This is a genomic window from Pseudoxanthomonas sp. JC1303, assembly GCF_058448525.1.
In genome coordinates this window covers 2380548-2436184 of the sequence record NZ_CP185958.1, presented here as the reverse complement: position 1 = coordinate 2436184, position 55637 = coordinate 2380548, and the positions used below count along the sequence as shown (strand labels likewise).

General features: G+C 67.2%; 56 protein-coding genes and 1 tRNA gene (2 of these 57 cut by a window edge). 19 read left to right on the top strand and 38 right to left on the bottom strand.

Features of this window, described 5'->3' with window-relative positions; genetic code table 11:
* From ACORQU_RS10865 to ACORQU_RS10835, 7 genes are all read right to left on the bottom strand, one after another.
* Positions 1-681 carry the 5' portion of an ABC transporter ATP-binding protein gene (locus tag ACORQU_RS10865; protein WP_491641193.1) on the bottom strand. It extends 675 nt beyond the left edge of the window, so only the first 681 of its 1356 coding nucleotides appear in the window; the start codon lies at positions 679-681; the stop codon falls past the left edge of the window.
* Entirely contained in the window at positions 671-1465 is a 795-nt protein-coding gene (locus ACORQU_RS10860; RefSeq protein WP_491641192.1) for an ABC transporter permease, read from the bottom strand. The genes ACORQU_RS10865 and ACORQU_RS10860 overlap by 11 nt, the downstream gene beginning before the upstream one ends.
* A 2-nt stretch (positions 1466-1467) precedes the next feature.
* The gene (locus ACORQU_RS10855; RefSeq protein ID WP_491641191.1) at positions 1468-2661 is read right to left on the bottom strand and encodes a cystathionine gamma-synthase; all 1194 of its coding nucleotides are present in this window, start codon (positions 2659-2661) and stop codon (positions 1468-1470) included.
* A 91-nt stretch (positions 2662-2752) separates the two neighbouring features.
* Positions 2753-4123, bottom strand: coding sequence for a pyridoxal-phosphate dependent enzyme (locus tag ACORQU_RS10850; RefSeq protein WP_491641190.1), 1371 nt, complete (start codon positions 4121-4123; stop codon positions 2753-2755).
* Positions 4124-4316: 193 nt separating this feature from the next.
* Positions 4317-4535, bottom strand: coding sequence for an HP1242/YdcH family protein (locus tag ACORQU_RS10845; RefSeq protein WP_271647306.1), 219 nt, complete (start codon positions 4533-4535; stop codon positions 4317-4319).
* Positions 4536-4868: 333 nt separating this feature from the next.
* Positions 4869-5750, bottom strand: coding sequence for a hypothetical protein (locus tag ACORQU_RS10840; RefSeq protein ID WP_491641189.1), 882 nt, complete (start codon positions 5748-5750; stop codon positions 4869-4871).
* Positions 5747-6196 (bottom strand): DUF4398 domain-containing protein, encoded by a 450-nt coding sequence (locus ACORQU_RS10835; protein WP_491641188.1) that lies wholly within the window; start codon positions 6194-6196, stop codon positions 5747-5749. Before ACORQU_RS10835 ends, ACORQU_RS10840 begins: the two co-directional genes overlap by 4 nt.
* A 98-nt stretch (positions 6197-6294) precedes the next feature.
* On the opposite strand from ACORQU_RS10835, the gene ACORQU_RS10830 reads away from it, so the two are divergent.
* A complete protein-coding gene (locus ACORQU_RS10830; protein WP_271647309.1) occupies positions 6295-7431 on the top strand; it encodes a PilT/PilU family type 4a pilus ATPase in 1137 nt (378 codons plus the stop codon).
* 93 nt (positions 7432-7524) lie between these two features.
* On the opposite strand, the gene maiA is transcribed toward ACORQU_RS10830, so the two are convergent.
* The 6 genes from maiA to rplM form a co-directional block, all read right to left on the bottom strand.
* Entirely contained in the window at positions 7525-8202 is a 678-nt protein-coding gene (gene maiA / locus ACORQU_RS10825; RefSeq protein WP_491641187.1) for a maleylacetoacetate isomerase, read from the bottom strand.
* Positions 8203-8276: 74 nt separating this feature from the next.
* Complete coding sequence (locus ACORQU_RS10820) at positions 8277-9266, bottom strand: fumarylacetoacetate hydrolase family protein (RefSeq protein WP_491641186.1); 990 nt, start codon at positions 9264-9266, stop codon at positions 8277-8279.
* A 105-nt stretch (positions 9267-9371) separates the two neighbouring features.
* Complete coding sequence (locus ACORQU_RS10815; RefSeq protein ID WP_491641185.1) at positions 9372-10109, bottom strand: 2OG-Fe dioxygenase family protein; 738 nt, start codon at positions 10107-10109, stop codon at positions 9372-9374.
* A gap of 182 nt (positions 10110-10291) precedes the next feature.
* Positions 10292-10366: transfer RNA gene (locus ACORQU_RS10810), tRNA-Gln, on the bottom strand.
* 53 nt (positions 10367-10419) lie between these two features.
* The gene (gene rpsI, locus ACORQU_RS10805; RefSeq protein WP_271647313.1) at positions 10420-10812 is read right to left on the bottom strand and encodes a 30S ribosomal protein S9; all 393 of its coding nucleotides are present in this window, start codon (positions 10810-10812) and stop codon (positions 10420-10422) included.
* Positions 10813-10814: 2 nt separating this feature from the next.
* Positions 10815-11243 (bottom strand): 50S ribosomal protein L13, encoded by a 429-nt coding sequence (rplM, locus tag ACORQU_RS10800; RefSeq protein WP_271647314.1) that lies wholly within the window; start codon positions 11241-11243, stop codon positions 10815-10817.
* A 240-nt stretch (positions 11244-11483) separates the two neighbouring features.
* Between rplM and coq7 the strand changes: the two genes are divergently transcribed.
* Positions 11484-12131, top strand: a complete 648-nt coding sequence (coq7, locus tag ACORQU_RS10795) for a 2-polyprenyl-3-methyl-6-methoxy-1,4-benzoquinone monooxygenase (RefSeq protein WP_491641184.1) — start codon at positions 11484-11486, stop codon at positions 12129-12131.
* A 210-nt stretch (positions 12132-12341) separates the two neighbouring features.
* Here coq7 and sugE read toward each other — a convergent pair whose 3' ends face one another.
* Complete coding sequence (gene sugE / locus ACORQU_RS10790) at positions 12342-12656, bottom strand: quaternary ammonium compound efflux SMR transporter SugE (protein WP_271647316.1); 315 nt, start codon at positions 12654-12656, stop codon at positions 12342-12344.
* A gap of 195 nt (positions 12657-12851) precedes the next feature.
* Positions 12852-13646: an adenosylmethionine decarboxylase gene (speD, locus tag ACORQU_RS10785; RefSeq protein WP_271647317.1), complete on the bottom strand. Its 795-nt coding sequence runs from the start codon at positions 13644-13646 to the stop codon at positions 12852-12854.
* A 146-nt stretch (positions 13647-13792) separates the two neighbouring features.
* On the opposite strand from speD, the gene crp reads away from it, so the two are divergent.
* Entirely contained in the window at positions 13793-14476 is a 684-nt protein-coding gene (crp, locus tag ACORQU_RS10780; protein ID WP_271647318.1) for a cAMP-activated global transcriptional regulator CRP, read from the top strand.
* Positions 14477-14660: 184 nt separating this feature from the next.
* On the opposite strand, the gene ACORQU_RS10775 is transcribed toward crp, so the two are convergent.
* From ACORQU_RS10775 to ACORQU_RS10710, 14 genes are all read right to left on the bottom strand, one after another.
* Entirely contained in the window at positions 14661-15386 is a 726-nt protein-coding gene (locus ACORQU_RS10775; protein WP_491641183.1) for a haloacid dehalogenase-like hydrolase, read from the bottom strand.
* Complete coding sequence (trpC, locus tag ACORQU_RS10770; RefSeq protein WP_491641182.1) at positions 15383-16174, bottom strand: indole-3-glycerol phosphate synthase TrpC; 792 nt, start codon at positions 16172-16174, stop codon at positions 15383-15385. The genes ACORQU_RS10775 and trpC overlap by 4 nt, the downstream gene beginning before the upstream one ends.
* A gap of 69 nt (positions 16175-16243) precedes the next feature.
* Positions 16244-16585, bottom strand: a complete 342-nt coding sequence (locus ACORQU_RS10765) for an antibiotic biosynthesis monooxygenase family protein (protein ID WP_491641181.1) — start codon at positions 16583-16585, stop codon at positions 16244-16246.
* Positions 16582-17610, bottom strand: coding sequence for an anthranilate phosphoribosyltransferase (gene trpD / locus ACORQU_RS10760; RefSeq protein ID WP_491641180.1), 1029 nt, complete (start codon positions 17608-17610; stop codon positions 16582-16584). The genes ACORQU_RS10765 and trpD overlap by 4 nt, the downstream gene beginning before the upstream one ends.
* 2 nt (positions 17611-17612) lie before the next feature.
* Entirely contained in the window at positions 17613-18191 is a 579-nt protein-coding gene (locus tag ACORQU_RS10755; protein ID WP_491641179.1) for an anthranilate synthase component II, read from the bottom strand.
* 110 nt (positions 18192-18301) lie between these two features.
* Positions 18302-20404: an acyltransferase family protein gene (locus ACORQU_RS10750; protein ID WP_491641178.1), complete on the bottom strand. Its 2103-nt coding sequence runs from the start codon at positions 20402-20404 to the stop codon at positions 18302-18304.
* Positions 20405-20502: 98 nt separating this feature from the next.
* Positions 20503-21255, bottom strand: a complete 753-nt coding sequence (locus ACORQU_RS10745) for an SIMPL domain-containing protein (RefSeq protein WP_491641177.1) — start codon at positions 21253-21255, stop codon at positions 20503-20505.
* Positions 21256-21312: 57 nt separating this feature from the next.
* Positions 21313-22365, bottom strand: coding sequence for a threonine aldolase family protein (locus tag ACORQU_RS10740; RefSeq protein WP_491641176.1), 1053 nt, complete (start codon positions 22363-22365; stop codon positions 21313-21315).
* Complete coding sequence (gene trpE, locus ACORQU_RS10735) at positions 22365-23837, bottom strand: anthranilate synthase component I (RefSeq protein WP_491641175.1); 1473 nt, start codon at positions 23835-23837, stop codon at positions 22365-22367. The genes ACORQU_RS10740 and trpE overlap by 1 nt, the downstream gene beginning before the upstream one ends.
* A gap of 308 nt (positions 23838-24145) precedes the next feature.
* Positions 24146-25072: a lipid kinase YegS gene (yegS, locus tag ACORQU_RS10730; RefSeq protein WP_491641174.1), complete on the bottom strand. Its 927-nt coding sequence runs from the start codon at positions 25070-25072 to the stop codon at positions 24146-24148.
* 222 nt (positions 25073-25294) lie between these two features.
* Positions 25295-26452 carry a lactonase family protein gene (locus tag ACORQU_RS10725; protein WP_491641173.1) on the bottom strand — a complete coding sequence of 386 codons (1158 nt, stop codon included), beginning with the start codon at positions 26450-26452 and terminating at the stop codon, positions 25295-25297.
* A gap of 46 nt (positions 26453-26498) precedes the next feature.
* The gene (locus tag ACORQU_RS10720; protein WP_271647328.1) at positions 26499-26978 is read right to left on the bottom strand and encodes a GNAT family N-acetyltransferase; all 480 of its coding nucleotides are present in this window, start codon (positions 26976-26978) and stop codon (positions 26499-26501) included.
* Positions 26975-27646 carry a ribulose-phosphate 3-epimerase gene (rpe, locus tag ACORQU_RS10715; protein WP_491641172.1) on the bottom strand — a complete coding sequence of 224 codons (672 nt, stop codon included), beginning with the start codon at positions 27644-27646 and terminating at the stop codon, positions 26975-26977. The genes ACORQU_RS10720 and rpe overlap by 4 nt, the downstream gene beginning before the upstream one ends.
* 27 nt (positions 27647-27673) lie before the next feature.
* Positions 27674-28015 carry a J domain-containing protein gene (locus ACORQU_RS10710; RefSeq protein ID WP_491641171.1) on the bottom strand — a complete coding sequence of 114 codons (342 nt, stop codon included), beginning with the start codon at positions 28013-28015 and terminating at the stop codon, positions 27674-27676.
* Between the two features lie 178 nt (positions 28016-28193).
* Between ACORQU_RS10710 and ACORQU_RS10705 the strand changes: the two genes are divergently transcribed.
* The 5 genes from ACORQU_RS10705 to ACORQU_RS10685 all read left to right on the top strand — a co-directional run bounded on the left by ACORQU_RS10705 (position 28194) and on the right by ACORQU_RS10685 (position 33019).
* Complete coding sequence (locus tag ACORQU_RS10705) at positions 28194-29120, top strand: phosphoribosylaminoimidazolesuccinocarboxamide synthase (RefSeq protein ID WP_271647331.1); 927 nt, start codon at positions 28194-28196, stop codon at positions 29118-29120.
* Between the two features lie 123 nt (positions 29121-29243).
* Positions 29244-29720, top strand: coding sequence for a hypothetical protein (locus ACORQU_RS10700; protein WP_491641170.1), 477 nt, complete (start codon positions 29244-29246; stop codon positions 29718-29720).
* A 175-nt stretch (positions 29721-29895) separates the two neighbouring features.
* Positions 29896-30462 carry a hypothetical protein gene (locus tag ACORQU_RS10695; protein ID WP_491641169.1) on the top strand — a complete coding sequence of 189 codons (567 nt, stop codon included), beginning with the start codon at positions 29896-29898 and terminating at the stop codon, positions 30460-30462.
* A 114-nt stretch (positions 30463-30576) separates the two neighbouring features.
* Positions 30577-32307 (top strand): peptidoglycan-binding protein, encoded by a 1731-nt coding sequence (locus ACORQU_RS10690; RefSeq protein WP_491641168.1) that lies wholly within the window; start codon positions 30577-30579, stop codon positions 32305-32307.
* Between the two features lie 229 nt (positions 32308-32536).
* Positions 32537-33019 carry an Mpo1 family 2-hydroxy fatty acid dioxygenase gene (locus tag ACORQU_RS10685; RefSeq protein WP_491641167.1) on the top strand — a complete coding sequence of 161 codons (483 nt, stop codon included), beginning with the start codon at positions 32537-32539 and terminating at the stop codon, positions 33017-33019.
* On the opposite strand, the gene ACORQU_RS10680 is transcribed toward ACORQU_RS10685, so the two are convergent.
* Positions 33013-33921 carry an NAD-dependent epimerase/dehydratase family protein gene (locus tag ACORQU_RS10680; protein WP_491641166.1) on the bottom strand — a complete coding sequence of 303 codons (909 nt, stop codon included), beginning with the start codon at positions 33919-33921 and terminating at the stop codon, positions 33013-33015. The genes ACORQU_RS10685 and ACORQU_RS10680 overlap by 7 nt on opposite strands.
* A 114-nt stretch (positions 33922-34035) precedes the next feature.
* Between ACORQU_RS10680 and ACORQU_RS10675 the strand changes: the two genes are divergently transcribed.
* Genes ACORQU_RS10675 through ACORQU_RS10650 form a run of 6 tightly spaced genes read left to right on the top strand, consistent with a single transcriptional unit; the run spans position 34036 to position 39973 of the window.
* Positions 34036-36876 carry a monovalent cation/H+ antiporter subunit A gene (locus ACORQU_RS10675; protein ID WP_491641165.1) on the top strand — a complete coding sequence of 947 codons (2841 nt, stop codon included), beginning with the start codon at positions 34036-34038 and terminating at the stop codon, positions 36874-36876.
* Complete coding sequence (locus tag ACORQU_RS10670; RefSeq protein WP_491641164.1) at positions 36876-37262, top strand: Na+/H+ antiporter subunit C; 387 nt, start codon at positions 36876-36878, stop codon at positions 37260-37262. The genes ACORQU_RS10675 and ACORQU_RS10670 overlap by 1 nt, the downstream gene beginning before the upstream one ends.
* The gene (locus ACORQU_RS10665) at positions 37259-38794 is read left to right on the top strand and encodes a monovalent cation/H+ antiporter subunit D (RefSeq protein ID WP_491641163.1); all 1536 of its coding nucleotides are present in this window, start codon (positions 37259-37261) and stop codon (positions 38792-38794) included. Before ACORQU_RS10670 ends, ACORQU_RS10665 begins: the two co-directional genes overlap by 4 nt.
* Positions 38794-39279: a Na+/H+ antiporter subunit E gene (locus ACORQU_RS10660; protein WP_491641162.1), complete on the top strand. Its 486-nt coding sequence runs from the start codon at positions 38794-38796 to the stop codon at positions 39277-39279. The genes ACORQU_RS10665 and ACORQU_RS10660 overlap by 1 nt, the downstream gene beginning before the upstream one ends.
* A complete protein-coding gene (locus tag ACORQU_RS10655) occupies positions 39276-39560 on the top strand; it encodes a K+/H+ antiporter subunit F (protein WP_491641161.1) in 285 nt (94 codons plus the stop codon). The genes ACORQU_RS10660 and ACORQU_RS10655 overlap by 4 nt, the downstream gene beginning before the upstream one ends.
* Positions 39557-39973, top strand: coding sequence for a Na+/H+ antiporter subunit G (locus tag ACORQU_RS10650; protein ID WP_491641160.1), 417 nt, complete (start codon positions 39557-39559; stop codon positions 39971-39973). Before ACORQU_RS10655 ends, ACORQU_RS10650 begins: the two co-directional genes overlap by 4 nt.
* Here ACORQU_RS10650 and ACORQU_RS10645 read toward each other — a convergent pair.
* The 8 genes from ACORQU_RS10645 to ACORQU_RS10610 all read right to left on the bottom strand — a co-directional run bounded on the left by ACORQU_RS10645 (position 39897) and on the right by ACORQU_RS10610 (position 50273).
* A complete protein-coding gene (locus ACORQU_RS10645; protein WP_491641159.1) occupies positions 39897-40847 on the bottom strand; it encodes a sodium:calcium antiporter in 951 nt (316 codons plus the stop codon). The two genes, ACORQU_RS10650 and ACORQU_RS10645, sit on opposite strands and share 77 nt — an antisense overlap.
* 158 nt (positions 40848-41005) lie before the next feature.
* Positions 41006-42253, bottom strand: a complete 1248-nt coding sequence (locus ACORQU_RS10640) for a DUF819 family protein (protein ID WP_491641158.1) — start codon at positions 42251-42253, stop codon at positions 41006-41008.
* Positions 42254-42310: 57 nt separating this feature from the next.
* Positions 42311-43588 (bottom strand): NAD(P)/FAD-dependent oxidoreductase, encoded by a 1278-nt coding sequence (locus tag ACORQU_RS10635; RefSeq protein WP_491641157.1) that lies wholly within the window; start codon positions 43586-43588, stop codon positions 42311-42313.
* Positions 43585-44241: a M15 family metallopeptidase gene (locus ACORQU_RS10630; protein WP_491645065.1), complete on the bottom strand. Its 657-nt coding sequence runs from the start codon at positions 44239-44241 to the stop codon at positions 43585-43587. Before ACORQU_RS10630 ends, ACORQU_RS10635 begins: the two co-directional genes overlap by 4 nt.
* 101 nt (positions 44242-44342) lie before the next feature.
* Entirely contained in the window at positions 44343-45089 is a 747-nt protein-coding gene (locus ACORQU_RS10625) for an N-acetylmuramoyl-L-alanine amidase (protein WP_491645064.1), read from the bottom strand.
* A gap of 92 nt (positions 45090-45181) precedes the next feature.
* Positions 45182-46804 carry a serine hydrolase domain-containing protein gene (locus ACORQU_RS10620; RefSeq protein WP_491641156.1) on the bottom strand — a complete coding sequence of 541 codons (1623 nt, stop codon included), beginning with the start codon at positions 46802-46804 and terminating at the stop codon, positions 45182-45184.
* Positions 46805-46988: 184 nt separating this feature from the next.
* Positions 46989-49847, bottom strand: a complete 2859-nt coding sequence (locus ACORQU_RS10615; RefSeq protein WP_491641155.1) for a TonB-dependent receptor — start codon at positions 49845-49847, stop codon at positions 46989-46991.
* 225 nt (positions 49848-50072) lie between these two features.
* Positions 50073-50273 carry a hypothetical protein gene (locus ACORQU_RS10610; RefSeq protein WP_491641153.1) on the bottom strand — a complete coding sequence of 67 codons (201 nt, stop codon included), beginning with the start codon at positions 50271-50273 and terminating at the stop codon, positions 50073-50075.
* A 45-nt stretch (positions 50274-50318) separates the two neighbouring features.
* Here ACORQU_RS10610 and ACORQU_RS10605 point away from each other — a divergent pair, with 45 nt between their 5' ends.
* The 5 genes from ACORQU_RS10605 to ACORQU_RS10585 all read left to right on the top strand — a co-directional run.
* The gene (locus ACORQU_RS10605) at positions 50319-51794 is read left to right on the top strand and encodes a C40 family peptidase (RefSeq protein WP_491641152.1); all 1476 of its coding nucleotides are present in this window, start codon (positions 50319-50321) and stop codon (positions 51792-51794) included.
* On the top strand, positions 51791-52888 hold the full coding sequence (locus ACORQU_RS10600; RefSeq protein WP_271647349.1) for a dipeptide epimerase: 1098 nt from the start codon (positions 51791-51793) through the stop codon (positions 52886-52888). Before ACORQU_RS10605 ends, ACORQU_RS10600 begins: the two co-directional genes overlap by 4 nt.
* 781 nt (positions 52889-53669) lie before the next feature.
* Complete coding sequence (locus tag ACORQU_RS10595) at positions 53670-54521, top strand: MurR/RpiR family transcriptional regulator (protein ID WP_491641151.1); 852 nt, start codon at positions 53670-53672, stop codon at positions 54519-54521.
* A 21-nt stretch (positions 54522-54542) separates the two neighbouring features.
* Positions 54543-55343: a L,D-transpeptidase family protein gene (locus ACORQU_RS10590; protein WP_491641150.1), complete on the top strand. Its 801-nt coding sequence runs from the start codon at positions 54543-54545 to the stop codon at positions 55341-55343.
* Positions 55340-55637 carry the start of an APC family permease gene (locus ACORQU_RS10585; protein WP_491641149.1) on the top strand. Its footprint extends 1007 nt past the window's final position, so only the first 298 of its 1305 coding nucleotides appear in the window; its start codon is at positions 55340-55342; its stop codon lies beyond the right edge, outside the window. The genes ACORQU_RS10590 and ACORQU_RS10585 overlap by 4 nt, the downstream gene beginning before the upstream one ends.

The window sequence follows — 55637 nt, the reverse complement described above, 5'->3', positions numbered from 1 at the left end:
GCGACCGTTCTGTAGCCAAACAGCGCTCTCGCACAGATTGGTGACAGCGGCAGCATCATGGCTTACGAAAAGCAAAGTACCGTTCTTTTGGAACTGGCGCAGGAAGCGCATGCACTTTTGAGAAAAAAACGCATCGCCGACCGCAAGTGCCTCATCGATGATGAGGATGTCCGCATCGACATGCGCAATCACCGCGAACGCCAGTCGCACCGACATGCCGCTGGAGTAGCTGCGCACCGGCTGGTCGATGAATTCGCCAATGTCGGCGAAGGCCAGGATGCTGTCCAGGCGCTGCTCGATCTGCGCGCGCGACAGACCCAGGATGGTCGCGTTGAGGTAGATGTTCTCGCGGCCAGTGAATTCCGGATTGAAGCCGCTGCCTAGCTCCAGTAACGCGGCCACCCGTCCTTTCACTGCGATGCTGCCTTCGGTCGGGTTCAAGGTGCCGGCGATCATCTGCAAGAGGGTCGACTTGCCCGAACCGTTACGGCCGACGATGCCAACCGTCTGCCCGCGCCGGATCGAAAAACTCACATCGCGCAGCGCCCAGAAATCCCTGTAGAAGGACTTGCGCTTGCCCGCGAGCGCCTGCCACAGGCGATGCGAGGGCCTTTCGTACATGTGGTACGACTTACCAACGCCCTTGACCTCGATCACGGTCTCGGCCACTTCAGAGGACATCGGCAAATCCCACGCGCAGCTTATTGAACATGCGATGGCCGACGAGAGCGACCATGTAGGCGATCAGCGTGTACAGGAGCAAGCCGGTCCAATTCGGCAGGCGGCCCCAAATCACCACTTCGCGCACCTGGTTGATGATGAAGGTCAGCGGATTGAGCTCGAAAACGATGCGGTAGCTGGCTGGGACCGACTCGACCGGAATGATCGCAGAGGAAAGAAACAGCATCGCCGCCGCGATCACGCCGGCGACCTGGCCGATGTCGCGCAGGTACACGCCCAAGGCCGAGATAATCCAGCCGATACCGACGGTCAGAATGACCAGCGGCAGCACGACCACGGGCAGCAAAACAGCAGTGAGATGGATACTGCCCTTAACGCACAAGGATAGGAGCAACAGCACCAGCATGTTCATAAACAAATGAAACAGGGCCGATAGCGTCATGCTCCACACCAGGATATCCAGAGGGAATACCACGCGTTTGACGTAGCTGGTGTTACTGACGATCAACTGTGGCGCACGGGTAAAGCACTCGGCGAAGAAGCCGTGCACGGTGAGGCCCGCGAATAGGATCAGCGCGAAATCAGTGGTGGATCCGGTCGATCCGGGCCAGCGCCCCTTCATAATGAAGCCGAAGGCCATGGTGTAGACCAGCAGCATCAGGAATGGGCTGATCAGTGACCACAGCAGACCAAAGCTGGCACCGCGATAACGTCCGAGGATTTCACGCTGGGTCAATTCGAAGGTAAGCGAACGGTGCTTCCCGAAGACCGAAAGAATGCTCATGCTTAGCGGTTCCCAGCCAGCGCCCTTTCCAGATCCCCCTGCAGATCCACTAATTCCTCCACCCCTACGCTCAGCCTTACCAGCGCATCGCTGATGCCCAGCTGTTCGCGGCGCGCGACCGGAATCGAAGCATGCGTCATCACCGCGGGGTGGTTAACCAGGCTCTCGACGCCACCGAGTGATTCGGCCAGGGTGAATAACTGGGCATTTTCGCAGAAGCGCTTGGCTGCCTCAGCGCCACCCTTGAGTTCGAACGAAATAATGCCGCCGAAGCCGGACATCTGCTTGGCCGCAAGATCGTGTTGTGGATGCGAAGTCAGGCCGGGATAGATCACCTTGGAGACCGCGTCGTGTGTATCCAGCCACTGCGCCAGCGCCAGGGCGTTGTCGCAATGCGCTTTCATGCGCAGGTGCAGGGTCTTGAGGCCGCGCAGGGCGAGGAAGCTGTCGAACGGTCCCTGCACGGCACCGGCGGAGTTCTGCAGGAAGGCGAGCTCGTCAGCCAACTCGGCGTTGTCGCCGACCACGGCCACGCCGCCGACCATGTCCGAGTGGCCGTTGAGGTATTTGGTGGCCGAATGCACCACGATGTCCGCGCCGAGGCTCAGCGGGCGCTGCAACATCGGCGAGGCGAAGGTGTTGTCCACCACCACCATCAGTCCATGGCGCTTGGCGATCTGTGCGATCGCGGCGATATCCACGATCTTGAGCATCGGATTGGTGGGCGTCTCGATCCACACCAGCTTGGTCTTTGGCGTGATCGCCGCCTCGAACGCCGCCGCGTCGGTCAGGTCGACGTAGCTGAAGGCCAGTCCCGCGCTGCGGGTGCGCACGCGCTCGAACAGCCGGAAGCTACCGCCATACAGGTCATCCATCGCGATGACGTGGTCGCCGCTGTCCAGCAGTTCCAGCACGGTGGCCGTGGCGGCCATGCCAGAGGCGAAGGCGAAACCCCGCGAGCCCCCTTCCAGCGCGGCCACGCAGCGCTCGTAGGCGAAGCGGGTCGGATTCTGGGTGCGGCTGTACTCGAATCCCGAGTGCTCGCCCGGGCTGGACTGGGCGTAGGTCGAGGTGGCGTAGATGGGCGGCATCACCGCCCCGGTACTGGGATCGGGAGACTGCCCGCCGTGGATGGCGAGCGTCGCCAAGGCCAGGCTGCTGTCGCCGTCCTGGCTCCCGCGGGTATGGTCGGACATGGGGGACTTCTCAAAGAGCGGTCGGAATTCTAACAGCGCCTTCACCGGCAGGTGAGCGCCAAGTACCTGAATTCAAAAATGAACGACGCATCTATTGCACCCGGCGTCGCAAGTAGTTCAGCAGGTCGATCCGGGTGATCAGGCCGAGGAACTGCTCGCCATTCATCACGATGGCCACCTGCCCCCGGTCGAACACCGGCAACAGCGCCTCGATAGGCGATTTCACGTCCAGTCGTTCCAGCTTGCTGACCATCGCGGTGGCCACCGGATCGCCGAAGCGCGCCTCGTCGCCGTAGACATGCAGCAGCACGTCGGATTCGTCGATGATGCCGACCAGCGTTTCGCCCTCCATCACCGGCAACTGCGACACGTCGTAAAGCTTCATGCGCTGGTAGGCGGTGGTCAGCAGGTCGGTCGGTGCCACCACCACCGTGTCCTTCTGGCTGTACGGGCGTAGGATCAGATCGCGCAGGTCGCCGTGCTGGGGGCGTTCGATGAAGCCGTTGTCCAGCATCCAGTAGTCGTTGTACATCTTGGACAGGTACTTGTTGCCGGTGTCGCAGACGAACACCAGCACCTTCTTGGGCGTGGTCTGCTCGCGGCAGTAGCGCAGCGCGGCGGCCAGCAGCGTGCCGGTCGAAGACCCGCCCAGGATGCCTTCCTTGGCCAGCAGCTCGCGGGCGGTCAGGAAGCTCTCCTTGTCCGGGATCGCGTAGGCCTTCTTGACCCGGGTGAAGTCGGAGATGTCCGGCAGGAAATCCTCGCCGATGCCCTCCACCAGCCAGCTACCGGATTTCTCGCTCAGCGTGCCTTCGTTGATGTACTGGGTGAGGATCGAGCCGACCGGGTCGGCCAACACCAGCTCGGTCTGCGGCGAGGCCTTGGCGAAGGCGCGCGACAGGCCGGTCATGGTGCCCGAGCTGCCACAACCAAAGACGATCGCGTCCAACTGCCCGCCCATCTGCTCCAGGATCTCCGGGCCGGTGCCGAACTCGTGCGCGGCCGGGTTGTCCGGGTTGCCGAACTGGTTGATGAAGTAGGCGCCAGGGGTCTCGCGCGCGATGCGCGCAGCCAGGTCCTGGTAGTACTCCGGGTGTCCCTTGGCCACGTCCGAGCGGGTCAGCACGACTTCGGCGCCCATCGCCTTGAGGTTGAAGATCTTTTCCCGGCTCATCTTGTCGGGGACCACCAGGATCAGGCGATAGCCCTTCTGCTGAGCCACCAGTGCTAGCCCTAAGCCAGTGTTGCCCGCCGTGCCCTCGACCAGGGTGGCGCCTGGCTTGAGGTCGCCGCGGGCTTCAGCGGCGCTGATCATGGACAGGCCGATCCGGTCCTTGATCGAGCCGCCGGGGTTGGCGCTCTCCAGTTTCAGATAGAGCTCGCAAGGGCCGGCATCCAGATGCTGGGCCTTGATGATGGGGGTGTGTCCGATCAGCTCGAGGACCGAGGAATGGATCGTCATGCGCTGGACAGGCTCGCGGTTGGAAACGTGGGGCATTATCGCACCGCGCCGCCCCGGCACTGTTCAGACCGATGAACAGGACGCCCCCCCCCCAAATGAAAGCGGCGACCCAAGGGCCGCCGCGGTCAGGGGAATTGCGCGGGTGCCGGCGTCCGACGAGGAAGTCACCGGCACCCGCGACTGCGAAGGGGCGTCAGTGGGGCGCGGCGTCGTATTTACGCTGCAGACGTTGCTTGGCGAGCAGCTTTTCGCGCTTCATCTGGCCCAGGGTGCCATCGTCGATGGCCAGGACGCCGAGCTCGGCGTCGGTCACCTTCTTGTCGAGCTTGCGGTGGCGCTGGTAGAGCTGCTTGAACTCGGGATCGGACTTGATCAATGCCTCGATTTCGGACTGGGGTTGACCTTCGAACATGGGAGTCTCCTTCAGCTGAAATGCAAACGCCCCGGCCGGTCTGCGGCACAGGGCGTGGCGTGGGGGAGCACCGGATCGCTGGACCGACGCCCCGTCAGGGCGTCTGCGGTGAACTGCTCGGGTTGGGGCATCGGCGTCATCGGCTCGGCGTCTCCGTTCTGCCCAGACGGTCCTGACGACCCGCCTGGGCATACGACCCTACTCCTGCCCAACGGGGTCGACAAGGCTTTGCGCAGGCAACATTCAGTCAATCCGACGAGCCGCCAATGCAGTCCCGCGCAAAGCGCGATGACCACCCCAAAAATCACATAAATGACTGATTTTTAACGAAAATCAAAGCGTCACCATGATCACCGCAGCGCGCGCCTTGCTCCCGCTCCCCTTGTTGCCGCCATCGCTGACCTGGGCCTTGGACACCCCCGCCTTCAGCAGGGCACTGCGCAGCGCCGCCGAGCGACGAGCGCCCGGCGTCTGCTTGTCGCCGTAGCCGTCGACCCGGGCCTTGGCGCCCTTGGTCGCATCCATGTAGGCGGCCAGCGCCTTGACCGCGGACCTGCCGGCCGCCGACAGCTCCGACTTGCCGCTGACGAAGACATCGGCGGGCAAGGTGAAGGCTTCGCTGCCATCGTCCGCGAAAGTGGACTTGGGCAGCTTCTCGCCGGACATCAGCTCGGCCTCCTGCCGGGCCAGGGCCGCGTCCTTCTTGCGGGCAGCGGTGAGCTTGGCCTGCTGGGCACCGGTCGCGTCGGTCAACGCTTGGTCGGCCTCGGCGGCTGCCTCCGCGTCGGCCTGCTGGCGCAGGCGCTCGGCCTCTTCGGCCTGGATCTGCTGCTGAACGCGCAGGCGCTCGGCCTCCTGGCGGGCACGTGCGGTCTCGCGGCGGCTGGCCTCAAGCAGCAGGCTGTTGCGAGTCTGGTCGAGATCGGCGATCTGCTGGGAGGTGCGCCCGGTCTGTGCTGCCAGTTCGGCGATCTCGACGCGGCGCTGGGCAACGTACAGCGCACTATCGCGCTCGCTACGGGACGCATCGGCATAACGCTGGATCGCCTGAACCGCCTGCAGGCGTTCGTAGGCGCCCTGCTCGCGCAGGTCCGGATTGGCGTCCAGCGCGCTCAGCCGCGCATTGAGCTGGGCGATCACCTCATCATCAGCGGCCAGGGCGACGCCCGTGCAACACAGCAACAGGGCGAGCATCAGGAGACGGGACAGGATCACGGCGTGCCCTCCGGGGTGGTGACAGGCAGGGCGGGAAGGGCGTCAGCGGGCGGCAGCGGCGCCGGCGGTGGTGGCGGCTCCGGGGTGGCCAGCGCCCTGCGGAGCCGGTCGACCTCGGCCTGCTCTTGGGCCAGCTTGGCTTGCGTGGTCGCCTGTTCACTGCGCGCCCGGGCCAGATCCGCGTCGGCCTGGGCCGCCATTGCCAGCCCCGGCCCTTCGCGGCGACCTTTGCGCGTATCCCCCAACGCTTGAGCTTGCGAGACCTTCTGTCGTGCCGACTGGATCAGATCCGGGGCGTACTGGTCGGCATCGGCCTGGGTGGCACGCTGGACAGCGGCCTGCGCAGCGGCGATCTCGGCCTGTTGCGCGGTGGCCGGTGCGGCGAACGAAAAGGCAAGGACGAGCGCACACAGCGCTCCGGGAATTTGTGCGAAGCTACGAATCATGAGGGTACGCGGCGTTCATGGGGAATCCGCGGCCATTGTCGTCAAGCCCGCGTCGAACATGCAACGCGTGGAAGCATCCGCCAGCAGGGGTTTTCACCATGGACATCGGCTATTTCCTCAAGCTGATGACGGAAAAGAACGCGTCGGACATGTTCCTGACCACCGGCGCGCCCGTCTACATCAAGATCGAAGGCAAGCTCTACCCGCTGGGCAATACTGGCCTGCCGCCGGGCATGGTCAAGAAGATCGCCTACTCGCTGATGGACGAAGGCCAGGTGCCGCAGTTCGAGCGCGACCTGGAGCTGAACATGGCCGTGGCCCTGGCCGACGCCGGCCGCTTCCGCGTCAACGTGTTCAAGCAGCGCGGCGAGGTCGGCATGGTGATCCGCGCCATCCGCAGCAAGATCCCCTCCATCGAGGAATTGCAGCTGCCTGAGGTGCTCAAGGACATCATCATGACCCCGCGCGGCCTGGTCCTGCTGGTCGGCTCGACCGGTTCGGGCAAGTCGACCTCGCTGGCCTCGATGATCGACTACCGCAACTCCAGCACCACCGGACACATCCTCACCATCGAGGACCCGATCGAATACCTGCACCGGCACAAGCAGTCCATCGTCAACCAGCGTGAGGTCGGCCTGGATACCCACGCCTTTCACAACGCGCTGAAGAACGCCATGCGCGAGGCGCCGGACGTGATCCTGATCGGCGAGATCCTGGATGCGACCACGATGGAGGCGGCCATCGCCTTTGCCGAGACCGGCCATCTGTGCCTGGCCACGCTGCACTCCAACAACGCCGACCAGACCATCGAGCGCATCCTCAACTTCTTCCCGGAAACCGCCCACAAGAACGTCCTGATGAACCTGGCGCTGAACCTGCGCGCCGTGGTGTCCCAGCGCCTGGTGCGCGGCGTGGACGGTCGGCGTTTGCCGGCGGCCGAAGTGCTGATCAACACCCCGGTGATCCGAGACCTGCTGCGCCGTGGCCAGATCCACGAGATCAAGCAAGCCATGGAGGAGTCGCTGGAAGACGGCATGGAGTCCTTCGACCAGTGCCTGTTCCGCATGGTCAAGGAAGGCAAGATCGCCCAGGACGAGGCGCTGCGCGCGGCGGACTCCCGCGACGGACTGGCGCTGAAGTTCCGCCTCTCCGAAGGCGCTGCCGGCGAGCACGACCCCTATGCCGACCTCTACGAGCAGAGCGGCACCTCATCGATTACCCACGGCTTCAGCTGAGGCGTCCGTGGGAGCCGCCATGGCGGCGATGGGACCTTACTGGGGAAAGCCCCATCGCCGCCATGGCGGCTCCCACAGGAGGAGAGACCTCTCTCAAACCTCCAGCGGCGCCAGCCCTGGCGCGTCGGGCTGACACTCGGGACTGGCGTGCTGAAAGGCCGGCAATGCCAGGCAAGCCTGCTCGATCCGGCTCAGGGTCGGGAACGGGGTCATGTCCACACCAAAACGCCGCGCGTTGTAGACCTGCGGGACCAGGCAGCAATCGGCCATTCCCGGCGCCTCGCCATGGCAATAGGTCCCCGTGACCAGGTCGTCGGCCAGCAGGGCCTCCATCGCCTGGAAGCCCTCGACGATCCAGTGTCGCACCCAGGCATCGCGCTCGACCGGCGGCACCCGCCATTCGTGCTCGAAGTAGCGCAGCACCCGTAAGTTGCCCAGCGGGTGCACATCGGCGGCCACCAACTGGGAAAGGTTGCGCACGCGGGCACGATCGCGCGCGGCCGCCGGCAGCAGGGGCCGTTCCGGCCAGCTTTCGTCCAGGTATTCCAGGATCGCCAGCGACTGGCGCAGCACGCGCCCGCCATGCAGCAGCGTGGGCACCATGTGCTGGGGGTTCAGGCGCACATAGTCCGGGTGATGCTGCTGCCCGCCATCGCGCACCAGATGCACCGGCAGCAGCTCGTACGCCAGGCCCTTGAGGTTCAGGCCGATCCGCACGCGGTAGGCCGCGCTGGAACGCCAGTAGGAATGCAGCCGCAACCGCTCGGACATGCGTCAAGACACCTTCAACGGAAACAAGCGGTACCACCTGCGGCACCGGGCGCACATTGTGGAACCTGCTCCGACTAGGGCAAGGGCTGGCGTTCGATTCGCTGCTCGATCGCACCAAAAATGGGACTTCCGTCGCTTGCCCGCATCTCGATGCGCACCGTGTCGCCAAACTTGAGGAAGGGCGTGGCGGGTTTGCCGTCGCGCAGGGTCTCCACCGTGCGCTGCTCGGCCAGGCAGGACGCGCCCTTGCCCATGTCGTGGTTGGCGATCGTCCCGGAACCAACCAGCGTCCCGGCCACCAGCGGACGGGTGCGGGCCGCATGGGCGATGAGCTGGGCGAAGTCGAACTGCATGTCGACACCTGCCTCCGGCTCACCAAACCAGTCACCGTTGATCTGGGTCAGCATCGGCAGGTGCAGCTTGTTGTCCTGCCAGGCCTGGCCCAACTCGTCGGGGGTGACCAGGACCGGAGAGAGCGCCGAGCGCGGCTTGGACTGCAGAAAGCCGAAGCCCTTGGCCAGCTCGCCGGGGATCAGGTGGCGCAGCGAGACATCGTTGACCAGGCCGATCAACTGGATGTGGTCGGCCGCCTGGGCCGCGTCAACCGCCATGGGGACGTCGTCGGTGACGACAAGCACTTCGGCCTCCAGGTCGATGCCGTAGTCTTCGCTGACCACGCGGATCGGTTCGCGCGGCCCCAGGAAGCCCGCGCTGGTCGCCTGGTACATCAGCGGATCGGTATAGAAACTCTCCGGCACCTGCGCGCCGCGCGCCTGGCGCACGCGCTCGACATGCGGCAGGTAGGCGCTGCCGTCCACGAATTCATAGGCGCGCGGCAGCGGCGCGGCCAGTGCCGCCATCTCCAGATCGAACGCACCGTCGGCCTGATCCGCATTGAGCGACTCGGACAGCGCGTTCAGGCGAGGCGCCAGATTGGACCAGTCCTCCAGTGCGCGCTGCAGGGTGGGCGCGATGCCGGTGGCCCGGACCGCGCGGGTCAAGTCACGCGAGACCACGATCAGCGTGCCGTCGCGGCCGCCTTCCTTCAGGGAACCCAGTTTCATCGATGTCCTCCGCGCCCCTCCGGCGCAATCGTTTCGATTGTAACGACTGCGCACCCGACCGGAAGACCACTCCCTCGATGCTCAGCCAGACCAGCGCGAGCCGCCTCAGTCCTCGCCCTGGAATGCACCGGCGCGGTAGGTCAGCACGAGGGTATCGCGATGTCCCCCCTGCTCCAGCGGCTGGATCGGGGTGGACTCATGGATCACCCGGGCATCATCGAGCAACAGCGCCGACCAGGGCTGTTCCAGGGTGAAACGCTGACCCTGCGTGCCCTGCGCCTCGAACACACGGGTCTCGCCCCCCTTGATGCCGACCCGATCCACCAGCAGCACCACAACGAAATCGACGCCGTCACGATGGGCGCCCTCCGGCGTGGGCCGGCCGATGCCATCGGCCGTATCGATCCGGAACTGGTGCGCCTCCACGAACCAGCGCGGCTGATCGCGCATGCTGGAAAAGAGCCGACCGAAGCCCTCGATCAAGCCAGGCCACGCCGCCTGCGCCAAGGTCTCGGCGGTGACCGGTTCGAACCAGCGGTGCATCCCGCCGTGCAGGGCGTTGTAGTCCTCCGACTGCCAGTGCGCCCGCGGCGGAGCCTGCAAGAGCCGGTCGCCCTCTTGCACGAAACAGGCATGGCGTCGCCGCCGATAGCGCCCGCCGTCGCGCAGATAGGTGTCCACGGCCAGGTCATCCCAGCCTGGCGTCAGGGCGTCGAAGGCATCGGAGGGACAGCCGGCGATCGCCGAGACCGCCGCGCGGTCGAGCACCGCGTAGCCATCCAGGCGCATGCGATCGACCACATCCGCGGTCGGCGTGAGGGGGGGAAGCGGGGAAACACGCATGACAGACTGTCTCGAGATGATGCGCGCGGCGTGGCCGCGGCGGGACAGCCATCGATTCTACAACCTGACCAGGCCAGACCCTGTTCCACCCATGCAACAGGAGCGGACACGGCGTGAACGCGAGCGCGGCCGTTTGGAGGGGCCAAGAAAAAACCCGCCACGAGGGCGGGTTTTCTTGAAGATGGCAGCCCCGGAAGGATTCGAACCTCCGAATGCCTGAGTCAGAGTCAGGTGCCTTACCGCTTGGCGACGGGGCTGTGGAACAACCAGGCGGCCATTGTAACGCCGCCCGGCGTAAAGCAGAAGATGATCAGCGCTTGGAGAACTGGGTCGCGCGACGGGCCTTGTGCAGACCGACCTTCTTGCGCTCGACTTCGCGCGCGTCACGGGTCATGAAGCCCGCCTTGCGCAGCTCGATCTTCAGGGTTTCGTCGTACTCGACCAGCGCGCGGGCGATGCCCAGGCGGATGGCGCCGGCCTGGCCGGTGGTACCACCGCCAGCGGCGGTCACGAAGATGTCGAAGCTTTCGGTGTTGTTGGTCAGCTCCAGCGGCTGGCGCACGATCATGCGCGCGGTCTCACGGCCGAAGAACTCGTCCAGCGGACGGTCGTTGACGGTGATCTTGCCCGAGCCCTTGCGCAGGAACACGCGGGCGGTGGAGGACTTGCGACGGCCAGTGCCGTAGTTCTGAGTGATAGCCATGATTAGATGTCCAGGACCTGCGGCTGCTGAGCGGCGTGCGGATGGGCGGAACCAGCGTAGACCTTCAGCTTGCGGTACATGGCCCGGCCCAGCGGGCCCTTCGGCAGCATGCCCTTGACGGCGGTCTCGATCACGCGTTCCGGGTGACGCTCCAGCGCCTGCTGCAGGGTCTCGGTCTTCAGGTTACCGATGTAACCGGTGAAGCGGTGATACTTCTTGTCGGTGAGCTTCTTGCCGGTCACGGCAATCTTCTCGGCGTTGATGACGACCAGGTAGTCGCCGGTATCAACGTGGGGGGTGTAGACCGGCTTGTGCTTGCCGCGCAGACGGCGGGCCAGCTCGGTGGACAAACGACCCAGGGTCTTGCCCGAGGCGTCGACGAGATACCAGTCGCGCTGGACGGTCTCGGACTTGGCGGTGAAGGTGCTCATGAAAGAAGCTCTTTGTGTTTGGTCGGGCGGATTGCGCGCAGGCCTTGACCCGTGCGGAACTTTGCCACGCGTTGTGAAGGGTGAAACCGAAGGCGCGGAATCTTACGCGTCCTCGCCCGGCTTTGCAACCGCCGGCCAGCGCGCCCGGCCGGCACGGCGATCGCGACTTGGCAGCGCTCCCGTGCAGGGCGAACATGGCCGCATCCGCCGCTGCGCGGCGCCACCTCCCTGCCCCCCGACATGACCGCCGCCATCCGCCTGCATAGCCGCCTGGACCTGCTTCTGGCCGAGGCCCAGCACGCCCTGGAAACCACGCTCGGCAATCCGCCGGCCCAGCGCCCCTACCCGGCCAGCGCCACGCCCGATGTCGCCCTGGACAAGGCAGAGCGCCGCCACGCCGCCGGCTTGATGCGCATCAACCACGTCGGCGAGGTCTGTGCCCAGGCGCTCTATTCCGGCCAGGCCGCCGTCGCCCGCGATGCACAGACCCGCGACCATCTGCGCGAGGCCGCCCAGGAGGAAACCGACCACCTGGCCTGGTGCGCCCGGCGGCTGCGCGAGCTGGACAGTCGCCCCAGCCTGTTCAACCCGCTGTGGTACGGGGGCAGTTATGCGATCGGTGTCGCGGCGGGGCTGCGCGGGGACGGCTGGAATCTGGGCTTCGTGGTCGAGACCGAACGCCAGGTTGAAGCCCACCTGGAGGAACACCTGGAGTCCCTGCCGCCCGCGGACCTGCGCAGCCGCGCCATCCTGCGGGTGATGAAGGAGGACGAGGCGCGCCATGCGGACCATGCCGAGCATGCCGGAGCGCGCGTCCTGCCCTTCCCGATCCCCAGCGTGATGCGACTGGCCTCGCGGGCGATGAAGACTGTGGCGTACCGGCTCTAGGCGGGGGCCGCCGGGCGCCAAACGCTCCCCGTCCTCGTCTCGGCACAGCCATTGTTTTTGAGGGAAGAGCCGGCAGCCAACCCGCCTAGTTGCCCCTCGCAGGCAACGAAGCAATTCCGTGGGAGCCGCCACGGCGGCGATTGGCTTTACTGGTAAAGCCTCATCGCCGCCATGGCGGCTCCCACTCAGCGCTCTGCCTCACAGGCCCGGTTACCCCACCAGCTTCAATCCGATGACGCCGGCCACGATCAAGCCGATGCACGCCAGCCGCGCCGGCGAGGCCGACTCGGAAAACAGGAGCACGCCGACCACGGCCACGCCGGTGGCACCGATACCGGTCCACACCGCGTAGGCCGTCCCGACCGGAATCCCCTTCATCGCCTGGGTCATCAGCCACAGGCTGGCGCCGGCCGCGGCCATCGTGCCTACGCTCGGCCATAGCCGGGTGAAGCCTTCGGTGTACTTCAGCCCGATGGCGAAGCAGATTTCGAGCAGGCCTGCGGCCAGCAGATAAGCCCATGCCATTCCCTTCTCCTTGCAGCGTGCGTCATTTGCAACCCAACCGCGCCGGGGCCGGAAAAGCGAAACGGCCCGGGCGCGAACCCGGACCGTCGTCGGTCATCCAGCAGCGCGGACCTGTCGGGCCGCGGGCGGGTCGTCCCGCCTCAGATCCCAGAATCATGGGGCAGCGCCATGCAACCTGCGCTGTCCCGTTGACCTTTACTCGGCCAGGTTGCGGCCGTGGAACAGCTCCTCGATCTCCCGCTTGAGCAGGCTCTCGATCTTCATGCGCTCCTTGAAGGACAGGTTGCGCGCCTTTTCCTCGAACAGATACTGATCCAGGTCGAAGTCGGTCAGGTGCATCTTGGTGTGGAAGATGTTTTCCTGATAGACGTTGACGTCGATCATCTCGTAGCGGGACTTGATGTTCTTGGCCATGAAGTCCTGGATCGAGTTGATCTTGTGATCGATGTAGTGCTTCTTGCCCTTGATGTCGCGGGTGAAGCCACGGACGCGGTAGTCCATGATCACGATGTCCGACTCGAAGGACTCGATCAGGTAATTGAGCGCCTTCAGCGGCGAGATGACGCCACAGGTGGCCACATCAATGTCCGCGCGGAAGGTCGCGATGCCCGCCTGGGGATGCGTTTCGGGATAGGTATGGACGGTGATGTGGCTCTTGTCCATGTGCGCGACCACTGCGTCGGAAATCACCTTGTTGCCGGCCTGTTTCTTGTCAATCACCGGCTCTTCGGAGATCAGGATCGTCACCGACGCACCCTGGGGGTCGTAGTCCTGACGCGCGACATTGAGGATATTGGCGCCAATGATCTCGGCCACATCCGTCAGGATCTGGGTCAGGCGATCGGCGTTGTATTCCTCGTCGATGTACTCGATGTACCGCTGGCGCTCGTCTTCGGAGACGGCGTAGCACACGTCGTAGATGTTGAAGCTCAGCGCCTTGGTGAGGTTGTTGAAGCCCTGCAGCCTCAGGCGCGGCAGTGGTTTGACCACGGCGGTGGACCTTCGCAGATGAAAAGGGTGAAGCGGAGAATTATGCGGCAATTGACCTGACCATGAAATGACACCGCGACGCACATTGCCGCCGCCGACCCATTCAGACTAAGCTCGGTCCTGTTCGTTTTACTTCATGAGCTGCCATGAAAGCAGGTCTGCCCCCGAGCTTGACCCGATCCCCGGCCAGTGCGCTGATCCCGGACCTGACGACCATCGAGTCGTTCCTGTCCAACAGCCATCGCCGCCGCTACCCCGCCCGCGCCGATGTTTTCCGACCCGGCGACCCGGCCGGGACCCTGTATTACGTGGTCAGCGGCTCGGTGAGCATCCTGGCCGAGGAAGATGACGATCGCGAGCTGGTGCTGGGTTATTTCGGCCCCGGCGAGTTCGTGGGCGAGATGGGGCTGTTCATCGAATCGGACCGCCGCGAGGTCGTCCTGCGCACCCGGACCCAGTGCGAACTGGCTGAAATCAGCTATGAACGCCTGCACCAGCTGTTCGGCGGGGCCTTGGCCTCTGACTCGGCCAAGCTGCTGTTCGCCATCGGCACCCAGCTCTCACGGCGCCTGCTGGATACCAGCCGCAAGGCCAGCCGTCTGGCGTTCCTGGATGTGACCGACCGCATCATTCGCACCCTGCACGACCTGGCCCACGAGCCGGAAGCCATGAGCCATCCGCAGGGCACCCAGTTGCGGGTCTCGCGCCAGGAGCTGGCGCGCCTGGTCGGGTGCTCGCGCGAAATGGCCGGACGCGTCCTGAAGAAGCTTCAGGCCGATGGCCTGCTGCACGCGCGCGGCAAGACGGTGGTGCTGTACGGAACGCGCTGAGACGTTTCCGGCGACCTCGTCACAAAATGGCCGGGATTTCCCGGCCATTTTTTTGTCTGATTCTACTGACGTCTTCCATGACCGACGTCTTCCTGCCCGTTTCCAGGCGCATCCCGTGGGGACTTCCATAAAAGTGCGTCGCGAAAGCCGATCAGGTGTGTGAGCGGCATCCACCTGCGCGCTTTCAGGTCACCGGACTGCCAGCACGGCTGGTGCATCCCCAATTCAAGATGGGCGTTCCAGCGGGCAACAGGCGGCGGAACGCCTCGACCTTGTCGGCCTTGGGGTTGACCACGACCGGCCGCGCGGCGGCCAGCAGCAGCGGCAGGTCCGCACTGCTGTCGCTATAGGCCACTGCGACCTGCCCATAGCCCTGCTCGCGCAGCATCCGCATCTTTTCTTCGTGGTGGCAGTGCCGGCGGGCGATGACGGCCCCGAACTTTGGCCCGACCAAGGTGCCAATCACCGGCACGTCCTGGTGGGCGACGAAGGACAGGATCGCCCGGGCCAGTTCCGGCGGGGCGCCGGTGGCCACCACGACGCGATCCCCGGCCGCGCGGTGGGCCGTGAAGATCTCCAGCGCCGCGTCCAGCAGGCGGCCTTCCATCTGCGGCCGGTTGCGCTCGACGTAAGCGTCGATCAGGTCCTCCAGGTCCCGGCGCCGGCGCAGGCCGACCGTGGCGATCCAGACGTACCCGGAAATCCCACGCCGGCGCGTCGGTAGCCAGGCCACCATCGGCCCTAGGAGTGGCGTGACCAGCAAGGCGGCCGCTGTGCGCAGCCAGCTGCGCCGGATCAGCCAGGCGAACAGGTGGCTGCCCGAATCGCCGTCGTAGAGGGTGTGGTCGAAATCGAACACCACCACCGGCGCATCCGCGGCCGGCGTGGGATACGGGCCGGGCACGGTCATGCGAAGAACAGCTCCCGCAGGGCCTCGCCAGGCTCGGCCGCGCGCATGAAGGTCTCACCGACCAGGAAGCCGTGCACGCCTTGACCGCGCATCAAGGCCACGTCCGCCGGGGTCGCGATGCCGCTCTCGGTCACCAGCACGCGGTCGCGCGGCACCGCGTCCTTCATCTCCAGCGTGGTCTGCAGCGAGGTCTGGAAGGTGCGCAGGTTGCGGTTGTTGATGCCCAGCAGCGGCGCCGGCACCTGCAGCGCGCGCTCCAGTTCGTCGATGTCATGCACTTCGACCAGCACGTCCATGCCCAGCTGCATGGCCAGATCGGCCAGGCCGACCAGTTGCACATCGTCCAGCGCCGCCACGATGAGCAGGATGCAGTCGGCGCCCAGGGCGCGTGCCTCATAGACCTGGTAGGGGTCGATGGTGAAGTCCTTGCGCAGCACAGGCAGCGTGCAGGCCTCGCGCGCCTGTTGCAGGTAGGCGTCGGCGCCCAGGAAGAAGTCAACGTCAGTGAGCACCGACAGACACGACGCGCCGCCGAACTCGTAGCTCACCGCGATCTCGGCCGGATGGAAGTCCGGGCGGATGACGCCCTTGGATGGGCTGGCCTTCTTCACTTCGGCGATCACGCCGGCATCGCCGGCGGCGATGCTCCGGCGCAGCGCATCGGCGAAGCCGCGCACGGGCGAGGCGCCGGCCGCGCGAGCGATCAGCTCGGCCAGCGGAACAGCCGCACTGCGCGCGGCGATTTCCTCGCGCTTGCGAGCCAGGATGGTGTCGAGGATGTCGCTCATGGGTTCCGGGGCACTCTGGCGCCAACGCAGGGCCCGCATTGTCGCATTGTCACGCGCAGCGGCGCTGCCCTAGCCGGCATCGCCGCCGTAGGCGCGCTCGACGCGCGCCACCCGCACCTGGAAATGGGTGTACCAATCGCGCCGACCGGTCGCGCGCACCGCGGCGTGTTCGGCATGCGCGCGCCACGCGGCGATGGCGGCCTCACTGTCCCAATAGGAAACCGTGATCCCGAAGCCATCGGCGTCGCGGGCGGATTCGACCCCAAGGAACCCCACCTGCTGACGGGCGAGCGCGACCATCTGCTCGGCCGCCTGGCCGTAGCCCGCCGCATCGCCGTCGCTGCGGCGCGAGGAGAACATCACCGCCCAGTACGGCGGAGGCGGCAAGGCGGCGAACGCGCCATCATTCACGGCAATGCGCGGGTGAAATCGATGTATTGGCGCAGCTTGGCGGCCGCGCGCCCGTCGGCGATGGCCGCGCGCGCCGCGTCGATCCCGGCGGCGATCGAGTCGCTCACGCCCGCCACGTACAGGGCCGCGCCGGCGTTGTAGGCCACGATGTCCAAGGCGGGGCCCGGCTCACCGGCCAGCACGGCGTGCAGGATGGCAATGGACTGTTCCGGGCCGTCGACCTTGAGGTTGCGACTGGCCGACATGGCGATGCCGAAATCCTCCGGATGCAGCTCGTACTCGCGTACCTGGCCATCGCGCAGCTCGCCGACCAGCGTGCCGGCGCCCAGCGAAAGTTCATCCATGCCGTCGCGCCCCCACACCACCAACGCGCGCTCGGCACCCAGTTCCTGCAGCACACGCGCCTGGATGCCGACCAGGTCCGGATGGAACACGCCCATCAGGATGTTCGGCGAACCGGCCGGATTGGTTAGCGGCCCGAGGATGTTGAAGATGGTGCGCACGCCCATCTCCCACCGCACGGGCGCCACGACCTTCATCGCCGGGTGATGGATGGGCGCGAACATGAAGCCGATGCCCGTCGCCTCGATGGCGGCGGCCACCTGCGCTGGCTGCAATTCGATCTTCGCGCCCAGCGCCTCGAGCGCATCGGCGCTGCCGGACTTGGAGGACACACTGCGATTGCCGTGCTTGGCGACCTTAGCGCCCGCCGCGGCGGCCACGAACATCGAACAGGTCGAGATGTTGAAGGTGTGCGAGCCATCGCCGCCGGTGCCGACGATGTCGACCATATGGGTGTGATCGGCCACCTCCACCGTGCGCGAGAACTCGCGCATCACCGTGGCCGCACCGGAGATCTCGCCGATGGTCTCCTTCTTGACGCGCAGGCCGGTGAGGATGGCCGCGGTCATCATCGGCGAGATCTCGCCGCGCATGACCTGGCGCATCAGGTCCACCATCTCGTCGTGGAAGATCTCACGATGCTCGATGGTGCGCTGCAGGGCTTCCTGTGCAGTGATGGTCATCTTCAGCGCTCCAGGAAGTTCTTGAGCAGCGCATGGCCATGCTGGGTGAGGATGGACTCCGGATGGAACTGCACGCCCTCCACTGGAAACGCGCGATGGCGCAGGCCCATGATCTCTTCGACCGAACCATCGTCATTCTCGGTCCAGGCGGTGACTTCCAGGGCCTCGGGCAGCCGCGCCTTGTCCACCACCAGGGAGTGGTAGCGCGTGGCCTCGTAATGATCCGGCAAACCGGCAAATACACCCCGGCCTTCGTGGCGGATCGGCGAGACCTTGCCGTGCATGATGCGACCGGCACGAATCACCTCGCCGCCATAGGCCTGGCCGATGCTCTGATGACCCAGGCAGACACCGAGGATGGGCGTGGTCGGCCCCAGCTGCTCGATCACCTTGAGCGATACGCCGGCCTCGTTGGGAGTGCATGGACCGGGCGAAATCACGATGCGCTGCGCTGCGAGCTTGGCGATCTCCTCCACGCTGAGCGCGTCGTTGCGCACCACCTCGACCTCGGCACCCAGCGCCTGCAGGTACTGCACAAGGTTGTAGGTGAAGCTGTCGTAGTTGTCGATCATCAGTAACATATTTATCACCCAAATTAATAAGCGCGCCATCGCCTTTCCGCGGCCATTCGCACTTGCAATTTTCACGATTGAGCAGACTTCGAACTGCGCGAAACATGCAACGCCAGACCTCAGTTGGACGCAGAAGGGACAGGCAGACCAGCCTTCACCAAATCCCCCTTATGCAGCTCCAGAATCCGATCACCCATGTATTCTGCAAATCCAAGGGAAAGATGGTGCTGATCGTAAAACGCAGGCTCACCATTCGCCCATGTCGCACATGTCGCCAGTTCGTCATTGACGCAAAATAATTCATACTTACTTATATAGATATAGTCGAGCGATCTGACCTGGGAAATCGGCGAAACCGCGCGCTCATCGGGCTTGAAATAATTTTCGAAATCCGGGTTCCTACACGCGTCGTACGTGCGATATCTATTATAAAGGGTTGCACACTCCGTCGGCGTCTGCAGATAAGACCCGATTGCAATGATTTTTATCTTGGGATTCTTCTGCTTCATCATCTCGAGGACGCGCCAGAGGTCTCTTGAAACCTCATCGAATCCCATGTGCGCGTTATAGACCACGACATCCATTTTTTCCAGAAACCCGATGTCGTTCAGAACCGCGAAGCGCTTGTCGCACTTATGCGCCGCCGTCGGAGAGGAAAAATTGGCGCCATTGATCACGATCGCGCAATCGTTGACCGTTCCGAAATTGATCATATTCACCCGCCGGTCCTCTCCGTAGAGAGCGTTGAACGCATTGAACGCATCCGGTTCATGCGAATTTCCGAAGAAGAGAATTTGAGACGGCCTGTCCAGATGACAGCGAGCCGCGTCCTTCAGGACACTGACATTACAGGCCGAGCCCAAGCGGGAGAACCTGCGCCACTTCCCTGCCTCGATCTCCGCAGCGCTTAACGGACGAAAAACCAAGTGATCCTGCCGCTGCCCCCTTACGCCTCCCATCCCAAAGACTCCAGGAGTGAAGTATTTATATCGCCACACCATCCCGTTCGAATGGACAACAATCGCGCCTAGCGCACAGGTCGCCAAGCTTGCCGAAACAACCAGGGCGACACGATTTCGCCGCCTCTGCTGTGCCGACTGGTAACGAAACGGCACTTCCACCGCGTAGTGCAACAGAACCGCAACCACCAGAGAAAGCACCACCATCCACGCGAACCTCGTGCTCCAGCTCGACGTAGGCAGGGACTGCTCAACGCCTACGACGATTGGCCAATGCGCGAGGTAAAGCGAATAGCTTGTCCTGCCGATCCAGGTTGAAACAGGATTAGCGAGCAGCAGTCGACCGGCAGATGATCGAACACCAAGAATGACCAGGAGCGCCCCCACGCAGGGCAACAACCCCTTTACGTAAGGGAAGACATCCCCCTCCTTGAGTGAGGCGATTGAGAACAAGATCATCCCAAGACCGGCCAGCACCGCCAGCTCGTGAACCCAACGGGATGAAGGCATCCGCTGGGAGATGAAGCATCCCAGGGCACCAATGGCGAACTCAAAACCACGGTAGTGCGGCAAGAAGAACAGATCGGACTTATAACCGAGTGCGCCGCCGCTTACCGCAGCATGGTTAGCCAAGAAGCTGAGCCCAAGTGCGAGGAGGACACAGGGAACCAGCCTTTTCCGACCAAATGCGCGACAGCACAAATAGATGAAGGCCGGCCAAAAAAGATAAAACTGCTCCTCCACGCTGAGTGACCACGTGTGAAGCAGGGGCTTGGTCTTGGAAGCCGCATCGAAGTAGCCGCTCTCTGACCAAAAGAGGAGATTTGACAAGGATGCCGCAGAAGCAACAAGCGACTTTCCATAGGCGACCAGATCCCCAGGGGTGAGGCTCACGACCGCCCAAAGCGTGCACATCGCAAGCACTGCGAGCAGCGCCGGAAGGATCCTGAAGCTACGTCGTATGTAGAAGTTCTTGAAATCGAATCGTCCCGTACGGGCGATTTCGTCAATGATGATGCCACTGATCAGATAGCCGCTTATCACGAAAAACACGTCCACGCCGACATATCCACCTCCGAGACCCGGAACCCCGAAGTGGAACAACAGGACAGCTAAGACAGCCAGGCACCGGAGCCCATCAATGTGCGGCATGTAAAAACGGGCGCGGACGCTCATCAGACCCCTCGGTTGAACAGCAAAAATAGCAATGAAATCTGCGTCACCCTTGCGATGGACGCTCGCCACCGCGACGCAAAATTGCATTCAAATAATCCCCAATACAGGCGAATCCACATCCCCGCCCATGCACGCGTCGCACGGATGTTTTGGAGCATCAGCGTTTCAGCAACATGGCGGGAATCTCATGGCGCGATCAGGAAGATCGCATAGACGTTTTCGGAGAGGCTGAGGCTGCCGGCTTCCAAAGCCTCGCCATCGGCCACCTCAACAAACTGGGGCGGCGGCGGAGGCACAGCGGAGGGCGCAGGCGGTACGGCGGTCCTGGCCTGCGGCCAGGTCCCGGCCTGGATGCCGTAGCTGAAAGCCGGCGCGACATCGGAGATGGTGTAAAGCCCGGCCAGCTTGACGCCGTAGGCGCTGGCCAGGCCTTCGGCTGTTTCGCGCGACTGCCTGGCGGCCTCGCCTTTCAGCGTCCTGCGAAGGCCAACTTCGTCGCTGTAGCTCGGCGTAATGCCGGACAGTTGCAGTGACTCGCTGGTCTTGAGTTCTGCCAGAAACGCACGCGTGTCGGCCAGCGTCTTGAAGGTCGCCCCCAAACGGCGTGTCACCTCGCTGCCCTTGAACACTTGGCGCCCATCGACGTATTCGATTTTTGGCTGGATCGTCAGCGTCGCCGCATCGATCGATTCGGGCAGCACGTGATGCCTGTGGAAAGCGGCCAACACGATCTTCGCATCGGCCTGTACCTGCGCGCGTGCAAGCTCGGGTGAAAAATCGACGCGCTGCAGCGTCACCAGCACACCGAAACGATCCGGCTTTACCTCGCGGTGCGCCTCGCCCTTGACCAGCAGGTGCGGCTGCGAGGGCAGGCTGTTGACCTGCGCCGTGGCGACGACGGGAAGGAACAGCGACATCATGATCAGCAAACGCTTCATCTCAACGCTCCCTGTTGAAGGATCGATCGGAAAATCCGCAGACATCCGCACGCATGGCTATCGCACCAGACCGGCAACCGCGTGGATCAGTGCGTCCACCGACTCAGGGCGTGTCGCCCAGGACGTGACGAAGCGGATCACGGCATGGGTGTCGCTGTAGGGCGCCCAGTGTTCGAAGGAGGTCATGTGCGCCAGCGCTTCGATGTGCGCGTGCGCAAACACCGGGAAGATCTGGTTGCTGGGCGAATCGATCAGCATCGGCACGCCGGCGGCCTTGAGCCCGGACTGCAAACGTTGGGCCATCGCATTGGCGTGCACGCCGAGTTCGACGAACAGTGCATCCTCGAACAGCGCCTCGAACTGGCAGCCCACGACCATGCCCTTGGCCAGCATCGCGCCGCGCTGCTTGATCAGATAGCGCAGGTCGGTCTGCAGCGCGGGCTCGACCACCACCAACGCCTCGCCCAGCAGCGCACCGTTCTTGGTGCCGCCGATGTAGAAGGCGTGGGTGAGCGCGGCGATGTCGACCAGGCTGAGGTCATCGCCCGCCGCGGCCAGCGCGCTGCCCAACCGCGCGCCGTCGAGGAAGAACAGCAGGCCGTGCGCATCGCACAGCGCACGCAGCGCCTGCAATTCGGCCCTGGTGTACAGCGTACCCAGCTCGGTGGTGTTGGACACGTACACCAGGCGTGGCTTGACCATGTGCTCGCTGGTGTTCTCGCGCAGCAACGCACGCACGCCATCGGGCGTGAGCTTGCCGTCCACGTGCGGGGCGACCAGCACCTTGTGGCCGGTGGCCTCGATCGCACCGGTCTCGTGCGTGGCCACGTGGCCGGTGTCGACCGCGATTACCGCCTCGTGCGGGCGCAGGAACGCGGAGATCGCCAGCAGGTTGGTCTGTGTGCCGCCGGCGAGGAAGTGCACCTGCGCCTGTGGCTGGCCACAACGCGCGACGATCAACTCGGCCGCGCGCAGACTGTGGCGATCCAGGCCATAGCCGATGTTCTGCTCGCCACTGGCCCGCGCGAGCGCCTCCAGCAGGCGCGGATGCGCGCCCTCGCTGTAGTCGTTGCGGAACGAAGCCAGCTGGGCCATGCCGTTGCCGTCCATCACAGCCCCTTGGCCGCCTGGGCGACGGCGCGGAACAGGGCGCGGCCCTTGTTCATGGTCTCCTTCCACTCCAGGTCCGGATCGGAGTCGTAGACCACCCCGCCGCCGGCCTGCACGTACAAGTGGCCGTCCTGGATGACGGCGGTGCGGATGGCGATGGCGGTGTCGGCGTCGCCATGCCAACCGATGTAGCCGACCGCGCCGGAATACACGTTGCGCTTGACCGGTTCGAGTTCGGCGATGACTTCCAACGCGCGGATCTTCGGCGCGCCACTGACGGTGCCGGCCGGGAAGGTCGCGCGCAGCACATCGGCGTAGCTCAGGCCTTGCTTCAGCTTGCCGGTGACCTCGCTGACGATGTGCATGACGTGGCTGTAGCGCTCGATCACGAACTGCTCGCCCACTTCCACCGTGCCGGGCTCGGCCACGCGGCCGACATCGTTGCGGCCCAGGTCGATCAGCATGACGTGCTCGGCGCGCTCCTTCGGATCGGCCAGCAGCTCGGCTTCCATGGCCGCGTCTTCTTCGTGCGTGTGGCCGCGCCGACGCGTGCCGGCGATCGGCCGCACGGTGACGGTGTCGCCCTGCAGGCGCGCCAGGATTTCCGGCGAGGAGCCGACCACCTGGGTGCCGCCGACATCGATGAAGTACATGTACGGCGACGGGTTGAGCGCGCGCAGCGCGCGGTACACGTCGACCGGGCGTGCGCGGAACGGCACGCGCAGGCGCTGGCTGGGCACGACCTGGAAGATGTCGCCGGCGCGCACGTATTCCTGCGCAGTGCGCACCACGGCGTGGTACTCCTCGCGGGTGAAGGAGGAACGGAAATCGCCCTCGTCGATCGCGTCGGAAAGCTGCGCCTGCGGATAGCCTGCGCCGGCCTGACGCAGGCGATGGGCCAGTTCGTCCAGGCGGCGGTTGGCCTTTGCCCAGGCCTGTGGCTGGGCGGGATCGGCGTGCACGATCAGGTACAGCCGGCCCTTGAGATTGTCGAACACCGCCAGCTCTTCGGAGAGCATCAGCAGGATCTCGGGGGTGTTCAGCTCGTCCGGCTTGTCCACCACCAGGCGCGGCTCGATGTAGCCGATGCATTCGAAGCCGAACCAGCCCACCAGCCCGCCGGTGAAGCCCGGCAGGCCTTCGAGTCTGGGCACCGAGTGGGCGGCGCGCAGCGCCTCGACCTCGGCCAGCGGATCGGCGACCTGCCGCGATTCGACCACCTCGCCGTAGTCGCGCGTTTCCAGGGTGTGGCCGCGCACCGCGTACACGCGCCGCGCCGGCAGACCGATGATGGAATAGCGGCCGAAGCGCTCGCCGCCTTCGACCGATTCGAACAGGTAGGTATAGGGGCCGTCGGCGAGCTTCAGGTAGACCGAAAGCGGCGTGTCCAGGTCGGACAGCACTTCACGGACAACGGGGACGCGGGTATGGCCTTCAGCAGCGTGCTGCTGGAACTGCTCTGCGGTGATCAAGACGGCTTTCCTTCCAGGACTCGGTGGCGGGGCGGACGACGGCAACAGGCCACCATCGCCACGCGCGGCGAGCGGAAAGGGAGGAACGCTTGGTCGTCACGGCGGGCACGGGCGGTACTGTACCGCAATGCGGCAATCGTGCAATCAGGCCCGGGCATGACGCTGGGCGAGGTGCCATCGGCCCGCATCGCGCCATGCGCGGTCCGCCGAAAACTGGCCCGCGCACAGGCGCCGCGCGACCGCTCAGGCAGCCCTTCGCAAGACGCGCTAGCGGCGACTGAAGTCGTTTGGGGCGTGTCGCGCGGGCTTCAGCCCAACAGCGGACAGCTGCCCGGCAGGTGCAGGCGCAGGCGGCCCGGCACGCAGTCGATGCGAAAGTGGCGCGAGGTTTCCGGCTCACCATCCAGGTTGAGGGTGATCGGCCGTTCGGCGTCAATCTCTACCCAGGCCAGCCGTCGGCGCACGGCCACCTGTTCCAGCGCCGCGCGCTTGCCACCGGTGATCAGCGTGCCCAGCGTGGCGGCGAACGTGCCGCTCAATTCGGGAATGAGCGTCAGGTCCAGCAGACCGTCATCGATCAGCGCGTCCGGGCATAAGTCCTGCCCGCCGCCGGCCTGGCGGCCGTTGCCCAATCCCAGCGCGATGAAGTCGCCTTCCCAGGCGAAGTCGGGACCGCTGAAGCGCGCATGCAGCGGTTCGATCCTGCCCAGGCGGGCCAGCCCGGTGACCACATAGGCCAGCCCCCCGAGCACCCGTTTCATGGCCTCGTCGGTTTCCACCGTCACCTGGGTCCCGAAGCCGCCGGTGGCCACGTTGGCACACCAGTGCGGATCGCCGTCGGCGGTGACCCGAAGCAGGTCGATGGCCCGCGCCCGGCTGGACTGGACCAGCGCCAGGGCGGCCATCGGTTCAAGCGGCAGCTCGGCAGCGGTGGCGAAATCATTGGCCGTGCCCAACGGCAACAGGGCCAGGCTGGGCAGCGCATCGGCAGCCTTGGCGTGATGGGCCAGGGTGGCGGCCACCTCGCTGAGCGTGCCGTCGCCGCCGCCGGCGATCACCGTGTCCACGCCATCTGCGAGGGCTCCGGCGACATAGCGCTCGGCGTCGCCGGACTCCCAGGTGACCCGCACATCGACCCGCACGCCACGCGCCCGCAGGGCGGCGACCGCGCTGCGCACCTCGTCGTTCCCTGCGGACTTGCCGTTGAGGATCAGACACCAGCGGGTCGGCGACATGGAGAAGGCGCAGCAGCGGACAGAGCGCGCAGGCTAGCAGCCGGCCGGCGCGCGCATTGTCATGCTCCCGTCAGAAATCCCCCGCAACATCGAAGGCCATAGCAGGGATGACGGGCGGAGGCAGGATCAGCCTCCAGTTCTTCCGGGGCCGCGTCGGGGCAACTCGACGCGGTTCTTTTTTTGCAGAAGCGCCAGCAGACGCCTGATCTCTCCCGACCCGGCTCAGGGTCGCAGGAACTTCAGGTCCGAGGGTGCGGCCACATCGACGGTCTGGAGCATCTTGCCGAGCCGGCCGGTCGCCGGGTCGCGCGCGATCACCACGATGCGGTCGTCGCCCTGCGCGGCGACCAGCAGGTAACGGCCACTAGGATCGATGGAAAATTCGCGTGGCTGGCGACCCTCGGTGGCGCGACGCTGGACCAGCGACAGGCCACCATCCGCCCCCACCGCGAACACGGCGATGTGGTTGTCGGTTCCGCGATTGACCACGTACAGGAACTTCCCATCGGCCGACAGGTGGATCGCACCGGCGCCGTTGTCGCCCTGGAAGCCGGCGGGAAACAGGTCCAGCGTCGTGCGCAGGGTCAGCGCGCCGTCGCTGCCCACGTCCAGCACCGCCACCTGCCCGGCCATCTCCAGGGTGAGGTAGGCATGGCGACCGCTGGCGTCAAACACCAGGTGGCGTGGCCCGCTGCCCGGCGGCAACGCCAGGAACGGCACCTTGGCCGCCTGCAGCGGACGCTCGGCGCTGGTCTGCGGTGCATAGCGGTAGGCGTAGAGACGGTCGCCCCCCAGGTCGGCGACGTAGGCGGTCTTGCCATCGGGGGCGAAGTTCACCGAATGGATATGCGACGACAGCTGGCGGTCTGTGTCGACCTTGCTGGCCTGGTAGCTGGACAGCTGGGTCACCGGCAGCAGTTTGCCGCTGGCATCGACCGGCAGCACCGCCAGGGTGCCGCCGGGATCGGCGCCGACCGAATAGTTGGCCACCAGCAGATAGCGCCCGTCGGGGGTGAGCGTGGCGTGGGTAGGATGGTCACCCAGCGTCGAGACCTGATTGACGACCTGCAGGCGATGCGTCTCATCCAGGCTGAGCGCGGTCGCGCGGCCGATGGGGTCGTGCGCGCCCGGGCCGTTTTCGTCCACCACGTAGACATGGGACTGGTCCGGGGCGACCACCACCCAGGACGGGTTGTCCAGGCGCAGCGCCTGCCACGGCGTGGACGACAGCCTGCCGCTGGCCGTGTCGAACTTGTAGGCATACAGGCCGGGCGCATCGCCCTGGGTGTAGGAGCCGACCAGCAGGTCGACCGAAGCCGCCTCGGCGGCCAGTGGCGCGACGGCCATGGCCAGCGCGGCCAGTTTGAACAACGGGGACATCGGACCTCCCAATCGAAGAACGGCGCGCACGCCGGGACCCGCGGCCTCAGCCGCGCGCAAAATCTGCCAGCGTCTGGCCGTCCATCCGGTAGACGGTCCAGGCGTCCATCGGCCGCGCGCCGGCGGCGCGATAGAAGTCGATCGCTGGCTGGTTCCAGTCCAGCACCGACCACTCGAAGCGGCCGCAGCCCTTGTCCACCGCCAGCCCGGCCAGGTGTCGCAGCAGGGCCAGCCCGGCGCCCTGCCCGCGCGCCTCGGGGCGCACGAACAGGTCTTCCAGGTACAGGCCGTTGCGGCCCAGCCAGGTCGAGTAGTTGAAGAAGTACACCGCAAAGCCGACCGCCACGCCGTCCTGCTCGCAGATCACGCAGTGTGCGGTGGCGCCGTCATCGAACAGCGTGCGCGCCAGGTCGGCTTCGCTGGCCTTGACCGCGTCGGGCTCGCGCTCGTATTCGGCCAGCGCCTTGACCAGCTCGAAGATCAGCGGCACGTCGCCACGCGTGGCGGCGCGGATCTGCAGGCTCATCGCGCCGACTCCACGGCCGCGCGCATCTGCGCGATGACCTGGCTGTAGTCGGCCGCGCCGAAGATGGCCGAGCCGGCCACGAAGGTGTCGGCGCCGGCGGCGGCGATCTGGCCGATGTTGTCGGCCTTCACTCCGCCGTCGATCTCCAGGCGGATGTCGCGGCCGCAGGCATCGATGCGCTCGCGCACCGCACGCAGCTTGTCCAGGGCCGAAGGAATGAAGGCCTGCCCGCCGAAGCCTGGGTTGACCGACATCAGCAGCACCAGGTCGACCTCGTCCAGGACCCAGTCCAGCACGTCCAGCGACGTCCCCGGGTTGAGCACCACGCCGGCGGTGCAGCCGTGCGACTTGATCAGCTGGATCGTGCGGTGCACATGGCGGCTGGCCTCGGGATGGAAGCTGATGTTGCTGGCCCCGGCCTTGGCGAAATCCGGCACCAGGCGATCCACCGGCTCGACCATCAGGTGCACGTCGATCGGCGCGGTCACGCCGTACTTGCGCAGCGCCTCGCACACCATCGGCCCGATGGTCAGGTTGGGAACGTAGTGGTTGTCCATCACGTCGAAATGGACCCAGTCGGCGCCGGCCGCCAGCACGGCGTCGACTTCCGCGCCCAGGCGGGCGAAATCGGCCGACAGGATGGAAGGGGCGATGATGCAGTTGGACATGGGATTCCCGGAACGGAGAGAAAGGGGTCAGGCCGCGCGCTTGCGGCGCTGGGCCTTGATGCGGTCGTAGGCGGCGTTGAGCTCGCGCGCCCGCGCCTCGGCCCGGGCCTTGGCCTCGGGCGCGGCGTTGTGCATGCGGTCCGGATGGACCTGGCGGATCAGGCGGCGGTAGGCCTGGTCCACCTCGGCGTCGGAGGCATCCTGGGCCAGGTCGAAGGCACGGTAGGGGTTGTGCGGCTTCATCTTGAACCAGCCCCGGTCGAAGGCATGGCCCAGCAGCAGCCCGGCCAGCGCACCGAACACCGGCGTGGGCCGGAACAGCAACGCGCCGACGATGCCGCCCAGCAGTTTTCCGTACCAGCGGGTCATGGGGCCTGGGGGTGCGCAGAAGGGGGTGGGTCGCGCAGTTTACGGCACCTTGGGCCAGCTTCCCCTCAAGCACGCGCAGGCGCGTACACTACGCGGCCCGCCGCCGCCAGACCGGCGTGCCGGTGTGTCATGCGGACGGGGCCTTGTCGCGTTGAAAGCGCCACCCCAGGAGTGCCGTGTGCCCACCACGCTGTTGCAAGCCGATCTACCCGGTCTGACCCTTCGCCACCGCGGCAAGGTCCGCGACGTCTTCGAGATCCCGCGCGAGCGCCTGCCCGCCGACGCCCCTGCCGGCGACTACCTGCTGATCGTGGCCACCGACCGCCTGAGCGCGTTCGACGTGGTGCTGCCCGATCCGATCCCGGGCAAGGGCGAGATGCTGTGCCAGGTGTCCAACTTCTGGTTCGCCAAGACCGAACACCTGATGCCCAACCACCTCACCGGCATCGAGGTGGCCAGCGTGCTGCCCGAGGGTGTGGACCCGGCGCTGTACGCCAAGCGCGCGGTGGTGACGCGCAAGCTCAAGCCGGTGCCGGTGGAAGCCATCGCCCGCGGCTACCTGATCGGCAGCGGCTGGAAGGACTACCAGCGCACCGGCGCGGTCAGCGGCATCGCCCTGCCCGACGGCCTGCAGCAGGCCCAGCAGCTGCCCGAACCGATCTTCACCCCGTCCACCAAGGCGGCGGTGGGCGACCACGACGAGAACATCGACTTCGACGCGATGGTCCGCAGCGTCGGCGCCGAGCTGGCCGAGCGCGTGCGCGATGCCACCCTGCGCATCTATGCCTTCGCCGCCGAGTACGCCGCGGCCCACGGCATCCTGCTGGCCGACACCAAGTTCGAGTTCGGCACCGATGCCGACGGCCGCCTGTACATCATGGACGAGATGCTGACCCCGGACTCCTCGCGCTACTGGCCGGCCGACGAATACAGCGTCGGCACCAGCCCGCCCAGCTACGACAAGCAGATCGTGCGCGACTACCTGGAAACCCTGGACTGGGGCAAGACCGCGCCGGGTCCGGTGCTGCCGCCGGAAGTCATCGAGCGCACCCGCGCCCGCTACGCCGAAGTCCTGGAAAAGCTGGCCGACATCCGCCTGGACTGAACGGCGCTGCGCACCCCGCGCGCAACGCGGGGTGCGCTTCACAAACTTGGCCGATGACGCCGGGTATTCTCCGGGGCGATGACGCGCCCGCCGCGGCGCCTTGTATGCGATCAGAAGGATCCAGTGGCCCTTATCCGCACGCTCGTGCCCACGTCCGCGCTGATCCTGGCGCTCGCCGCCTGCAAGCCGCAGGCACCTGACGCCGCCGCCGCGCCCGTCCGCACGACCCAGGCCTCGTCCGCCGCGGCCCCGGCCCAATGTCCCGATGCGGACTTCGAACACTTCGTGCAGCGCTTCAGCGCCGACATCGCCGTCCAGGAAAAGGCCACGGCCGACCCGTTGACGATGATCCAGCTCGATCCGAACGCCCAGCCCGAACCTGCGCCGATGACGCGTCAGGTCCCGCTGGCCGAGGTCGAATGGCCGGTGATGCCCAACCTTGAAGCGGCCCGCAACGGCGGGCGCGAGGTCGTGATGTCCGACGAAGCCGGCGCACGCAAGGTGCTGGTGCGCACGCCGGATACCGGCGATCAGCAGGCCTACTCCTTCGCCCAGCGACCTTGCTGGACCCTGGTGAAGGTGGACGACCAGTCGCTTTGAGTCGATCCATCGCTCGGACGGGCCATGGACGAAGGTGCTGCGGCCGCTGAGCTTCGAGGATTTCGATCCAGCCGGTCTGGACAAGCTTGAGCCCTCCCAGGACCACGCGCATGCCGAACACCGATGTCCATCTGGCTTGTGTTTCCGTGACTTGTACTGTCAAGGAGCTGACCTGATGCGCCACGCCCGCTTCATCCTGCCCACTTTCGGTCTCACCCTGGTGCTGGCCGCCTGCGGCGAAAAAGCGCCTTCCACGGACCACACAGCCGATACGTCTGTGCCGGCAACCACCTCATCTCCCTCTCCCGCTTCGACCGAGGCGGCCGCACAAGGACAGAACGGCATGATCAAGGAATGCCCAGGCGCACGCCTGCATCTGGCGCCGCTGCCTCGCCAGGACGGCGCCGCCTCCACCAAGACCCAGGTCGAACTGGAACGCGACGGGCAACGCCAGGCCCTGGCCGCCCCCCCGGAGATGGCCGATTACACCGCCGTTGGCCTGGGCTGCGCCGAGGACGGCAAGGGCAGCGCCTACTTCGTCGTGCAATACGGCGAGCTGCCTTATGGCTGCGAGTTCTGCGAGTGGTTCTTCCTCTACGACGCCCAGGGGCACCTGCTGAATCACGCGACCCCGCCGCTGCGCGAGGAAGACGGCCAGCAAAGCCCGAACAACGACGAATACCAACACAAGCTCGAGGCGCTGGGGCTCAAGCACCCGGAGGTGGTGCCCTACCCGTCTTGAGTCAGGAATGCGCTCGCACCGCCACACGGCGGCGCGTGGCCAAAGCAGTACGTAGTACATGGAGCAGTACCCCCTCCCAAGGAAGAAGCCGTCTCATAGAAAGGAACGCACAACATGACCGACGACACGATCTACACCGAGATGGTGCAGCCGCGCGGGGCCGCCTATCGCAGCGACCAGATCAAGCCCTGGAGCCACTACCGCGAACCCATCGACACCGGCGATGGCCGGCTGCATGGCGAGTCGCGCCGCTGGGGCGATGCCACCCCGCAGACCCAGTCCAGGGTGATCGATCATCTGATCGACGCATCACGCGACGCCGGGCTCTCATCGCGCGAGACGGCCTATGTGCTGGCCATCGCCCGGATCGAATCGGGCTTCAACCCGGACGCGGCCGCGGGGACCACCTCCGCTTCTGGGCTTGGCCAGTTCATCGATCGCACCGGTGGCCAATACGGCCTCGTCAATGCCAACCGCTTCGACGTGCAGGCCCAGTCGCAGGCGCTGGTGCAGCACTTCATCGACAATCGGGATCTGGCGCGCGGCCGCGGCCACGGCGAGGATTACATCTACAAGTACCACCACGACGGTCCGAGCAAGGACTACGGTGGTCTGGGCCTGTCCCAGCGCGAGGTGGCGCCCTACCTGGATCGCTACGAGCGTTTCGTCGAGCAGCGCCTGACGCAGACCCAGGGGCATGCACCGACGCATGCGACGTCCTCCCCCGCACCCCACGCCGAAGGCCGCGGCGGCTTCCAGCAGACGATGGAACGCATGCTGCCGGGCCAGGGCGGTCACGCCCCCCACATCACGGGCAACTTCGGCGAACACCGCGGCAGCCGCGGAGCGCATGGCGGGACCGACTTCAACTACGAGGGCGGCCAGGCCGGCCGCAACCTGCGGCATCCGACCGTGCATGCGCCGATCGCCGGCACGGTGACCTTCTCCGGGGGCCAGTACGGCACGGTGAAGATTCGCGACGCGCAGGGCAACTCGCACGAGATCCTGCATCTGGATTCGCGTTCGGTCAGGGAAGGCCAGGTCGTGCGCGCCGGCGATCCGATCGGCACGATGGGCGGGCGCGGCCCTGAGAGTGCAGGCCAATATGCCCAGCACGTGCACTACCAGCTGCGCGACCCGCAGGGTCATCTGATCAGCCCGCAGACGTTCTGGGATCGCCATGCGCCGACGCAGACCACGTCCACGCCAACCTCGACCGCCGCACCCCACCGTGGCGCCGACGCCCAGGTGCTTCAGCACGGTGACCACGGCGCGCAGGTGCGCGCCTTGCAGCAGCAGCTCAACGCGCTGGGGCTGCACGACGAACACGGTCGACGGCTGGCCGAGGACGGGAAGTTCGGCGGCCACACGCAGGCGGCGGTGGAGCGGCTGCAGCGCGCGCACGGGATCGCGGTGGATGGCGAGGTCGGGCCGGAGACGCGCCGAGCGATGGCGCGCCAAGCGCAGTCTGCGTTCACGCCTGGGGTGACAGCGCCCGTGCCTGCCACGCACGCCGCCGCGTCTCCGGGGCTGGACCAGGCCTCGCACCCGGACCACGGTCTGTACACGGCCATCCGCGCCCGGCTGCCGGCGCCCTACGCCAATGAACTGGCCGCGCACATCACCGCCCAGGCCAAGCAGCACGGCATCGACACGCCGGAGAAAGTCGGCGGCGTGGCCGTGCAGGACGGCAGGGCGTTCGTGGTGGGCACCACGCCGGGCTTCCGCGCCACGATCGATCTGGCGCAGCCGCCGAGCTTCGAGCACAGCAGCCAGCAGTTGCTCACGCGGCAAAGCGCGGCTCAGGTCATCGAACCGACACCTGCGGTGGCGATGCAGCGATGAGGGTGTGAGACCGGATTCGACCGGACCTGCAACGGTGCACTCACGGCAGAGTGACGTGCACGCCTGAGCTCCCCTCCTTGCTTCGCAAGGAGGGGACAGGTTCGGTGCTTCGGCCGGACGCACGGCCCCGCGAGCGGCGACCGTGCCGCTGCCGCATTGCAGCAGCGATGCGCCCCGGGTACATCGTCGGGCGACGGGCTATGCTGTCGGCCTTCCTGGGAGGGACCCGATGCAGCACGTCCACGCAGAACGCCCGATCGACCAGTGGTTCGCGCACTACGCGCGCGATCATCGAAACCCGGTCAACCAGGCCATCCACGTGGTGGCCGTGCCGGCCATCCTGTGGTCGGTGATCGCGTTGCTGTGGTGCATCCCGGTGACGGCGGGCTGGTTCAGCGCCGGACTGTGGGCGGGCCTGGCGATGTTCTGCGCCTGGGCGTTCTACAACCGGCTCTCGCGGCGCATCGGCTACGGGATGTTCGTGGTGTTCTTCACCATGGGCTGCCTGTGCCGGCTGATCTGGCTGCGCCTGGGGCTGGACGTGCTGCTGTCCACCGCGATCGCGGTGTTCGTGCTGGCCTGGATCGCGCAGTTCATCGGCCACCGGATCGAAGGGCGCAAGCCCAGCTTCCTCACCGATCTGGTCTACCTGCTGATCGGCCCGATCTGGGTGCTGGCCAAGTTCTACGGGAAGATGGGCTGGCGTTACTGACCCAGCATCGCCGCGGTCGGCGCAAAGCCGCGCGGCGCATAGCCGAAGTCGCGCTGCGCCGGCGTCAGGTCGAACACCAGATCCTGGCGCATGCGCGAGACCGCCGCGCCGGTGAGCGCGCGCGCCACGCCCACTGACTGCGCGGCGCGCACGACCACGCCAAACAGCGGCGGCGGAAGCTCCAGCAGGCGGGCCGGCGGTGACATTGCCGCCAGGGTCCGCGTCACCATCTCCCGATACGTCAGGCGCTCCCCGCCGGGTAGGGCATAGGCCTGGTCGAAGGTGGCCGGCACATCGAGCACGGCCAGGGCGGCTTCGGCCAGGTCGTCCACATGGACGGGCGCGCGCAGCCCGTCGGTGGCGCCGCGCGGCAGCGGGAAACACCGCAGGCGCCGGGCCAGCGCCGCGATCCGGGTCAGCGAGGCATCGCGACCGGCGCCATAGACCAGCGTCGGCCGCAGCAGCGTGGCATGGGCGCCGGTGGCGGCGGCCCGCGCGAACACGGTCTGCTCGGCCTGGCGCAGACGCGCGGCCAGGTCGCGCTCCTGGGCGCTGTCCGAATCCTGCTTGGTCCCCAGGCTGGTGGAACCGAAGGCCACCACGCGCGCCGCGTCGATGCCGCTGCCGGCGTACCAGTGGGCGAAGGCATCCAGCGGACCGGTGCTAAAGATCGCATCGACCGCCGACGGCAGCGCCGGCATCTGCTGCAGCGAACCGCGCAGCCAGGTCAGTCCGGGACGCGCGTGCCGCGGCTGGCGCGAGATCGCCAGCACCGACCAGCGGCCGCCTTCCAGCAATCGCGCCAACAGGGCCGCACCGATCTGCCCGCTTCCGCCCAGCAGCAGCGCGGTCCGCGGCGGGGTGGATCGTTCGGCGTAGGCAATGGCGTGCGGGGATGGCATCCGATCAGGATAGGCCAACGACGCGTGGAGCAGGCCTGACCCCTTGGTCACGGACCGGCCTGGTGCGCGGCTGGTATCCTCCTGCGTTGCCCGCGCAACACCGCAATTCACCGCATGCCCCACGCCCTCGACCTGCTGCTGGCGCTGCCGTTCCTGATGGCCGCTGCCGTGGCCGCCGCGCATCGCCTGCCCCGCACCGCCCTCGCCTGGATCGCCGGGCTGGCGCCGCTGGTGGGCCTGGGCCTGCTCGGTTCGATCGCGCCGGCGGTCTTGCGCGGCGAAGTCCTGCACAGCCGCCACGACTGGCTACCGCGCATCGGGCTGGAATTCTCGCTGCGCGTGGACGGCTTTGCCTGGATGTTCGCCCTGCTGGTGCTGGCCATCGGCGCGCTGGTGATCATGTACGCGCGCTACTACCTGAGTGCGAAGGACTCGGTGCCGCGCTTTCTGGCCTTCCTGCTGCTGTTCATGGGCGCGATGCTGGGCGTGGTGGTGTCGGGTAACCTGCTGCTGCTGTGCGTGTTCTGGGAGCTGACCAGCCTGACCTCGTTCCTGCTGATCGGCTTCTGGTCGCACCGCAAGGACGCGCGCGACGGCGCGCGCATGGCCCTGGTGATCACCGGCGGCGGCGGTCTGGCCCTGCTCGGCGGCGTGCTGCTGATCGGCCGGGTGGTGGGCAGCTTCGACCTGGATGCGGTCCTGGCCGCGGGCGACACCTTGCGCGCCAGCCCGCTGTATCCGTGGGCGCTGTGCCTGGTGCTGGGCGGGATCTTCACCAAGAGCGCGCAGTTCCCGTTCCACTTCTGGCTGCCGCAGGCGATGGCCGCGCCGACCCCGGTCTCGGCCTACCTGCACTCGGCCACAATGGTCAAAGCCGGCGTGTTCCTGCTGGCGCGCCTGCATCCGGCCCTGGCCGGCACGGACCTGTTCTTCTACCTGGCCACCACGATCGGGGCGATCACCCTGCTGGTGGGCGCGTGGAACGCAATCTTCGAACATGACATCAAGGGCCTGCTGGCGTATTCGACCATCTCCCATTTGGGCCTGATCACGATGCTGTTCGGCCTGTCCACGCCGCTGGCGGTGGTGGCCGGCGTGTTCCACATCCTCAACCACGCCATCTTCAAGGCCTCGCTGTTCATGGCCGCCGGCATCATCGACCACGAGTGTGGCAGCCGCGACATCCGTCGCCTCGGTGGCCTACGGCGACTGATGCCCTTCACCAGCGCGCTGGCGATCATCGCCTCGCTGTCGATGGCGGGTATTCCGCTGCTCAACGGGTTTTTGTCCAAGGAAATGTTCTTCGCCGTGGCGCTGGAGACCGAGGCGGCGCTGCCGATGCGCGTGTTCACCGGCATCGCCGCCCTGCTGGCCGGCGTACTGGGCGTGGCCTACAGCCTGCGCTTTGTCTACGAGACCTTCTTCGGCGACGGCCCACGCGCGCTGGACACCACCCCGCACGAGCCGCCGCGCTGGATGAAGATCCCGGTCGAAGTGCTGGTGCTGCTGTGCGTGGCCGTGGGCGTCGTCCCGGCGTTCACCGTCAGCTGGCTGCTGCGTGCCTCGGCCGGAGCGATCCTGGGCGATGCCCTGCCCGACTTCAGCCTGGCGATCTGGCACGGACTGAACTGGCCGCTGGCGATGAGCCTGGCCGGCGTGGTCGGCGGCATCGGACTGTACCTGGGGTTGGCGCGCCTGCTGGACCTGCATGCCATCGTGACCCGCGCGATCGGCCGGGACATCTTCAAGCGCAACCTCGAGTTTCTGTTCTTCGCCGGCAACCGCATCACCCATGCCCTGGCCAACGGCAGCCTGCAGCGCACCTTGATGTGGCTGGTGCTCAGCGCGCTGGTGGCCATGGCCGTGCCGCTGCTGGCCGACCCGGGCACGGCGCTGGCCTGGCGCGGCGGCTGGGACACGCCGATGACCTGGCCCGGCTGGGTGCTGTGGGTGCTGATGCTGGCGCCGGCCCTGGCGACCCTGCGCCTGCACCGCCATCGCCTGCTGGCGGTGGCCTGCATCGGCGGCACCGGCCTGGCGGTGAGCCTGAGCTTCGTGTTCCTGTCCGCGCCGGACCTGGCCCTGACCCAGTTGATGGTGGAGATGGTGACCCTGGTCCTGATGCTGCTGGCGATGAACTACCTGCCCGAACACTCGCCGCGCACCACGCACCTGCCACGGCGCCTGCGCGACGGTGCCATCGCCCTGGCCTGCGGCGCTGTGGTCGGCGCGCTGGCCTGGGCGATGATGCTGCGTCCGCGCGACACGGTGGCCACCGAGATCCTGCAGCGCTCGCTCCCCGAAGCCTGGGGCCACAACGTGGTCAACGTGATCCTGGTGGACTTCCGCGGGTTCGACACCTTCGGTGAGATCACCGTGTTCGCCATCGCTGCCCTGGTGGTCCATGCCCTGCTGCGCCGCGCGCGACTGGCCCCGGAACGGCACATGTCCGGCGGGCCGGTGGACCTGTCCATCCCGGTCAGCCTGATGCAGGTGATCGCGCCGATGGTGGTGGCGATCTCCTTCTACCTGTACCTGCGCGGCCACAACGCGCCCGGCGGTGGCTTCATCGCCGGCCTGGTCCTGGCCGTGCCGTTGTTGATCCAGTACGTGCTGCAAGGCGCGCGCTCGGTGGAATCGCGCTTCGGCTTCGATTTCGTGCGGACGATCGCCATTGGCGTGGTGATCGCGCTGGCCAGTGGCGCAGCCTCGCTGGTGTTCGGCGTGCCGTTCCTGACCAGCGGACACCTTGAACTGCATCTGCCGCTGATCGGCGAGGTGGAGTTGGCCAGCGCGATGGCCTTCGATACCGGGGTGTACCTGGTGGTGTTCGGCGGGGCGATGCTGATGCTCTCGATGATGGGCACGGTCAAGCCCTCGCGTACGCGCAAGACCCAGCGCGGCATCGTCGATGCGCAAGGCCGCTCGGACTTCACCGGCGAGGAGGCCTCCTGATGGAACTGGCACTGGCCACGGCCATCGGCGTGCTGACCGCGGTGGCGGTCTACCTGATGCTGCGTGGGCGCACCTTCGACGTGATCCTGGGACTGACCTTCCTGTCCTATGCGACCAACCTGTTGATCTTCGCCGGCGGCCGCCCGGTGGCCGGGCAGGCGCCGATCGTGCACGGCGATGGCCCGGTCGACCTGGCCCACTACACCGACCCCCTGCCGCAGGCGCTGGTGCTCACCGCGATCGTGATTTCCTTTGCCATGACCGCGGTCAGCATCGTGCTGGCCATGCGCAGCCGCGCGGACAACCACAGCGATCACGTGGACGCGCAGGCGGTCGATCCCGAGCCCGAGGCCCGCACCGATCCACGCGGGAGCGGCCGCCGATGAGTCACCTGCCGATCCTGCCGGTGCTGATCCCCATGGCCGGCGCCGCCGCCTCGCTGATCGTCGAGCACCGCCGCTACGGCATGGGCGTGCGCCGCGCGGTGGCCTGGCTGTCGATGGCCGCCCTGGCGGTGGCCGTGGCGCTGCTGCTGGCCCGTACCGGCAGCGGTGAAGTGCAGGTCTACCTGCTGGGCGACTGGCCGGCACGGCTGGGCATCGCGCTGATGGCCGACCGGCTCTCGGCCTGGATGCTGGGCACGACCTGGCTGCTGGCCGCGGCCTGCCTGCTGCATGCCTGCGCCGGCTGGGACCGGCGCGCGCCGCACTTCCACGCGCTGTTCCAGTTCCAGCTGGTGGGCTTGAACGGGGCGTTCCTGACCGGCGACATCTTCAACCTGTTCGTGTTCTTCGAGGTGATGCTGATCGCCAGCTACGGCCTGTTGCTGTCCGGCGGGCGCGGGCTGCGGCTGCGCAACGGTTTCCACTACGTGGTGTTCAACATCACCGCCTCCTCGCTGTTCCTGATCGCCCTCGGCCTGATCTACGGCCTGCTGGGCAGCCTGAACATGGCCGAGCTGTCCGCGCGCATCGCCCAGGTGCCGGCGGAGAACCTGCCGCTGGTCAAGGCCGCCTTCGGCCTGTTGCTGGTGGTGTTCTGCGCCAAGGCCGCGCTGCTGCCGCTGTACCTGTGGCTGCCGGAAACCTACGCCCGCGCGCCGGCGGCGATCTCGGCGCTGTTCGCGATCATGACCAAGGTCGGGCTGTACGCGGTGCTGCGCGTGTCCACGCTGCTGCTGGGCGCCGGCGCCGGGGCCCTGGCCGGCTACGGGCAGCGCTGGCTGCTGGTGCTGGGCGCGGCCACCCTGGTGGTGGCGGCGCTGGGCGTGCTGGGCTCGGCGCGGCTGCGGATGATGATCGGCTACCTGGTGGTGTGGTCGGCCGCCACGCTGTTCGTGTGCTTCTCGCTGGGCCAGGCCGGCACGATTGCCGCTGGCCTGTATTACCTGGCGCACAGCTGCTTCACCGCCGCGGCGCTGTTCCTGATCGCCGACCTGATCCGGCGCCGCCGTGGCGCGGCCGATGACGACAAGTCGATCATCGCCCCGCTGCCGGGGCGGACCCTGCCGGGCGTGCTGTTCCTGATCGCGGCGGTGGCGGTGGCCGGCCTGCCGCCGCTGTCGGGCTTCCTGGGCAAGGTCGCGCTGCTGGCCGCCACCCCGGCGCGCGACACCGGCCTGGTCTGGGCCACGGTCCTGGTCAGCAGCCTGCTGGTCATCGTCGGCATCAGCCGCGCCGGCGTGCGCCTGTTCTGGCGTATCCCGGCCAATTTGGAAGAGGCCGGCGTACACACCGAGGCGCCCGCACGCCCGGCCGAGACCGCCGCGGCGGTGTTCCTGCTGGGCTGCGTGCTGGCCATGAGCGTGCTGGCCGAACCGCTGCTGTCCTTTGCCGATGCCGCCGCCGCGCAGCTGCTCGATGCCGGCGCCTACACCGACCAGGTGCGCGCGCACCTGCCGACGATGCGGAGGCCGTGATGTCGCGCTGGCTGCCTTCCTGGACGCTGAGCCTGGGAATCCTGGGCTTCTGGCTGCTGCTCAACAACAGCCTGTCCCTCGGCCACGTGTTGCTGGGCCTGGCGCTGGGGCTGGTGATCCCGCTGGCCTGGAAACGCATGGACGCCGAGGCCTGCCCGACCGGCTCGCTGCGTCCGGTGCCGCTGCTGGCGCTGCGCTTCGGCTGGGACATCCTCAAGTCCAACCTCACCGTCGCCGCGCAGGTGGTGGGGCGCGAGTCGCGCCTGCACCCGGATTTCGTCTGGGTGCCGCTGGACATCACCAACCTGCGCGGCATCTCGGTGCTGGCCAGCATGATCACCCTGACCCCGGGCACGCTGTCGGCCTCGCTGACCGACGACCGGCGCTTCCTGCTGGTCCACGCGCTGCACGTGGACGATGCCGACGCGCTGGTGGCCGAGATCAAATCGCGCTACGAAACCCCGCTGAGGGAGGTGTTCCCATGAATCCTGCAGAGCTGCTGGACGGCGCGATCCTGCTGTCGATGGGCGTGGTCGGCCTGGCCATGCTGCTGAGCCTGTGGCGGCTGGTGTTTGGCCCCACCGTGCCGGACCGCATCCTGGCCGCCGACACGCTGTCGGTGACCGCCATCGCCGAACTGATGCTGCTGGGCATGCGCCTGGACTCGACCGTGTACTTCGAGGCCGCGCTGGTCATCGCCATGCTCGGCTTCGGCAGCACGGTGGTGCTGAGCAAGTTCGTGCTGCGCCGGGACATCGTCGAATGAGCGCCGTGCTGGAGATCGCCCTGGCCGTGCTGCTGGTGGCCGGCAGCTTCTTCATCCTGGTCGGCGCGCTGGGACTGGTGAAGCTCTCGGACGTGTTCCGCCGCCTGCACGCGCCAACCAAGGCCAGCACCCTGGGCGTGGGCTGCGTGCTGCTGGCCTCGATGGGCGAGCACTTGGTGCGTGGCGAAGGCCTGCAGCCGCGCGAGCTGCTGATCACCGTGTTCCTGTTCATGACCGCGCCGATCAGCGCGCACCTGATCGCCAAGGCCGCGCTGGCGCTGATGCCGCGCTTCGCCCCGCCGCCTCCGCCGGCCGATCAGCCAGACCGTGCGCGGCTCACTGCAGCCAGGCCAGCTCCAGCACCAGCCAGCCGGCAAACGCCAGCAGCAGTACCGCGGCCTCGCCACGACTGACACGCGCATCGCCGCGCAGCATCGGCACCAGCACGATGGCCAGGGCGATCGCCGCCGGCAACTCCAGCTTCACGAACGAGGCCGGCAGCGCCAGCGGCGCGATGACGGCCATGCCGCCGACCACCACCAGCAGGTTGAACACGCTCGAGCCGATCACATGGCCCAGCACCATGTCGCCCTGCCCGCGCCGGGCGGCGACGATGGCCGCGGCGACCTCCGGCAGCGCGGTGCCGATGGCCACCGGCAGCAGGCCGGCCATCAGCGGCGTCAGCCCGAGCGAAGGCGCCAGCTGCAGCATCGCGGCGACCACGTCGCGTGCGCCGTAGCCCAGCAGCACCGCGCCGATCACCAGGCGCAGCAGGTTGAGCCAGGTCACCGTGCGGGTGGCCGCATAGGCGTCCACGCCATCGCGCACGTCGGCGGCCTCGCCACGGCCCATCACCACCACGCGCACGACCACCACGACGAAGCCGGCCAGCAGCAGGCCGCCTTCCAGGCGGTTGATGGTCCCGTCCAGCCCGAACACCATCAACAACAACGATCCGGCGATGAGGACCAGCAGCAGGGGCAGCAACAGCCGCAGGCGCACGACCACCGCCCCGACCATCGCCGCCAGCGGCAGGGTCAGGCCCAGGTTGACCAGGTTGGAGCCCACCGCGTTGCCCAGCGCCAGTTCCGGCTGGGCGTGCAGCAGCGCCGCGGCGTTGACGAACAGTTCCGGCAGCGAGGTGCCGAAGGCCATCAGCAGCAGGCCGGCGGTGAACGGCGTCACGCCCAGCTTCTGCGCCAGCCCGGACACGCCCTTGACCAGCGTGTCCCCGCCCAGCGCCAGCAGCACCAGGCCCAGCACGAACAGTCCCCAGGCATCGAGCATCACACGCGTCCCCTCGTCAGGCGTGGGCCGATTCTAGGGCGTGTCATCAATTCCCGGATAGGCCGCGTTGGGTCTGCAAGGCTGTCAGCTAAAGCCGCGTCACGACAGATGGCGGCTTTGCAGGCCCAACCCGAAGGGTCGCTCCTATGTGCAGAGCCTCAGCCGGCGCCGGCCATCGCGCGCAGGCCGATGCCGACCAGATAGGCCAGCAGCGTGCCGGTGGCGTAGCCCATCGTGCCCAGCAGCGCGCCCACCGGCGCCAGCGCCGGGTGGAAGGCCGCGGCCACCACCGGTGCCGAGGCCGGCCCACCGATGTTGGCCTGCGAGCCCAGCGCGAAGTAGAACAGCGGCGCCTTGAGCAGCTTGCCCAGCGCGAACAGCACCACGATGTGCACCGCGATCCAGATCACCGCCAGCACCAGCAGCCACGGCCGGTCCAGCAGCGCGCCGATCTCCATCTGCATGCCGATGCAGGCGATCAGCACGTACAGCAGCAGGGTGCCGATCTTCGAAGCACCCACGCCATCGAGCCGGCGCGCGGGGGTGAAGCTCAAGGCCAGCCCGCCGACCGTGCACAGCAACACCACCCACACATAGGGCGAATCCAGGCTGGCCGCGTGCGCCCAGCGATACGGCGCGAACAGTCCGGCCAGCCACGGCGCCACGCCGTGGGCCAAGCCGACCGCGCCGAAGGCCACGCCGACGATCAGCATGTAGTCGGTCAGCGTGGGGATGCGCGCGTGCTGGGCGCTGTAGTCGGCCAGGCGCCGCTGCAGGTCGTCGATGGCCGAGGTATCCGCGCCGGAGCGCGCGTCGATCTGCTTGGCGCGCCCGGCGATGAAGATCAGGAACGCCATCCACACGTAGCCCACGCCCACGTCGAGCACCGCGAACTGGCCGAACACCGTGGCGTCGACGTCGAACATCTCCTTCATCGCCACCATGTTGGCGCCGCCGCCGATCCAGCTGCCGGCCAGCGCGGCCATGCCGCCCCAGGTGTCGCCGGCCACGGTGGCCGCGTGCAGCTTGCTCATCAGCCAGAACGAGAAGAACGCGCCGGCCATGATGCTGGCCGAGGCGCCGAAGTACATCGCCAGCATCCGCCAGCCCAGGCGCAGCACCGCCTTCAGGTCGATGGTCATGGTCAGCAGCACCAGCGAGGCCGGCAGCAGCACGCGGCTGGCGACCGGGTTGTAGAGCTGGCTGGCCGCACCGTCGATCAGACCGATGGAATTGAAGATGCCGGGGATGAAGTAGCACAGCAGCAGCGGCGGCACGACGGCGTAGAACTTCTTCCACGGGCCCGACGGGCGCGCGGCGGTCCAGAACACGAACGCCAGCGTGGCGGCGATCAGGCCGAACAGGACGATGTCGTTCTGGATCAGGGCGGGGTGGTCGGTGGGCATGGCGGGGTCATGGTACGGAAGAAGGAAACGCACCACCTGTCGCGGTGGACAGGGGGCTCATGCGGCGGCCCGGTCCTGGGCGAAGCGCGACAAGGCGTACGGGGCCAGGTCGATGCCGGTCGGCTGGCCCAGCATCGCCTGGGCCATCAGCTGGCCGCTGATCGGCGCTTGGGTCAGGCCGAGGTGACCGTGGCCGGTGGCGATCCAGATGCGTTCGTCGGGCACGCGATCCAGCACCGGCAGCGAGTCCGGCGTGCACGGCCGATGGCCGGCCCAGCGCCCCTGCGCGCGCCCGGCCAGGGTCGGGAACAGCTGCCGGGCTTGCGCATCGAGGCGCTCGATCAGCCCGTAGCGCGGCGGTCGGTCCAGGGCGGTCAGCTCCTTGATGCTGGTCATGCGCAGACCGGCCTGCATCGGCGAAATCACCAGGTAGCGCTCGGCCCACAGCGTGGGGCGATAGACGACATCGGGCTGCTGTGGGTACATCAGGTGGTAGCCGCGGGCCGGGATCATCGGCAGGCCCACGCCGAAGGGGCGCAGCAGCGCCGCGCTCCAGGCGCCCGCGGCGACCACCACGTCGGCCGCATGCACGGCGCCGCGCGCGGTCTCCACCCGGTAGTGCGCGCCATCGCGCGCGATGGCCCCGACCTGCGCGATGTGCGCGTGCGCGCCTTGGCTCAGCAGGTGCTGGAACAGGCGCCGGCACAGTTCGCCCGGGTCGCGCAGCGCCAGCGCCTCGCGCTGGAACACGCCATGGACGAAGCGTCCTCCCAGCTTGGGTTCAAGCTGGCGCAGCTGGGGGCCGTCGAGTTCATCGAAGACCACCCCGCGCTCGCGCATCAGCGCCCGCGCCCAACGCGCCCCGGCATAGGTTCCCGGGTCGCTGTAGACGTGCAGATAGCCGCTGTGTCCGATCAGGGCCTGCGCCCCGATGGCCTCGGCCAATTCCAGCCAGGGTGCCCGCGCGGCGGCGTTGAGCGCATGCAGCGCGTCGGTCACCTCGCGCACGCGCCGCGCGTTGCCATCGCGCACGAAGCGCAGCAGCCAGCCGGCCCAGCTGGGGCAGGCGGCCCAGTCCAGCTTCAACGGTGCCAGCGGACTGGCGAGCATGCGCAGCGCCTTCCAGGCGATGCCCGGGATGGACTGCGGCAAGACGTTGCCGACCGAGATCGAGCCGGCATTACCGAACGAGGCCTGGGCGCCCGGACCGGCCGCATCGATGAGCACGCAGGACACCCCCTGGCGCTGAAGCTGCCAGGCGGTGGACAAGCCAACGATGCCGCAACCAATCACCGCGACATCGGCGGTCCGCGGATGGGCGAGCGGCGGACTCACCGGATCGGCACGTCGTAAGCCGTGCGCGGCGTCGGCTCCGGGCGCAGCGTGTAGTGCCACCACTCGCTGGGATAGTTGGCGAATCCTTCGCTGCGCATGGCCTCCAGCAGCAGGCGCCGGTTCGCGCGCTGGTCCGCGTTCAACCCGGGCGCCTCGGTATGCGCGCGGGGATCGAAGAAGTCGAACGGCGTGCCCATATCCAGCTCGGTGCAGCACCCATGCGCGCAACGCACCAGGGTCAGGTCGACGGTCGCGCCGCGGCTGTGGCCGGAGACTTCGGCCACGTAGCCGTCGGGGATGATCCGGGCCTTGTCCAGGCCAGGATAGAACTCGGCCTTCATCGCCTGGTCGTCCGGATCGCCGGCCCAGCGCACGAAGTCCTGCACTGCGCGGACGGGGCGGTAGCAGTCGAGCACCTTCAGCCCCAGGCCCTGCCCGCGCAGCCCGGCCTGGACCCGGGCCAGCGCACGCGCCACCGGCGCCAGCAGCAGGCACTTGGGCGCCTGGTAGCCGGCCACCGGGCGTCCGGTGAAGTTGTGCGCGCCCGCATAGCGGATCTCCAGCTGGACATCGGGGGCCACCGTGGTGATGTCCACCAGCTCGGCCTGCGCGGCGGTGGTGGCCGGCGAGACCTGCACCGCATCGGCCGCCATCGCGCCCGTGGCCGTCAGCAGCGCCGCCAGCCCCAGGACCGCACTGCCGGGGCAAAGGCGCCAGCCTGCTGGCGGCCTGGATGACCTGGCGGCCGCGCGCGTCACATGCCGTCCTCGGGGGCGCCCGCATCCGGCGGTGGCCGGGTCAGGTCGTAGAGGATGCGCAGGTCCTCGGCATCCAGGCTCCTGCCCTCCATGCCGCGGAAGTGGTGGTGGAAGGACTGCACCGTGTCACCGCGATTGGTCAGCGGATAGCCCAGCTCGGCCAGCGCGCGCCACGGGTCGAAGTCGGCAGGCGCCGGCGGCGCATCCGGGTGCGGCCAGCGGCCGAAGCCCGCATCGGCCAATTGCTTCCACGGAAACAGCGGGCCTGGGTCGATCTTGCGGCCCGGCGCCAGGTCCTCGTGCCCGATGATTGCCGTCCGCGGGATGTGGTGGCGCTTGCACAGGTCGTCCAGCAGCACGATCAGGCTGTCGATCTGGGCCTGGGCGAACGGCGACTGACCATCGTTGTCCAGCTCGATGCCGATCGAGGCCGAGTTGACGTCGCTGATGGTGCCCCAGTGCCCGGCGCCCGCGTGCCAGGCACGGCGGTCGTCGCTGACCAGCTGGTAGCGCTTGCCGTCGCTGCCGATCAGGTAGTGCGCGCTCACCGGCCCCTTGCTGTTGGCGGTCTTGAGCGTCTTGAGGCTCTGCTGGACCGCGTCCTGGCTGGTGAAGTGGATGACGATCAGCTGCGCCCCACGCTTGTTCTGGTTGGGAGAGGGCTCCCACTGCGCCAGGGGATTCTTGGCCGGCAGATTGGCGCAGGCGCTGAGCAGCAGCGTGGCCAACAGAGCGCCGCTCATGGCCAGGGCCCGGCGTGGCGACAGGCCGGTGCGGAGGGTCGAGGGTCTGGAAGTCATCGGCATTGGGGCTCTTGCGGGACGGGAAAGACGATTCACGGCGCCGGGCATGGCCCGGTGCGGCGCAGGTGCAGGTCCGGGTAGTCGTAGCTGAAGTCGGCATCGGGATCGATCGCGGACATCGCCAGCGCGACGACCTGCCCGTTGCCTTCCACGTCCAGCCAAGGTTCGGCATCGACGCTGGGATCGGTCCAGTCCACCATCAGGCGCTGGTCCACGCGCATCACCGTGCCGTGCATGCGCGGCGACTTGGCCGAGCGCCACTGCACCTGGCCATCGACCGGGCACACGCTGACATCGCCGAACCAGGCATCGTGATACAGGCCGAGCACGCGCCTGGCGTCGTCCGGCGTGACCGGCTCGCGTGAGGACGTGTCGGGCACCGGCGCCGGCGCGGCCGCCTTGGCCTCGGCGCGCGACTGCGCCAGCAGCCCGGCATAGTGGTCCACATCCAGCACCTGGCCCGGCTGGGTGTAGAGCTTGGTCAGGGCCTCGGTCAGCGTGGTGCGCGCCTCGCCGCCCTCCCCGTTGATCAGCACCACGAAGCCGGCATGCAGGTCCGGCAGCAGGGTCAGTGAGGAATACATCCCCATCAGCGTGCCGGTGTGGGCCACGCGAAATTGGCCGTCCACGTCGGACAGACGCCAGGCATAGCCGTAGCCGTACAGATGGGTGCCATCCCAGTCGCGCATCTGGCGCGAGATCGGCATGGGCGTGTGCAACGACCACAGCGCCTGGCGCTGGGTGGCCGACACCCACGGATGCGGCGCGTCGGTGTCCAGCCACATGCGCGCCCAGGTGGTCATGTCGTGCAGGCTGCAGCGGATGCCGCCGGCCGCCATGGAAGGGGTATCCGGGATGGTCGCCGCGTCCTCGCGCACCACCACGTTGTGGCCATCCTGGCGCATGTGCGGTTGGGCCACGTTGCCGACCGCGTCGCGGTCGAACGCGCCCACCTGGCAGCGGTCCATGCCCAGCGGCCCGAACACCTGCTCGCGCACCAGCTGGTCGTAGGGCTTGCCGCCGGCTGCGGCGGCTACCTGCCCGGCCACCACGTACATCAGGTTGTCGTAGGCGTAATGCGCGCGGAAGCTGTGGGTCGGCTTGAGGTAGGCCAGTCCACGCACGATGTCCTCGCGGGTGAAGGCATTGGGTTCGGGCCAAAGCATCAGGTCGCCCGCCCCCAGCCCTAGCCCGCTGTTGTGGATTAGCAGGTCGCGCACCTGGATGTTGCGCGTCACCCACGGGTCGAACATGCGGAACTGCGGCAGGTACTTGGTCACCGGGTCGTCCCAGGCCAGCTTGCCTTCATCGACCAGCCGCGCCAGCAGCCCGGTGGTCATGGCCTTGGAATTGGAGGCGATCTTGAACAGCGTGTCCGCGTCGATCCGTTCGCCGCTGCCCGCGCGCGTTTCGCCCGCGGTGCGCTGGTAGATCACCTTGCCGTCCTGGACCACACCCACCGCCAGTCCCGGCAGTTGGTAGCGCGCCATGGTTTGGTCGAACAAGGCATCCAACCGCGCCTGCGCGGGCTGTGGCACCGCGGCGGCGGACGGGCCGGCCACGGCCATCAGGCTCAGCAGCCCTAGTGCGGCCAGGCGCCATCGGCCGGCGTGTGTCGGTACACGATGGCGGCGGTGCTGCGGGTATGGATGCATGGGACAACCTCGTGGTCCGGTGCGCGGGCCTGTCGATCCACCACGCGCCAACTAAATTATTCCAAGAAGATATCGTTTATGGAATTTTTATTCCAACCCTGGGCAATGGACATGGCAAGGCCCGCCGAAGCGGGCCTTGCGCGCGGGGGCGATGTTCGCGCCCCTTCAGGCCGATCAGCGAGCGCTACAGGAACTTGTAACGCACGTTGAGCGTGTACGCACGGCCACGCGGGTCGGCCACGCGCGGCTCCCAGCCCGCGCCGGCGGCGTAGTCGTTCATGTGCGCGGTGAACGGCGGGTCGGTATCGAACAGATTCTTGATGCCGAAGGTCACATCGATGTTGTGGAAGCCCTTGTAGCTGACGCTGTAGTTGTAGGTGGTGTAGCTGGACACGTCCGGATCCCAGTTCGGCGGGATGTAGGTGCCGTTGCGCACGCTGATCGGCTCCTCGTCCTTGTACCCGTCACGGAAGATCTGGGTCAGCATGTGCGACCAGTCGCCGCGCTGGTAGGCCACGCTCAGGGTGTGCTTCCAGCGGATCGGCAAGCTGTAGTAGCGCACGTACTCGCCGACCAGGTTGTCGGTGTACGGCAGGGTCTCCAGGTCCTTGGTGCGATAGGTGTCCAGGTAGCTGCCGTTGAGGTGCACGCGCCAGTCACCGCCAAGCAGGTCGTCGAAGGTCAGGTTGACGTCGGTCTCGATCCCGCGCATCAGGCTGCCACCGGAGTTGATGTAGCGCTGATCGATGGCGGTGATGTTGCCGTTGGCGTCGCGGATGAAGTTGTCGGCAAAGGTGTCGTAGTTCTCCACCAGGGTGTCGATGGAAATGCCCGAGCGGATGGTCTTCTCGCGCTTGATCTCCCACCAGTCCACGCTCATGTTGAACCAGTCGACCGGGGCGATGACCACGCCCAGGCTCTTCTGCCGGGACTCTTCCGGATCCAGGTCCTTCTTGCCGCCGGTCAGCAGGTTGGGCTGGATCGCTTCGCAGCCCGGGGTGCTGGTATCGGCCACGCCGCCTGGGCAGGTCGCCGGGTCGGCCAGGTCCAGGCCGGTGTAGGGGCTCTCGGCCTCGCCGTAGAACATCTGGTTGAAGGTCGGCACCTTGAAGCCGGTGCTGTAGGCGCCGCGGAAGGCCAGCGCGTCGATCGGCTGCCACTTGAAGGAGAACTTGGGATTGGTGGTGCCGCCGAAGCCCTCGTAATGGTCGTAGCGGCCGGCCAGGGTCACATCCAGGGTGTCGAGCACCGGCAGATACAACTCGGCGAACACCGCTTTGGTGTCGCGGCTGACCTTCTGCAGGACGTTGCCGTTGTCGAACGGCGCCAGGTAGATGCCTTCGTCCTCGCCGGTCTGGTTACCGCCGAACTCGTACTCCTCGCGGCGCAGGTCGATGCCCGTCGCCAGCTGCGCCTCGCCGCCGTACAGGCTGAAACCCAGGCCGCCGGACACGCTGGCGTCCAGGCTGGTCATGGTCGAGGTGCCGCCGTAGAGCTCCACGCCGTTGGCCGAGGCGGCGGCCAGTGCGGCCATCGCCTCCTCGGACTGCGCCTGGCCCGGCATCAGGAACGGATTGAGCAGACCACTGCCCAGCACGTCCTTGAGCTTGCTGGTGTAGTAGTAACCGCCTTCAAGACGCGAGGTCGACTTGCTCGACGCGCGCGACAGGCCAGCGGTGTAGTCCCAGCTGCCCAGCGAACCATCGAAGCCCAGCAGCAGTCGGTAGGACTTGGTATTGGTGGAAATCTCGCGCGGTCCGCAGGCCATGCAGCGCCAGCGATAGGCGATCGGCGCGCCGTAGGACAGCTGGCCGGGGCCGAAATACGAGGCCAACTGGTCGTAGATCGCGTCGTAGGCCTCGCCGGTGCTCGGGTACCAGGTGGTGGCATCGAAGGTGCTGCCGGGCGAGATCTGGTACGGCTCGAAGCGCTTCTGGGCATCGACCTCCGAGCCGGTGAACTCCACGTACATCTGGTGCTGGTCGCCGAGCTTGAAGGTCGCCCGGCCGATCACGTCCTTGCTCTCCACCGGCTGCTGGATCACCGCGGCCGCCGGATAGTCGTAGGCGCAGGCGTAACGCGCCGAGGGCACGCCCCACAGCACGTTGTCGTAGGGCCCCATCAGGTCGTTGCCGGTCTCGCAGCCCGCGCCGCCGGGCAGGTCCAGGGGATTGATGTACTGCTGGGTCGAGCCATCGGCCGGATCGGTCAGGCCGTTGCCGATCAGCGAACCGGCCCGGTTGGCGACCGTCGCGTACGGGGTGCCGCGCGTATCCGGGGACAGCCCGCGATCAGGCTGGAACCCGTTGGAGAAATCGCGGTCGGTGCCGCGCAGGAGTTCGTCCTTGCGGTAGCTGAAGCTGGCCCAGGCGTTCCAGCCGTCGGTGTCCAGGTCGCCGTGGCCGACCAGCAGGCTGCCGCGGTAGATGTTGCCGCCACCGTCCTCGGTCGCATCGACCATGCCGTTGACTTCCGCCCCCTGATAGTCGGTGCGGGTGATGAAGTTGATCACGCCGCCGATGGCGTCGGTGCCGTAGATGGCCGAGGCGCCGTCGCGCAGCACTTCGACCCGCTCGATCGCGGCGAAGGGAATGGAATTGAGATCCACCACCCGGCCCTTGAGACCGTGGGCGGCCACGCGGCGTCCGTTGAGCAGCACCAGGGTCGCGTCAGCGCCCTGTCCGCGCAGGTTGGCCGCCGACACGCCATTGTTGCCGCGCTGGTCCACGCCCGAGACGATGCCCGCGTTGCTGGCCAGGTTGTCCGAACCATTGCCGGAGATGTTGAGATAGCTCATCAGCTGCTCGGCCGAGCTGATGCCCTGCGCGTCGATCTCCTCCTTCTTGATGATCGTCACCGGCAGCGCGGTCTCGATGTCGGTGCGCTTGATGCGCGAACCGGTGACCGTGACCTTGTCCAGGTTCTTGGCGTCGGTGCCCGACGATGCGGCGTCCTGTGCCGAGGCGATGCCCGGGAGAAGCAGGGCGGCGAGCAGGCCCACGGTCAGGCGGCTGGGGGCGGGCAGAACGGTAGGACGACGCATGTGCGGATCTCCTGCAAGGTTTGGATGGATGGCGCAAGCGCTTCCCAGGCGCCACGCGTGGACGACCGCCGGTCCACTCCCCATGACAGTTCCGCGCTGTGGGCAGCGCCGTGTGCGCATCGGCGCCACGGCCCCTTGGGGCCCCTTACATCGCGTGTCATCACATGGCGCCGACGCCGCCATGTCATCGCTGTGTAGCACGCAAAAAAAACCCGTGTCAATAAATTATTCCTGCTGCACAGACATTGCGGCATAGATATTCCCCGTGATGCCCGTCACGCTGCCGGACATGATCCGGTTCAGGTTCGACGCCAGGGATGGGCAACCGGGCGCAGGATGCGACTTCGGTATCGTGGCCAGACGCGCCCGGTGGCGGCCTGCCCGGCGCGCGGCAACCGATAATTTATTCTTGCTTTTCGATTTCATCGGAATAAGTATTCCTTTATGTCAGCCCTCCGGAGCCTCCCCGCCATGTCCGGCCGCCCCTGTGCGGGGCGCCGCGTTGCGGCCCTGTCCCGCCATGCCTTCACCCTGTCCCTGCCTCTGTGGTTGCTGCTGGCCGCCGTGCCGGCCGCCGCGCGCGTGCCGGTGCCCCAGGTCCCCATCAACCCGGTCACTGGCGTCGTCGGCGTGGACCCGCCCAAGCTGACCCCGGCCTACTGGATTGCGCAGCAGGCGCACCCGGATCGCCCGCTGCTCGATCGCGCCGGCATCGCCGCGCAGAACGCGCGGATGCGCGCCCAGGACCCGGCCATCCAGGACCTGCGGGCCCTGCCGGCGACCCTGCCGCGCGCGACGGTCCTCGCCGAGATCGACACGCTGTCCGCCGCGCCGTCGCGCACGCTCTACGACCTGCACGGCCAGGTGCTGGATGCGGCGGCCATCGCAGCCCTGCGTGCGCGACTGGCCCTGGACGCGATCCCCGACCAGCAGCCGGTGCGCTACGGCCTGGTCACCCGGCGCGCGGACCTGCGCACCTTCCCCACCGAACAGCGGGTCTTCAGCAGCACGCAGGACCACGACATCGACCGCTTCCAGGAGTCGGCGCTGTTCCCCGGCGACGCGGTGGCGGTGCTGCACGAGAGCCGCGACGGGCAGTGGCTGTTCGTGACCAGCCAGCGCTACAGCGCCTGGATCGAGAAGCGCTTCGTCGGCATCGGCACGCCGCAACAGGTGTTCGGCTACGGCGCCCAAGGCCCGTACCGGGTGATCACCGGCGCCACCGCCAGCACGGCGTTCACCCCCGAACAGCCGCAGGTCTCGGACCTGCAGCTGGACATGGGCGTGCGCGTGCCGGTGCTGGCCGACTGGGACCCGACCCAACCGGTGAATGGCCAGATGCCCTACACCGGCTGGGTGATCCAGCTGCCCATCCGCGATGCGGATGGTGGCCTGCAGCTGGTGCCCGCACTGCTGCCGCGCACGGCCGACACCGCGGCCGACTACCTGCCGCTGACCCCGCGTCACCTGATCGAGCAGGCGTTCAAGTTCCTGGGCGAGCGCTATGGCTGGGGGCACTCCTACGACACCCGCGACTGCAGCGGCTTCACCTCGGAGATCTATCGCGCCTTCGGCGTGCTGCTGCCGCGCAACACGTCCCAGCAGGCGGTCAGCCCCGCGCTTGACCGCATCGCCTTTACCAAGGACGACCCGGACAGCAAGCGCATCGCTGCGGTGCGGCAGCTGTCGGTGGGCGACATGGTCTACATCCCTGGCCACGTGATGGTGGTGCTGGGCAAGGCCGACGGGTTGACCTATGTCATCCACGACACCGAGGGCGGTGGCTGGGCGGGGCCGGATGGCCAGCGCGTGGCCGGACACCTCAACGGGGTGTCGGTCACCCCGCTCGAGCCGATGCTGGCCAGCGACACCGCCAGCTACGTTGACCGCATCACCAACATCCAACGCGTGCGCCCGCCGCACGCTTCGACCAAGCAGGCCGAATGAAGATCACCGACATCCAGCTGGGCATGCTCCGCGTGCCGCTGAAGACGCCATTCAAGACCGCGTTGCGCACCGTGGACACGGTGGAGGACGTGGTGGTGCTGATCCGCACCGACACCGGCCACACCGGCTATGGCGAGGCGGCCGCCACCGCGGTCATCACCGGCGACACGCACGGCTCGATCATCGCGGCGATCGACACCTTCATCAAACCGCGCCTGATCGGCCAGGACGTGGCCAACCTCAACCACCTCACCGCCCTGGTGCAGTCGGCCATGGAGCGCAACACCAGCGCCAAGGCCGCCGTGGAAATCGCCTTGTACGACCTGTGGGCGCAGCTCTACGACGCGCCGTTGTACAAGCTGCTGGGCGGTGGCGACCCGGTGATCACCAGCGACATCACCATCTCGGTGGACTACATCGACAAGATGGTGGCCGACTCGCTGGACGCGCTGGAGCGCGGCTTCGAGTCGCTCAAGATCAAGGTCGGCAAGGACCTGGGGCTGGACATCGAGCGGGTCAAGGCGATCCACGCCGCGGTCGAAGGCCGCGCCCTGCTGCGCCTGGACGCCAACCAGGGCTGGACCGCCAAGCAGGCGGTATACGCCATGCAAAAGCTCGAGGACGCCGGCGTGGTCCTGGAACTGCTGGAGCAGCCGGTCAAGGCGGCCGACATCGATGGGCTCAAATACGTCACCGACCGGGTCAACACGCCGGTGATGGCCGACGAGAGCGTGTTCGGGCCCAGCCAGGTCTTCGACCTGATCAAGCTGCGCGCGGCGGACATCATCAACATCAAGCTGATGAAGACCGGCGGCATCTCCAACGCCATCCGCATCGCCGACATCGCCTCGCTCTACGGCGTGGACTGCATGATCGGCTGCATGATCGAGTCCTCCATCAGCGTGGCCGCCGCGGTGCATGTGGCGGTGGCCAAGGCCGGGGCGATCAGCAAGATCGATCTGGACGGCCCGTCGCTGGGCGCGTTCAACCCGGTCGTCGGCGGAGTGCTGTTCAACGAATCGGAGATCAGCATCCCGGATGCGCCGGGGTTGGGGATCCGCGAGATCCAGGGCCTGGAGCTGCTCGCGCCGTGAGGCTGTTACGTCATTTTCGGAGCAACACGATGCTCCACGGCCGTCGTCCCCGCGCATGCGGGAGGACGACGGAAGCCGTTGCTGGAGCAGCCTTGGCAGTTGCCTCAGGTTATGCGGTTGCTGTTGCTTTTGCCGCCCCGCTTTTCCCCCTCCCCTCCGCAGCGGCGATGCCGACGGGCCAAACCCCGCAGGGGCGGCGCGCATGGATGCGCGACGTTTTCGGCCGGGGCAGCATGCCCCGTCCGGAAATTCCCGGCGGCAGCGCGGACCCGACGCGCGAAGCGCGTTGGGCGCAAGGCCGGGGTGTGCTTTCTTTTGGTTACTTTTCTTTGCACAAGCAAAGAAAAGTGACTCGCGCCCGACAGGGCGTGAAACGCTCGGGCTTCTGCCTTGGCGAGAGACCGAATTCTTCCATGTGCGCAGGTGCCGTTGACTCAACAGCTGAAGGAAAGGCTTTCACTCCCCTTCGGGGAGCGAGTTACCTTTCTTTGCTCGTGCAAAGAAAAGTAACCCAAAGAAAGCACGCCCCAGCCTCCGCGCCCTGCGCGCCTGCGGCGCTCCGGGTCCGCTCCGCCGATGGGAATTTCCGGAAGGGGCATCCTGCCCCTGCCGGAAACGCCGCGCATCCATGCGCGTCGCCCCTGCGGGGTTTTGCCCACCGGCTGCGCCGCTACGGACGGGGACCGACGACAGCCAAAAGCAGAACCAACAGCGACAGCAACAGCAACAGCAACAGCAACGTCGGGCAGCGTCCCTGATGCCACGCGGAGACCACGACCCCATGCCGCCCCTGGTCAAAATCCGGTCCGAGCGCGACAGCATGTCGGCCATCGAGCGCCGCATCGCCGACTACATCCTGGACAACGCCCACCTGCTGCGCGATTACTCGTCCCAGCAGTTGGCCAGCGCGCTGGGCATCAGCCAATCCAGCGTGGTCAAGTTCAGCCAGAAGCTGGGCTTCAAGGGCTATCCGGACCTGAAGTACTCGGTCGGCCAGGCCGTCGCCCGGGGCGGTGGCCCGGCCCCGGCCTCGCCCGACGAACCGGAAACCGTGGGCGATGCCTACACCCGCCTGGAGGAAAGCCTGCGTCGCAGCAAGGCCGCCGCCGAGGAGGAGACGCGCCTGCTCAACCCGCGCGACCACATCGAGCGCATCGTCGAGCGCCTGGACCGCGCGCAGAAGGTCTTCGTCTGCGGGTTGGGCGATGACGGCCTGTTCGCGCGCGAATTCGCCATGCGCCTGTCGCTGCTGGGCGTGCTGACCATCCACCACGCCGATCCGATCCTGATGATGACCAACGTGTCCTCGGCGCGGCCGGACGACGTGCTGATCCTGCTGTCCGAGTTCGGCAAGCTACCCCAGCTCTCGCAGATCTCGCGCCAGTTCCAGGACGCCGGCGGCACCGTGGTCTCCATCACCCGGCACACCGCCAACCCGCTGCGCGCGCATGCCGACGCGGCACTGGTGGTCTCCGCGCACGATGCCGCCCCGCACATCGAGCAACTGCTGTACCGCTCCTCGCTGCAGTACCTGCTGGACTTCGTGTTCGTCCTGCTGTGCCAGGCCAATCCCGACCGCGACCGCCAGCTGGCGATCAACCTGGAGCGGGTCCAGCACCTGCTCGATTCCTGACCCCTGCCCCCCGGAGCGCCCATGTCCACGAACCGCCCCACGCCGCTGTCCGCCCTGCGTTGGCTGACCGTGGCCGCCGCGCTCGCCGCCGTGCCGGCCCTGGCCAAGCGCGCGCCCGCCGGCATCCCGCAAATGCAGCAGGCCCAGCAGCTGGTGGTGGTCACCACCGATGGCTGGGACGACAACCAGGGCACGCTGCGCACCTATGTCCGCAAGGGAGCCAAGTGGACCCTCGCCACCGCGCCCATCGCCGTGGCCATCGGCAAGCAGGGCAGCGCCTGGGGCGACGGAGTGTCGCCAGCGCAGTCCGACGGCCCGCAAAAGCGTGAGGGCGATGGGCGCAGCCCGGCCGGCGTCTTCGGCATCGGGCAGGCCTTCGGCTATGCGCCCACGGCCGACACCGCGCTGGACTATCACCAGATGCAGGCCAGCAGCTGGTGCGTGGACGTGCCCGACTCGCCGCTCTACAACCAGATCGTCGACGAAAAAGATGTCGGCGCGCAGGCGGTGGCTGGAGCCAGCGAGCACATGCGCCTGGACCTGCACAACGATGGCGATGTGCGTTACCGCCAGGGCTTTGTGATCGAACACAACGCCCAGGCCGTCCCTGGCCACGGCAGCTGCATCTTCGCCCACATGTGGCGCACGCCCGGCGAGCCCACCGCCGGCTGCACGGCGATGGAGCCGGCCAACATGGTCCGGCTGCAAGCCTGGCTGGATCCCAAGCGGCATCCGCTGTTCGTGCTGCTGCCCAAGGCCGAGTACGTGCGCCTGCAGCACGCCTGGTCGCTGCCCACGTTGACCGCGCAGGCCACCCCGTGAACGCCGCGCCTGCGGGCGAAGGCCAACTGGTCCGCGCAGTCAGCCGCTGGCAGATCGTCGGGCTGTCCATCAACGATGTGATCGGCAGCGGCATCTACCTGCTGCCGGCTGCCACCGTGGCGCTGATGGGCCCGCTGAGCCTGTGGGCGGTGCTGCTGGCCGGCATCGCCGTGGCCCTGCTGGTGCTGTGCTATGCGCAGGCCGCCAGCTACTTCGACGCGCCGGGCGGCAGCTACCTGTACGCCCGCGAGGCCTTCGGACGCTACGCGGGCTTCCAGGTGGGCTGGATGATCT

What these genes read in the sequence shown, in the direction of transcription:
- trpC (WP_491641182.1), bottom strand. Translation starts at nt 16,174, where the DNA reads ATGAGCGACATCCTCGACACCATCCTGGCTCGCAAGCGCGAGGAAATC.
- ACORQU_RS10645 (WP_491641159.1), bottom strand. Translation starts at nt 40,847, where the DNA reads ATGCTCGATGCCTGGGGACTGTTCGTGCTGGGCCTGGTGCTGCTGGCG.
- rpsI (WP_271647313.1), bottom strand. Translation starts at nt 10,812, where the DNA reads ATGGCTATCACTCAGAACTACGGCACTGGCCGTCGCAAGTCCTCCACC.
- ACORQU_RS10820 (WP_491641186.1), bottom strand. Translation starts at nt 9,266, where the DNA reads ATGAAACTGGGTTCCCTGAAGGAAGGCGGCCGCGACGGCACGCTGATC.
- ACORQU_RS10845 (WP_271647306.1), bottom strand. Translation starts at nt 4,535, where the DNA reads ATGTTCGAAGGTCAACCCCAGTCCGAAATCGAGGCATTGATCAAGTCC.
- ACORQU_RS10610 (WP_491641153.1), bottom strand. Translation starts at nt 50,273, where the DNA reads ATGAAATCGAAAAGCAAGAATAAATTATCGGTTGCCGCGCGCCGGGCA.
- ACORQU_RS10720 (WP_271647328.1), bottom strand. Translation starts at nt 26,978, where the DNA reads ATGAGCCTGCAGATCCGCGCCGCCACGCGTGGCGACGTGCCGCTGATC.
- ACORQU_RS10750 (WP_491641178.1), bottom strand. Translation starts at nt 20,404, where the DNA reads ATGCAATTTTGCGTCGCGGTGGCGAGCGTCCATCGCAAGGGTGACGCA.
- ACORQU_RS10835 (WP_491641188.1), bottom strand. Translation starts at nt 6,196, where the DNA reads ATGATTCGTAGCTTCGCACAAATTCCCGGAGCGCTGTGTGCGCTCGTC.
- ACORQU_RS10855 (WP_491641191.1), bottom strand. Translation starts at nt 2,661, where the DNA reads ATGTCCGACCATACCCGCGGGAGCCAGGACGGCGACAGCAGCCTGGCC.
- ACORQU_RS10815 (WP_491641185.1), bottom strand. Translation starts at nt 10,109, where the DNA reads ATGCGTGTTTCCCCGCTTCCCCCCCTCACGCCGACCGCGGATGTGGTC.
- ACORQU_RS10625 (WP_491645064.1), bottom strand. Translation starts at nt 45,089, where the DNA reads ATGAGCGGCGCTCTGTTGGCCACGCTGCTGCTCAGCGCCTGCGCCAAT.
- ACORQU_RS10725 (WP_491641173.1), bottom strand. Translation starts at nt 26,452, where the DNA reads ATGTCCCCGTTGTTCAAACTGGCCGCGCTGGCCATGGCCGTCGCGCCA.
- ACORQU_RS10620 (WP_491641156.1), bottom strand. Translation starts at nt 46,804, where the DNA reads ATGCATCCATACCCGCAGCACCGCCGCCATCGTGTACCGACACACGCC.
- crp (WP_271647318.1), top strand. Translation starts at nt 13,793, where the DNA reads ATGAAAGCAGGTCTGCCCCCGAGCTTGACCCGATCCCCGGCCAGTGCG.
- ACORQU_RS10710 (WP_491641171.1), bottom strand. Translation starts at nt 28,015, where the DNA reads ATGACCCGCTGGTACGGAAAACTGCTGGGCGGCATCGTCGGCGCGTTG.
- ACORQU_RS10595 (WP_491641151.1), top strand. Translation starts at nt 53,670, where the DNA reads ATGCCGCCCCTGGTCAAAATCCGGTCCGAGCGCGACAGCATGTCGGCC.
- coq7 (WP_491641184.1), top strand. Translation starts at nt 11,484, where the DNA reads ATGACCGCCGCCATCCGCCTGCATAGCCGCCTGGACCTGCTTCTGGCC.
- ACORQU_RS10640 (WP_491641158.1), bottom strand. Translation starts at nt 42,253, where the DNA reads ATGCCCACCGACCACCCCGCCCTGATCCAGAACGACATCGTCCTGTTC.
- ACORQU_RS10655 (WP_491641161.1), top strand. Translation starts at nt 39,276, where the DNA reads ATGAATCCTGCAGAGCTGCTGGACGGCGCGATCCTGCTGTCGATGGGC.
- yegS (WP_491641174.1), bottom strand. Translation starts at nt 25,072, where the DNA reads ATGTCGCCGACCCGCTGGTGTCTGATCCTCAACGGCAAGTCCGCAGGG.
- rplM (WP_271647314.1), bottom strand. Translation starts at nt 11,243, where the DNA reads ATGAGCACCTTCACCGCCAAGTCCGAGACCGTCCAGCGCGACTGGTAT.
- maiA (WP_491641187.1), bottom strand. Translation starts at nt 8,202, where the DNA reads ATGTCCGAGCGGTTGCGGCTGCATTCCTACTGGCGTTCCAGCGCGGCC.
- ACORQU_RS10665 (WP_491641163.1), top strand. Translation starts at nt 37,259, where the DNA reads ATGAGTCACCTGCCGATCCTGCCGGTGCTGATCCCCATGGCCGGCGCC.
- ACORQU_RS10830 (WP_271647309.1), top strand. Translation starts at nt 6,295, where the DNA reads ATGGACATCGGCTATTTCCTCAAGCTGATGACGGAAAAGAACGCGTCG.
- ACORQU_RS10670 (WP_491641164.1), top strand. Translation starts at nt 36,876, where the DNA reads ATGGAACTGGCACTGGCCACGGCCATCGGCGTGCTGACCGCGGTGGCG.
- ACORQU_RS10680 (WP_491641166.1), bottom strand. Translation starts at nt 33,921, where the DNA reads ATGCCATCCCCGCACGCCATTGCCTACGCCGAACGATCCACCCCGCCG.
- ACORQU_RS10675 (WP_491641165.1), top strand. Translation starts at nt 34,036, where the DNA reads ATGCCCCACGCCCTCGACCTGCTGCTGGCGCTGCCGTTCCTGATGGCC.
- ACORQU_RS10695 (WP_491641169.1), top strand. Translation starts at nt 29,896, where the DNA reads ATGCGCCACGCCCGCTTCATCCTGCCCACTTTCGGTCTCACCCTGGTG.
- ACORQU_RS10755 (WP_491641179.1), bottom strand. Translation starts at nt 18,191, where the DNA reads ATGTTACTGATGATCGACAACTACGACAGCTTCACCTACAACCTTGTG.
- ACORQU_RS10600 (WP_271647349.1), top strand. Translation starts at nt 51,791, where the DNA reads ATGAAGATCACCGACATCCAGCTGGGCATGCTCCGCGTGCCGCTGAAG.
- ACORQU_RS10860 (WP_491641192.1), bottom strand. Translation starts at nt 1,465, where the DNA reads ATGAGCATTCTTTCGGTCTTCGGGAAGCACCGTTCGCTTACCTTCGAA.
- rpe (WP_491641172.1), bottom strand. Translation starts at nt 27,646, where the DNA reads ATGTCCAACTGCATCATCGCCCCTTCCATCCTGTCGGCCGATTTCGCC.
- ACORQU_RS10740 (WP_491641176.1), bottom strand. Translation starts at nt 22,365, where the DNA reads ATGGACGGCAACGGCATGGCCCAGCTGGCTTCGTTCCGCAACGACTAC.
- ACORQU_RS10605 (WP_491641152.1), top strand. Translation starts at nt 50,319, where the DNA reads ATGTCCGGCCGCCCCTGTGCGGGGCGCCGCGTTGCGGCCCTGTCCCGC.
- ACORQU_RS10660 (WP_491641162.1), top strand. Translation starts at nt 38,794, where the DNA reads ATGTCGCGCTGGCTGCCTTCCTGGACGCTGAGCCTGGGAATCCTGGGC.
- ACORQU_RS10650 (WP_491641160.1), top strand. Translation starts at nt 39,557, where the DNA reads ATGAGCGCCGTGCTGGAGATCGCCCTGGCCGTGCTGCTGGTGGCCGGC.
- ACORQU_RS10615 (WP_491641155.1), bottom strand. Translation starts at nt 49,847, where the DNA reads ATGCGTCGTCCTACCGTTCTGCCCGCCCCCAGCCGCCTGACCGTGGGC.
- sugE (WP_271647316.1), bottom strand. Translation starts at nt 12,656, where the DNA reads ATGGCATGGGCTTATCTGCTGGCCGCAGGCCTGCTCGAAATCTGCTTC.
- ACORQU_RS10630 (WP_491645065.1), bottom strand. Translation starts at nt 44,241, where the DNA reads ATGGCGGCCGATGCGGTGCAGGTCTCGCCGGCCACCACCGCCGCGCAG.
- ACORQU_RS10685 (WP_491641167.1), top strand. Translation starts at nt 32,537, where the DNA reads ATGCAGCACGTCCACGCAGAACGCCCGATCGACCAGTGGTTCGCGCAC.
- ACORQU_RS10690 (WP_491641168.1), top strand. Translation starts at nt 30,577, where the DNA reads ATGACCGACGACACGATCTACACCGAGATGGTGCAGCCGCGCGGGGCC.
- ACORQU_RS10590 (WP_491641150.1), top strand. Translation starts at nt 54,543, where the DNA reads ATGTCCACGAACCGCCCCACGCCGCTGTCCGCCCTGCGTTGGCTGACC.
- ACORQU_RS10775 (WP_491641183.1), bottom strand. Translation starts at nt 15,386, where the DNA reads ATGACCGTGCCCGGCCCGTATCCCACGCCGGCCGCGGATGCGCCGGTG.
- trpD (WP_491641180.1), bottom strand. Translation starts at nt 17,610, where the DNA reads ATGACCATCACTGCACAGGAAGCCCTGCAGCGCACCATCGAGCATCGT.
- ACORQU_RS10850 (WP_491641190.1), bottom strand. Translation starts at nt 4,123, where the DNA reads ATGACGATCCATTCCTCGGTCCTCGAGCTGATCGGACACACCCCCATC.
- ACORQU_RS10745 (WP_491641177.1), bottom strand. Translation starts at nt 21,255, where the DNA reads ATGAAGCGTTTGCTGATCATGATGTCGCTGTTCCTTCCCGTCGTCGCC.